Annotated in this window: 47 protein-coding genes and 1 pseudogene (1 of these 48 running past the window's edge); 17 read left to right on the top strand and 31 right to left on the bottom strand. The window is 64.3% G+C overall.

Features of this window, described 5'->3' with window-relative positions:
- The 3 genes in view from L810_RS03005 to L810_RS02995 are tightly spaced (at most 19 nt apart) and all read right to left on the bottom strand, a layout consistent with a single transcriptional unit that may run on beyond the window.
- Window positions 1–640, bottom strand: partial view of an MSMEG_0568 family radical SAM protein gene (locus L810_RS03005; protein ID WP_042973019.1) — the 5' portion only. Its footprint begins 431 nt before the window's first position; only the first 640 of its 1071 coding nucleotides appear in the window; the start codon lies at window positions 638–640; its stop codon lies off the left edge, out of view.
- A complete protein-coding gene (locus L810_RS03000; protein ID WP_042973017.1) occupies window positions 633–1655 on the bottom strand; it encodes a Nit6803 family nitrilase in 1023 nt (340 codons plus the stop codon). The genes L810_RS03005 and L810_RS03000 overlap by 8 nt, the downstream gene beginning before the upstream one ends.
- Before the next feature lie 19 nt (window positions 1656–1674).
- Window positions 1675–2157, bottom strand: coding sequence for an MSMEG_0572/Sll0783 family nitrogen starvation response protein (locus L810_RS02995; protein ID WP_006405208.1), 483 nt, complete (start codon window positions 2155–2157; stop codon window positions 1675–1677).
- A 381-nt stretch (window positions 2158–2538) separates the two neighbouring features.
- On the opposite strand from L810_RS02995, the gene L810_RS02990 reads away from it, so the two are divergent.
- On the top strand, window positions 2539–3930 hold the full coding sequence (locus tag L810_RS02990; RefSeq protein ID WP_042972983.1) for an aminotransferase-like domain-containing protein: 1392 nt from the start codon (window positions 2539–2541) through the stop codon (window positions 3928–3930).
- A gap of 66 nt (window positions 3931–3996) precedes the next feature.
- On the opposite strand, the gene L810_RS02985 is transcribed toward L810_RS02990, so the two are convergent.
- The gene (locus L810_RS02985) at window positions 3997–5055 is read right to left on the bottom strand and encodes a porin (protein WP_021156897.1); all 1059 of its coding nucleotides are present in this window, start codon (window positions 5053–5055) and stop codon (window positions 3997–3999) included.
- A 455-nt stretch (window positions 5056–5510) separates the two neighbouring features.
- Here L810_RS02985 and L810_RS02980 point away from each other — a divergent pair, with 455 nt between their 5' ends.
- Window positions 5511–6248 carry a helix-turn-helix transcriptional regulator gene (locus L810_RS02980; RefSeq protein WP_021156896.1) on the top strand — a complete coding sequence of 246 codons (738 nt, stop codon included), beginning with the start codon at window positions 5511–5513 and terminating at the stop codon, window positions 6246–6248.
- 61 nt (window positions 6249–6309) lie between these two features.
- Here the strand turns inward: L810_RS02980 and L810_RS02975 are convergent, their stop codons facing one another.
- The 13 genes from L810_RS02975 to mdlC all read right to left on the bottom strand — a co-directional run bounded on the left by L810_RS02975 (window position 6310) and on the right by mdlC (window position 23332).
- A complete protein-coding gene (locus L810_RS02975) occupies window positions 6310–6993 on the bottom strand; it encodes an ABC transporter ATP-binding protein (protein ID WP_021156895.1) in 684 nt (227 codons plus the stop codon).
- 20 nt (window positions 6994–7013) lie between these two features.
- Window positions 7014–8789 (bottom strand): branched-chain amino acid ABC transporter ATP-binding protein/permease, encoded by a 1776-nt coding sequence (locus L810_RS02970; protein ID WP_042972980.1) that lies wholly within the window; start codon window positions 8787–8789, stop codon window positions 7014–7016.
- A complete protein-coding gene (locus tag L810_RS02965; protein WP_021156893.1) occupies window positions 8767–9612 on the bottom strand; it encodes a branched-chain amino acid ABC transporter permease in 846 nt (281 codons plus the stop codon). The genes L810_RS02970 and L810_RS02965 overlap by 23 nt, the downstream gene beginning before the upstream one ends.
- A 4-nt stretch (window positions 9613–9616) precedes the next feature.
- Window positions 9617–10801, bottom strand: a complete 1185-nt coding sequence (locus tag L810_RS02960) for a substrate-binding domain-containing protein (protein WP_042972979.1) — start codon at window positions 10799–10801, stop codon at window positions 9617–9619.
- A 36-nt stretch (window positions 10802–10837) separates the two neighbouring features.
- Window positions 10838–12259: an indoleacetamide hydrolase gene (gene iaaH / locus L810_RS02955; RefSeq protein ID WP_021156891.1), complete on the bottom strand. Its 1422-nt coding sequence runs from the start codon at window positions 12257–12259 to the stop codon at window positions 10838–10840.
- Between the two features lie 195 nt (window positions 12260–12454).
- Window positions 12455–13687 carry an MFS transporter gene (locus L810_RS02950; RefSeq protein ID WP_021156890.1) on the bottom strand — a complete coding sequence of 411 codons (1233 nt, stop codon included), beginning with the start codon at window positions 13685–13687 and terminating at the stop codon, window positions 12455–12457.
- A gap of 133 nt (window positions 13688–13820) precedes the next feature.
- Window positions 13821–14873: a carbon-nitrogen hydrolase family protein gene (locus L810_RS02945; protein ID WP_081080097.1), complete on the bottom strand. Its 1053-nt coding sequence runs from the start codon at window positions 14871–14873 to the stop codon at window positions 13821–13823.
- A 152-nt stretch (window positions 14874–15025) separates the two neighbouring features.
- Entirely contained in the window at window positions 15026–15985 is a 960-nt protein-coding gene (locus L810_RS43860; RefSeq protein ID WP_162175278.1) for a helix-turn-helix domain-containing protein, read from the bottom strand.
- A gap of 68 nt (window positions 15986–16053) precedes the next feature.
- Window positions 16054–17214, bottom strand: a complete 1161-nt coding sequence (locus L810_RS02935; RefSeq protein ID WP_042972977.1) for an alpha-hydroxy-acid oxidizing protein — start codon at window positions 17212–17214, stop codon at window positions 16054–16056.
- A 124-nt stretch (window positions 17215–17338) separates the two neighbouring features.
- Window positions 17339–18511 carry a 4-hydroxybenzoate 3-monooxygenase gene (locus L810_RS02930; protein WP_021156886.1) on the bottom strand — a complete coding sequence of 391 codons (1173 nt, stop codon included), beginning with the start codon at window positions 18509–18511 and terminating at the stop codon, window positions 17339–17341.
- 114 nt (window positions 18512–18625) lie between these two features.
- The gene (locus tag L810_RS02925; RefSeq protein WP_021156885.1) at window positions 18626–19972 is read right to left on the bottom strand and encodes an MFS transporter; all 1347 of its coding nucleotides are present in this window, start codon (window positions 19970–19972) and stop codon (window positions 18626–18628) included.
- A gap of 263 nt (window positions 19973–20235) precedes the next feature.
- On the bottom strand, window positions 20236–21687 hold the full coding sequence (locus tag L810_RS02920) for an aldehyde dehydrogenase (RefSeq protein ID WP_021156883.1): 1452 nt from the start codon (window positions 21685–21687) through the stop codon (window positions 20236–20238).
- Window positions 21688–21742: 55 nt separating this feature from the next.
- Entirely contained in the window at window positions 21743–23332 is a 1590-nt protein-coding gene (mdlC, locus tag L810_RS02915) for a benzoylformate decarboxylase (protein ID WP_021156882.1), read from the bottom strand.
- 310 nt (window positions 23333–23642) lie between these two features.
- Here mdlC and L810_RS02910 point away from each other — a divergent pair, with 310 nt between their 5' ends.
- The gene (locus tag L810_RS02910; protein WP_021156881.1) at window positions 23643–24572 is read left to right on the top strand and encodes a LysR family transcriptional regulator; all 930 of its coding nucleotides are present in this window, start codon (window positions 23643–23645) and stop codon (window positions 24570–24572) included.
- Window positions 24573–24743: 171 nt separating this feature from the next.
- On the opposite strand, the gene L810_RS02905 is transcribed toward L810_RS02910, so the two are convergent.
- Both L810_RS02905 and L810_RS02900 read right to left on the bottom strand, forming a co-directional pair.
- Window positions 24744–25838 carry a potassium channel family protein gene (locus L810_RS02905; RefSeq protein WP_021156880.1) on the bottom strand — a complete coding sequence of 365 codons (1095 nt, stop codon included), beginning with the start codon at window positions 25836–25838 and terminating at the stop codon, window positions 24744–24746.
- A gap of 82 nt (window positions 25839–25920) precedes the next feature.
- Window positions 25921–27255 (bottom strand): NAD(P)/FAD-dependent oxidoreductase, encoded by a 1335-nt coding sequence (locus tag L810_RS02900; RefSeq protein WP_021156879.1) that lies wholly within the window; start codon window positions 27253–27255, stop codon window positions 25921–25923.
- A gap of 224 nt (window positions 27256–27479) precedes the next feature.
- Between L810_RS02900 and L810_RS02895 the strand changes: the two genes are divergently transcribed.
- Together L810_RS02895 and L810_RS02890 are read left to right on the top strand one after the other, a co-directional pair.
- Window positions 27480–28334, top strand: coding sequence for a helix-turn-helix domain-containing protein (locus tag L810_RS02895; RefSeq protein WP_006485970.1), 855 nt, complete (start codon window positions 27480–27482; stop codon window positions 28332–28334).
- Window positions 28335–28460: 126 nt separating this feature from the next.
- Window positions 28461–30128: an ATP-binding domain-containing protein gene (locus L810_RS02890; protein ID WP_021156878.1), complete on the top strand. Its 1668-nt coding sequence runs from the start codon at window positions 28461–28463 to the stop codon at window positions 30126–30128.
- 56 nt (window positions 30129–30184) lie between these two features.
- Here the strand turns inward: L810_RS02890 and L810_RS02885 are convergent, their stop codons facing one another.
- Window positions 30185–31744, bottom strand: coding sequence for a methyl-accepting chemotaxis protein (locus tag L810_RS02885; protein WP_021156877.1), 1560 nt, complete (start codon window positions 31742–31744; stop codon window positions 30185–30187).
- A 231-nt stretch (window positions 31745–31975) separates the two neighbouring features.
- Here L810_RS02885 and L810_RS02880 point away from each other — a divergent pair, with 231 nt between their 5' ends.
- Complete coding sequence (locus tag L810_RS02880; RefSeq protein ID WP_021156876.1) at window positions 31976–33490, top strand: MDR family MFS transporter; 1515 nt, start codon at window positions 31976–31978, stop codon at window positions 33488–33490.
- A 59-nt stretch (window positions 33491–33549) separates the two neighbouring features.
- Here the strand turns inward: L810_RS02880 and L810_RS02875 are convergent, their stop codons facing one another.
- The gene (locus tag L810_RS02875; RefSeq protein WP_042973007.1) at window positions 33550–34548 is read right to left on the bottom strand and encodes a quinone oxidoreductase family protein; all 999 of its coding nucleotides are present in this window, start codon (window positions 34546–34548) and stop codon (window positions 33550–33552) included.
- Window positions 34549–34679: 131 nt separating this feature from the next.
- On the opposite strand from L810_RS02875, the gene L810_RS02870 reads away from it, so the two are divergent.
- Complete coding sequence (locus tag L810_RS02870) at window positions 34680–35552, top strand: LysR family transcriptional regulator (RefSeq protein ID WP_042972973.1); 873 nt, start codon at window positions 34680–34682, stop codon at window positions 35550–35552.
- Between the two features lie 13 nt (window positions 35553–35565).
- Here the strand turns inward: L810_RS02870 and L810_RS02865 are convergent, their stop codons facing one another.
- Window positions 35566–36651, bottom strand: a complete 1086-nt coding sequence (locus tag L810_RS02865; RefSeq protein ID WP_042972972.1) for a porin — start codon at window positions 36649–36651, stop codon at window positions 35566–35568.
- A 119-nt stretch (window positions 36652–36770) separates the two neighbouring features.
- On the bottom strand, window positions 36771–38135 hold the full coding sequence (locus tag L810_RS02860) for an MFS transporter (RefSeq protein ID WP_021156872.1): 1365 nt from the start codon (window positions 38133–38135) through the stop codon (window positions 36771–36773).
- Window positions 38136–38560: 425 nt separating this feature from the next.
- Between L810_RS02860 and L810_RS02855 the strand changes: the two genes are divergently transcribed.
- The 4 genes from L810_RS02855 (at window position 38561) to L810_RS02840 (ending at window position 42300) form a co-directional block, all read left to right on the top strand.
- Window positions 38561–39580, top strand: a complete 1020-nt coding sequence (locus L810_RS02855) for an AraC family transcriptional regulator (RefSeq protein ID WP_021156871.1) — start codon at window positions 38561–38563, stop codon at window positions 39578–39580.
- Window positions 39581–39726: 146 nt separating this feature from the next.
- Entirely contained in the window at window positions 39727–40272 is a 546-nt protein-coding gene (locus L810_RS02850; RefSeq protein WP_021156870.1) for a GNAT family N-acetyltransferase, read from the top strand.
- A gap of 87 nt (window positions 40273–40359) precedes the next feature.
- On the top strand, window positions 40360–41196 hold the full coding sequence (locus L810_RS02845; RefSeq protein WP_021156869.1) for a MerR family transcriptional regulator: 837 nt from the start codon (window positions 40360–40362) through the stop codon (window positions 41194–41196).
- 123 nt (window positions 41197–41319) lie between these two features.
- Window positions 41320–42300 (top strand): sulfonate ABC transporter substrate-binding protein, encoded by a 981-nt coding sequence (locus tag L810_RS02840; RefSeq protein WP_021156868.1) that lies wholly within the window; start codon window positions 41320–41322, stop codon window positions 42298–42300.
- 277 nt (window positions 42301–42577) lie between these two features.
- On the opposite strand, the gene L810_RS02835 is transcribed toward L810_RS02840, so the two are convergent.
- Window positions 42578–44011 (bottom strand): CoA transferase, encoded by a 1434-nt coding sequence (locus L810_RS02835; RefSeq protein WP_021156866.1) that lies wholly within the window; start codon window positions 44009–44011, stop codon window positions 42578–42580.
- 103 nt (window positions 44012–44114) lie between these two features.
- Between L810_RS02835 and L810_RS02830 the strand changes: the two genes are divergently transcribed.
- Window positions 44115–45413 (top strand): citrate synthase family protein, encoded by a 1299-nt coding sequence (locus L810_RS02830; RefSeq protein WP_042972971.1) that lies wholly within the window; start codon window positions 44115–44117, stop codon window positions 45411–45413.
- A gap of 258 nt (window positions 45414–45671) precedes the next feature.
- On the opposite strand, the gene speB is transcribed toward L810_RS02830, so the two are convergent.
- Window positions 45672–46640 carry an agmatinase gene (speB, locus tag L810_RS02825; protein WP_021156864.1) on the bottom strand — a complete coding sequence of 323 codons (969 nt, stop codon included), beginning with the start codon at window positions 46638–46640 and terminating at the stop codon, window positions 45672–45674.
- A 410-nt stretch (window positions 46641–47050) separates the two neighbouring features.
- Here speB and L810_RS02820 point away from each other — a divergent pair, with 410 nt between their 5' ends.
- From L810_RS02820 to L810_RS02800, 5 genes are all read left to right on the top strand, one after another.
- Window positions 47051–47722, top strand: coding sequence for a lysoplasmalogenase (locus L810_RS02820; protein ID WP_042973005.1), 672 nt, complete (start codon window positions 47051–47053; stop codon window positions 47720–47722).
- A gap of 246 nt (window positions 47723–47968) precedes the next feature.
- Window positions 47969–49558 (top strand): flavin-containing monooxygenase, encoded by a 1590-nt coding sequence (locus L810_RS02815; protein WP_021156861.1) that lies wholly within the window; start codon window positions 47969–47971, stop codon window positions 49556–49558.
- 21 nt (window positions 49559–49579) lie between these two features.
- Window positions 49580–50515 carry an SDR family NAD(P)-dependent oxidoreductase gene (locus L810_RS02810; RefSeq protein WP_021156860.1) on the top strand — a complete coding sequence of 312 codons (936 nt, stop codon included), beginning with the start codon at window positions 49580–49582 and terminating at the stop codon, window positions 50513–50515.
- Window positions 50512–51417: a metal-dependent hydrolase gene (locus L810_RS02805; RefSeq protein WP_021156859.1), complete on the top strand. Its 906-nt coding sequence runs from the start codon at window positions 50512–50514 to the stop codon at window positions 51415–51417. The genes L810_RS02810 and L810_RS02805 overlap by 4 nt, the downstream gene beginning before the upstream one ends.
- Before the next feature lie 4 nt (window positions 51418–51421).
- A complete protein-coding gene (locus L810_RS02800; protein ID WP_021156858.1) occupies window positions 51422–52333 on the top strand; it encodes an alpha/beta fold hydrolase in 912 nt (303 codons plus the stop codon).
- Here the strand turns inward: L810_RS02800 and L810_RS48875 are convergent.
- The 6 genes and pseudogenes from L810_RS48875 to L810_RS43855 form a co-directional block, all read right to left on the bottom strand.
- Window positions 52288–52392 (bottom strand): annotated as a pseudogene (locus tag L810_RS48875) (putative glycolipid-binding domain-containing protein); the annotation flags it as partial. The gene L810_RS02800 and the pseudogene L810_RS48875 sit on opposite strands and share 46 nt — an antisense overlap.
- 279 nt (window positions 52393–52671) lie before the next feature.
- Window positions 52672–53508: a hypothetical protein gene (locus L810_RS02795; RefSeq protein ID WP_042972969.1), complete on the bottom strand. Its 837-nt coding sequence runs from the start codon at window positions 53506–53508 to the stop codon at window positions 52672–52674.
- Window positions 53509–54061: 553 nt separating this feature from the next.
- On the bottom strand, window positions 54062–54679 hold the full coding sequence (locus L810_RS46840) for a hypothetical protein (RefSeq protein WP_155631497.1): 618 nt from the start codon (window positions 54677–54679) through the stop codon (window positions 54062–54064).
- A 17-nt stretch (window positions 54680–54696) separates the two neighbouring features.
- On the bottom strand, window positions 54697–55260 hold the full coding sequence (locus tag L810_RS46835) for a hypothetical protein (protein WP_155836102.1): 564 nt from the start codon (window positions 55258–55260) through the stop codon (window positions 54697–54699).
- Between the two features lie 280 nt (window positions 55261–55540).
- Window positions 55541–56029, bottom strand: coding sequence for a DUF5991 domain-containing protein (locus L810_RS49715; RefSeq protein ID WP_225723335.1), 489 nt, complete (start codon window positions 56027–56029; stop codon window positions 55541–55543).
- Window positions 56013–57671: hypothetical protein (locus L810_RS43855; RefSeq protein WP_051392145.1), on the bottom strand; the 1659-nt coding region annotated here is incomplete at its 5' end. The genes L810_RS43855 and L810_RS49715, both read right to left, overlap by 17 nt.

Below are 57671 nucleotides of genomic sequence, written 5' to 3'. Positions count from 1 at the left end.
TCATCCGGTCGAACCAGCTGTCGTCGTCGGGCGGCTCGCATTGCGCCTGGATCGGGAGATCGACGGCCGCCTTGATCGCGAACGCGCTTTCGCACAGCACGCGCGCACCGCGATCCGGCGTCGGCGGTGTGCCGGTCGTCAACACCATGTGCTTGACGCCGTCGAGCAGGACCGCCGCGCGCGCAACCTCGGCGAGCTGTTCCGGCGTCTTGCGGGCGATCGTCCGGCCGGCCGCGAGCGACTGGCCGATCGAGCAGAACTGGCAGGTCTTGCGCCGGCTCTCGTAGCGAATGCAGGTCTGCAACACCGTGGTCGCCAGCACGTCGGCGCCATGCAGCGTCGCGATGTGCGAGTACGGCACGCCCTCCAATGTCTGCAACGCGTAGAAGCGCGGGCTCGACGGAAAGCTGATGCTCGCGATCGGGATGGTGCCGCGCGAGAGCAGGCTGACGCCCGCCGCATCGGGCGCCGCCGCGACGAACGGCGAATCCCACGCGGTACTCGTGTGCACCGGCACCATGATGGTCACGCCGTCGACCGTCACGGCCTTGTGATCGGACGGCCCGGCGCCGCCGCGCCGGCTCGCGGCGCCCACCCGCGGATCCGCGAGGCGCAGCCCGACCGACTGCAGTTCAGTCATCAATTGCCGGCTCTGCACCGACGGTTTCGCGTTCGCGCTCATGGCAATGTCCCTCGAAGTCGCGTGCGGCCGGCACGCTGAGCCCCATCGGGGTCACCGTCGTCGCCGGCCGATCGTTGATGGCAAGACTCAGCAGTTCCGGCCGTGCATAGTGGCCGACCGAATCCATCATTCGCTTGCGCTTGGTGATCAGCGACATGTCCAGGTCGGCGATCACCATCCCTTCGCCCTCCCGCAAGGGCTCGGCCAGATGCTGCCCCTCCGGTGACACGATCGCGGTATTGCATCCGCCGCACAGGGCTTTCTGCAGATTCGGATCGCCCGTGATCGACTCGATCTGGGCGTCCGTCAGCCAGCCGGTCGCATTGACGACAAAGCAGCCCGCTTCCAGCGCGTGGTGGCGGATCGTGACTTCGATCTGTTCCGCAAAGATCGGGCCGACCAGCGAGCCGGGAAACTGACTGCAATGAATTTCCTCGTGCTGCGTCATCAGCGCATAACGGGCGAGCGGGTTGTAGTGCTCCCAGCACGCGAGCGCACCGACCCGTCCGACACCGGTCTGCGCAACCTTGAGTCCGGCCGCGTCGCCCTGCCCCCAGATCATCCGCTCGTGAAACGTCGGCGTGATCTTGCGGCGCTTCACCGCGAGGCGCCCGTCGACGTCGAAGATCAGCTGCGTGTTATACAGGCTGCCGTGATCGCGCTCGTTCACGCCGAGCACGACCACCATCCCGTGCAGACGCGCGCGCTCCGCAACGGCATGCGTCACGGGGCCCGGCACCGCCACGGCCTGCTCGTATAGCCGCATGTGATCGGCGCCGGATGCGACCGGCGTCCGCACGAACGAGAAGTACGGGTAATACGGCACGAATGTTTCAGGAAAGACGATCAGCTGGACGCCCTTGCCGGCGGCCTCGTCGATCGCCGCGCAGACCTTGTCGAGCGTGCCGCCGGCGCGTTCCAGATCGGGAGCGATCTGGACGGCTGCCGCCCGGACGATGCGTTTGTCGGACATGATGGCACCCGTCATTCGATCAAACGGTCCAGGTATGGATGACCAGCGCGTTCTCCTTGCGGTGAAGCAGCTGGATATCCAGCACGTCGAGCGGATTGATCGGTCGAATGCCCTCGATCAGCGACGCTTCGCCATGCCCGTAGAGCGCCTGCAGCGCAAAACGGCACGCGTAGACTTTCCCGCCTTCTTCCATGAACTTGACGAGTTGCTTGTTGAAGTTCAGATGACCGGGAAACGCCTCGTCGCCGAGCGTCGGAAACCCGCGCTGAAGGCCGAGCGTCACGCCGGGGCCATAGAGCAGCACCGACGTCTCGAATCCCTTGCGTTGCAGGCGAGTCGCCTGCAGCAGGTTCACGAAGCCGATCGATCCCTCGAACGCAACCGTGTGGAACGTCACGAGCGCTTTCTCGCCCGGTTCCGCCTTGACGTCTTCAAACACCTTTTCCTCGTAATCGACGAGGAAATCTCCCTTCTTGTGCAACGGCTGATTGACTGCGGGCATGGCACGCTCCGTTTGATAATGAGTTCAGTGATATTCCCGAACACTTTCGAGTCCGGGCGATCTCATTAACGCAACGCATATGCCAACCAGGCACAGACCTGATGCGATCACTCTCCGATCATTCAATCGATAAATGCCGATGCAGCCGGTCCGATCCTTGCGTGACCGAATGCGGTTCGGATAGGAAGTGTCCCGTCCGGGCGACGGCGCGCACCCGTGTGAAGCAACAAGCAAGCATGCGTGCGCATCGAGCGTGCATCCGTGCATCAATCCGATACATGATGCGATCAATGCAATCATCTGGCTTCGGAATGGCGAGATAGATATTTCCGATTAATGCGCCATGCTAACGTTTTGATGAATCATCAAATGGAAACAGGTATGGATTACATAATCCATCATTGGTCGAAGCGACTCCTGGAAAGCAGGAAGCCGGCGTACCTGCTGATCCCCGACCTGATCGAGGAAGACCTGGCGGCGGGCCGGCTGAAACCACGCGACCGCCTACCCGGGCTGCGCGATCTCGCCGGTGCGCTGAACCTGAACTACACGACGGTGGCCCGCGCGTATGCTGAAGCCCGCAGGCGCGGCTTGCTCGATACACGGGCAGGAAGCGGTACGTTCGTGCGCGGCCCAACCCGGACGATCCCGCTGTCGGGCGGGAGCAGCATCGAGATGTCGATGAACATGCCACCGGAGCCGCCCGGGATGGCCGGGCGACTGCAGGAATCGGCTGCCGCGTTGTTCGCCGCGGCGGACCCTTACCAATTGATGCGATATCAGGATTTCGGCGGCACACCGGCGGATCGCGCCGCCGGCCGCGCATGGCTGGCCAATCGCCTGCCCGGCTGCAGCAGCGATACCGTGCTCGTTTGCCCGGGAATCCACAGCGCCCTCGTCGCGCTCGTTTCCCGGCTTGCGAGCCGCGGTGACTCGATCTGCCTCGATTCACTCGCTTACCCCGGCATCAAGGCCATCGCATCGCAACTGGGCGTGCGGTTACAGCCGCTGCCACGGGACGACGACGGGCCGTTGCCGCATGCCTTCGAATCGCTCTGCCGAAGCGGACAGCCTGCTGCGCTGTACTGCAACCCGACCCTGCAGAACCCGAGCACGCTCACGATACCGTTCCGGCGCCGCGAAGCGTTGGCCGATATCGCCACACGCTACAACGTGCCCATCATCGAGGACGATGCCTATGCGATGCTGCCGCAGAGCGCGCCGCCCCCGCTGGCGCTGCTGGCGCCAGAACTGACCTACTACGTGACCGGCATGTCGAAGAACTTCGGCGCCGGGTTGCGCATCGCTTACCTGCTCGCGCCGACGGTGCGCGAAGCACAGCGGATCGCCGGCGCACTGCGCGCCACGACCGTCATGCCGAGCCCGTTCACGATGCTGCTGTCTACCCAGTGGATCAATGACGGCACGGCAAGCGAGATGCTGGCCGCGATTCGATCGGAGGCGCATGCACGGCAGGCGATCGCCAGCCGCGTTCTCGGCGCATGGCCTTTCGATGCCCACCCCGACGGTTTCCATCTCTGGTTGCCGATTCCGGGCGAGTGCCTATGGACCGCACCGGATCTGGCGCAGCATCTGCGGAGTCGAAACGTCGCCGCCGTGGCGAGCGCGGCATTTTCGACGGACGGCGACCCGCCGGCGGCGATCCGTATCTGCCTTGGCGGGCCGCAGGATCGGGAGCAGTGCCGGGACGGCCTGGAACTCGTCGCGGATGCACTGACCGACGCGCATCATCTTTATGGTGCGGCGATGTAGCGGCCGATTCCGCGTCGAAGACAAATAGGCGCCTCCCGGTTCGCCATCGCGCTCGACCCGCGACCGTTAGAACTTGTGGCGAATGCCGATCCGTGCCGCAGTCTGAAAACTCGTGCTGGACGGTGATCCGAGCGCTGCTTCGATTTGCGCGCCGTGTGCATGATCGTGCGCGAGCGCCCCGACGAAATACACGTCCGTTCGCTTCGAAATGAAGTAATCCGCCCCGATGGTCACCTGGTTCGCGCTGCCGACGCCGTTGTTGCGCTGTTGAAACTGGAACCCTGCGCCAAGCGAAATATCGGGCTTGACGAAGTAAGTCATGCCACCGTCATAGGTCAGCGCCCGAGCCTGGGTGCCGCTGCTCAACTGAACATCGGTCACCACACCGAATATCTGCGCTTTCCCCAGGCTGTATGTTGCACCGCCGGCGTATTCCGTCAGATTCGCGGAACTGGTCGCGTTATGCTGCTTGAAATACGACAGCGATGCGGCGAGCCCGCCTTGGCTGTAGTTCAGCAGAAAGTTCATCGAGCTGTTGGTGCCCAACGAGCCGGCGACGTTGCCGAAACCGTACATCGCCCCGACACTGAAACCCGAAATCGTCGGCGAAAGATACTTCACCGAGTTATTGACATTGTCGCCCCACAGCCGGTTGTCCAGCGTATAGCCGCCAGCCGCATACGCCGGAATGCCCCACGCGAGGATGCCCGCTGCCGTATTTCCCGCAATCGAGTACGCCGGAAAGATATCGCCGATGAAGTCGTATTGCCGCCCGAGCGTCAGCGTCCCGAACCGCCCGTCAACGCCGACGAAGGCTGCACGATTGAACAGCAGCCCGCTTTGCGCCAGGGCCCCGTTGGAAAGTTGAAAGCCGCTTTCGAGCGTGAAGATCGCCTTGAGCCCGCCACCCAGGTCCTCTTTACCCGTCAGCCCCCAGCGATCTCCCTGCGAAGACCCGGACGCAAACTGCACGAGCGCGCCATGTCCGGTGCTCGATGTCGCATTGTTCGTGTACGTAATACCCGCATCCACCAGCCCGTACAGCGTCACTGAGGACTGTGCATGTGCCACGCCGCATCCGACCGCGGCGCACACCACCATGCTTCGCTTGATGACCGTATTCATATCGCTTTCCTAATTTTATGCGTTGCTTTCGTTGACGAAATGACTGAGGAAAACGTCCCGCTGGAAATGCATCGGAATCGTTTGGTCAATGGGCAGGCGTGTCCGGGTAATCCTCCAGCTTGCCTCGCTACAACGAACGGTCTCAGCACGTCCGCTTCCCACTGCGCGTCTACTCTATGAGCACCGTTTTTTGAGCCCCATCGTTAGAAATATCGACAGGGAAAACTTGGCCTGAGCCCGCGCTCAAGAAATTCAGGCGCCATCGCGAACATCCCTTCCGATCTGCAATAGGCAGTGGACCTGACTGCGGCATGAATACAACGGACAGGCAATGGCAGTGAAGTTCGTTGCTGATCGGGATTTTTTGCCCTGCTATGCTTGATGTGTAATGCGAACCAGTCTTTCGAGGCTGTTGCGCATGCTGTCTCCCGATTCCACCTACCGATGAGGCACCCTTGAAGCCACAAGTTCACGATCTCACGCTCGACGAACTCCGACTTTTCGGTGACATCATCGGGCGGCTCGAGGAGCTCGGGCCGATCGTGGATGTCAGGCGTGTCGTTTTGTCAGACTTGACCCGGCTGCTGCGATCCGATTTCTGCGTCTCCTACAACTGGGATGCCGAAAAAGGGATGTACGCCGACCCGATTGCAGTCAATGTCGACTCGGATCACGTGCGTCGCTACACGAGCTGGTACCAGCACAATGACCCGATGACGGCGCAACTCTGCAAGCGGCGCAGGGCCACGTTGGTGGAAGAAGTGATGGACCGGCCTGCCCTGGAGAAAAGCGAGTTCTACAACGAGTTTCTCGCGCACGACGGTTTGCATCACGGGATCAACGTGTTTGTCTTCGACGGCGAACGCCAGCTCAGCGACCTGAGAATCTGGCGAACGAGGAATCGGCCTGAGTTCGAGATGCGCGACAAACTCGTGCTCGATGCGATCGAGCCGTTCCTTTGCCGCGCGATCAAACGCCGGGCAGGCAGCGCGACAGGGCTCACGGACCGTGAGAGCGAGATCGCCCAGCTGGTCGCAAAGGGTTGTACCGATCAGGATATCGGCCGCCTTCTCTGCATCAGCCTGTCGACCGTGCGCACCCATTTGCGGCGGATCATGGACAAGAAGGGATTCTCCAACCGCGCGGAGCTTGCCGCCTCCGTCGCCGCGGCCGGAACGACCCCGCCGTCATGACGATTGAACAGCGGTCGACGGCCACGTACGCGCGACGCGGCGAATCGTCCGATACAAGAGACTAAACCGCCAGTACGGCTTCGAGCCGGTCGCGCGACACATCGATCGAGTCGCCCGACAGCACGACCTCTCCATGATCCAGACCGATGAAATGGTCGGCGATCGACGTGAGAAACGTCAGATTCTGTTCGACGACCACGAACGCCGCGCCTTCCTCGATTCGAGACCGGATCACGGATGCCATCCGCTCCAGGTTCTCCTGCTGAACACCTTCCGACGGCTCGTCGATCAGCGTGAGCGGCGAACGCTCCGCGATGATCCTGGCGAAGGAAAGCAACTTCTTTTCACCACCGCTCAACTTCCCGGCCGGTTGGAACAAGCGTTCCTTCAGCCGCGGAAAAACCTGGAACAGATCGTCGTATGCGTCCAGGCTTCGGGTCTTGAATCCGAGTGTCAGGTTGTCCGCGACGCTCAAATTGTCGAAGACGACCCGCTCCTGCGGCGCATAGCTCACCCCCAGACGTCGCCGTTGATGCGACGGCACGTTGCCCACTTCGCCGCCGTTGACAGTGACCGTACCGGACGCGGGCTGGATGACGCCGGCCAAAGCGCGCATGAGCGTCGACTTGCCCACGCCGTTGCGGCCGAATACGCCCAGGACGCTACCCGCGGCCACCTCGCCGCTGATCCCCTTGAGCACCATCGTGTCGCCGTAGCCCGCGACGATCGACGAAAACCTCAGCATTGCTTCTCCCCGCCGCTCGCTCATTTTCTTCCTCCCGAGTAGACGGCCTTGACGTCTTCCGACATCTTGATCTGCGCCAGGGAGCCTACCGCGAGGCTTCTGCCCTGGTGCAGGACCACCACGTTGTCGGCGATCTTTTCGAGCGCGCTCATGTCGTGCTCGATCACGATGGCCGACGCGTCCAGTTCGCTCACGGTCGACGTAATCGCATCCATCATATGACGGGTCTCGTGCGCCGAGAGGCCGGCGCACGGTTCGTCGAGCAGCAAAAGACGCGGCTCGGTGATCGCCACCATCGCGAACTCCAGCATCTGGCGCATCCCTTGAGAAAGATCCCCCGTGCGAACGGCCATATTCGATTCGAGGAATCCGAATTTTTCGAGTGTGCGAACGCGTTGAAGCGAATTCCAATGCAGCGGCTCGGCGGCCAACATCTCTCGCGGACGGATCCGGTTCGCCCACAGCGCAATCTGAAGATTCTCGTTGACGGACAACTGCGCAAAAACCGACGGAATCTGGAACTTGCGGCCGACGCCCAGTCGGGCGACCTGCCACGCCTGCGAGGACGAAATCTCGGCCCCGCGAAAGTGAATTTCACCGGAACGGACCGGCAAGCGGCCCGTCATTGCGTTGAACGTCGACGTCTTCCCGGCGCCATTGGGGCCGATGAAACAATTGACACCCCCTGCTCCCACCTCGAGATCGAGCCCGTTGAGAATGTTGACGCCGCCCTGGCTGACCTCCACCTTCCTGAAGCTGAGCAGCGTGGATTGAGCCGGTCGCAGGTCGATCGTCGCGATGTCGTGCGCGTCGATCCGTTTCTCCGGAATGGGGTTCGCGACGCGTAGGCCGGCCATTCGCGCAAGCGCGGCGGTCGCGCCGGCCAGGCCATCGGGAAATAACCGCACCACGCCGATGAAAATCAGCGCGACCAGCACTTCCCAATAAGTGAACAGGTCACGCCAGGTCGCGGCGAGCAGTCCGATCACGACGGCACCGAGTTGCGCGCCCAACGGACTGCGCTTTCCGCCGACGGCTGCCCAGATGACGAACTGCGCCGACAACGCCACGCCGACCGCCTGCGGACCGACCAGACCTTCGTGCGGCGCATACAGGGCGCCGCCCAAACCCGCGATCGCACCCGAGAGGCCGAAAGCGGCGGCCTTCAGCTTATGCGTCGCGAATCCGAAAAACTGGAGGCGATCTTCATTCTCCGAGATGGCGGCCCAGAGCGTCCCGATCGGTCTGCGGTTCAACCAGGTGATCAGTGCCGTGACGACAACCGCAGCCGCTGCGATCACGTAATACAGGTTTCCATACCTGTCGGTCATCGGCAGATCGGGGATATCGGTCAACCCATTGAAGCCGCCGGTTACGCTGCTCCATTGATTGGCGACCAGAAATCCCAACATGCATAGCGCAAGCGTAATCAATGAAAAGAACGGCCCACTGTCAATCCGGCGCGCAAAGACGATCAATCCGATTGCATAGGCCAGGGCCGCCGGTATCGCGATGGCAAGCGGAAGCAGAACAATCTGCCATTCGCCGCCGGCCGCTGCCGCGGAGCGCAATACAAAGGCGCTGACATACGCGCCCAACCCGAAAAACAGGCTTTGCCCCAGCGGCAGGAATCCCGCATTCCCCCAGCACAAGGCAACGCTTTGCGTTGCCATTCCATACAGCAACAGAAGCCCGATCTGGTTTGCACTGTAGTCACCGGCCCACAGCGGCAAGCTTAGAAGAATCGCCGCCGTGACAGCCTGGAGAGACGATTCAACGGCGCGAGACGAGGCCATTTGGGCGACTCCACAAGAAATAGATGGACAGGATCAGAACGGCGGTATACCCCGACGTCTGATCGATGAAACTCGACACCGCGACCTGCGTTCCGCCGATGACGAACGTGCCTACCGCGAGACCGAGCAGACTGCCCAGACCACCGACAACCAGCACAAAGAACGAATTGAGCAGATAGTCGAGGCCCATGTACGGCTCGACCCGCACGATCGGTGCAAGCAGCACGCCCGCCAACCCGGCCAGAACCACACCCGTGATGAAAGTGCCACTGGCCAGGCGGGTCGTATTGATGCCGGCCGCCTTGGCAAGCAGGGGATTCGCGACCATGCCGCGAATCCGCGCGCCCGTCTGGCTGCGGCTGTACCATGCCGCGAGCCCGGCGAATGCCACGCCCACCGAGAGCATCATCGCAAGCCGGAATGCCGGGTACTGGGTGCCAAAGACATCGATCGATGCGCCATCCGCACCCGCCACGTCCTGGTAACCCTTTCCGAACAATGCGACCACGCCTTCGCGGAGAAGGATCGAAACGCCCCACGTTGCGAGCAAGGTATCGAACGGCCGCTGATACAAAGGACGAACCAGCACGCGCTCGACGATCCACCCGACAGCAGCGCATACGACGATCGCCAAGGGTATGGCAAGCAAGGCGGGCAGCCCGAGACGCTGCACGACGACCACCGAGTACGCGCCCAGCATGATGAACTCGCCATGCGCCATGTTCAGCACGCCCAGCAGCCCGAACACGATTGCCAGACCGATCGTCGTGAGCGCGAGGGCCGCACACGCGTACCCGAGATTGAGAAGGTAGGAAAGAAGCATGACTTCAACCCACACCCGCTCCGCTCGTGCAGGTTTCGGCCGAGCTGAGTTGCGAGAACGTCTTGACGATGTCGTATCGGGCCCCTGAAGCCTTGGCGAGGAAGATGTCGGCCGTCACGTTGCGGGACTTCATCGTGACCACGCCACGCGGGCCTTTGTAACTTGCCCCATCGGAAGCCTTCGTCAGATCGCCGATCGCCGCCGAGTTCGCCTTCCTGGCCATGGCGTCATACATCAGGATGCCCTCGTATGTCGACTCGCCGATGCTGCTCAATACCGCCGAAGCGCCGAATCGCTTGTGATAGCGCTCCAGAAACTCGCCGGACGTGGCGGTCGGCGTCGAGAAAAAGCCGGAAGCCGAGTAGAGGTTCCTGGAGTTGGACGCCCCGATGCCGATCAATGTGTTTTCTTCGATCATCGTGCCGAAGCGGATCATCTTGTCGCTGAGACCGAAGCTCGCAAAGCTTCTGTTGAACGTGACGGCCGACCCGCCCACCAGCGTGATGAAGACCGCATCTGCCTTGCTGTCCCGGATTTTGCCGAGCACCGCGTCAAAGTTATCGACGTCGAATGGAACGTACTCTTCGCCGACCACGGTCGCGCCGGAACCTTGAATCGCCTTTTTCGCCACTTCGTTCGACTTGCGCGGCCAGATGTAGTCGTTGCCGATCAGGAACCAGCGCTTGACCTGGTGCTGGGCGGTCAGCCACGGAATGACCGGCGTCAGTTGCTGCGCGGGCGTCTCGCCGACGAAGAACGTGCCCTTCGCACAATCGCCCCCCTCGTACATCGGGGTATAGATGTAGGGCACCTGGCCTCTGAACAGGCTTTCCAGCGCCGTGCGGACAGCGCTATCGTGCGATCCGACAAAGACCTCCGCCTTGTCGCGCTTCCAGAGGCGCAGAGCCGTCTGCGCCGACTCGGAAGGCGCGGCGCCGGCGTCTCCCACAAGCAACTCGAGGGGGCGCCCCAAAACGCCCCCGCGCGCATTGATCTCATCGACCGCCATCGCTGCGCAGTTCTTGCAGGCTTGACCGAAAAATGCGGCCGGCCCGCTCATCGGCGCCATCAGCGCCAACTTCAGCGGCTGGTTGGCCGCGCGTACTGATGCCGGCACGAGCCCCCCGACGCCCACCGCGGCACTTGCAGCACCGAGCGCAATACTTTTCAGGATATTTCGACGATTCATTTGCTTGCCTTTCTCGTTAAGCCGTTGCCGGACGTATTAAATGAGTGCGTCGAGACGCGGAAACGTCGCGGCACACAGAACGCGCTCCATTGCCTTGCCGATCTGCAGGATTCGCTGATCCGAATACGGAGCACCGTCCAGCGCCAATCCAACCGGAAGCCCATCTTGAGTCAGGCCGGCGGGAATGGTGATGCCGGGTACCCCTGCGTTGCTGCCTGGTTCGGTGTTTCGTGTATAGGCAGCAAAGACGTCGAGTGCATCGGACCCGACCGTCACGGTTTCCGCGCCGATGTGGCATGCCGGAATCGGGACGGTGGGAAATAGCAGTGCGTCTGCCTCCACTTCGCGAAGGCACTCCACGTAAGACGTGCGCGACCGCTCTCGCGCGAGAAGTGCTTTGGCATATTCGGTCGCGGAAATCGCACCGTCCCCCAGGATGTCGCTGACGATCCGCGCCACATCCGGGCACCTGATTTGGGCAACGATCTCCGGGAACGTCACGGCCACCCCGCCTGTTTCCAGATAGCGGCCGACGGCACCACCGAACTCGAAAAAAGGGATGGTTGCGCTCTTCTGCGCACGGAAAAATGGATAACGTCGCAGATCTACGTCGACCAGTTCGAAGCCTGCATCCTCGAGCTTTTGCAACGCATCTTCGAGTACCGGCCGGGCGTCGGGTGACAACCCCTCCCACAACGTCGAGTACGGGACTGCCAGGCTGAAGTCACATGCGCCGTCGACAACGGGCAGTGCCGGGCCATTTCCGGACAGGATCTCATCCAGCAACATCACGTCGGAGACCGTTCGGGCGATCGGGCCGACCGTGTCACGCGTGGGCGATATCGGGACGATCCCCTCCGACGGATAGCGTCCATGCGTAGGACGAAAGCCGACCAGTCCGCACAGCGCCGCCGGTATCCGCACCGATCCGCCCGTGTCGGTGCCGAGGGCCGCCGGCACCGCACCACTTGACACCACCACGGCGGACCCGCCGCTGCTTCCTCCGGGAATGCTGGACGGGTCATACGGGTTGCGGGCCGGACCAAAAAATCCGTTGTCGTTCGTGCAGCCGAAAGCAAGTTCGTGCATGTTGGCCTTGCCGGCGACCAACGCGCCCGCTTCGATCACGCGCGCGACGACCGGCGCGTTCGCTCGAGGTACAGCGTGGCGAAGCGCTGCTGTTCCCGCGGCCGTCGGCATGCCGACGCAGTCGATGTTGTCCTTGATTGCCAATGGAATGCCGTCAAGTGACGTCCGCCCTGTCCGGGAAGCGGGCGATTCATCATGTGCCCGCGCCGATTGCAATAACGCCTCAGGGTCGAAATACACGAACCCGTTCAGCGGCTCGGTTTTGGCCTGTTGATCCACCAGAGCCTGAACGTATTCCAGGCAGGAGATCTCGCGCCGATCAATCGCATCTTTTGCGTCGACGACTGAAAGCTGCGGAAGGGTTGGCATCTACGTCTCTCTTACGTTTTGGTCTTCGTAGAATGCGCGCCCGCTTTTTTGTATCGCATCGTTGGAATTGACGACGCTGTCAACCCTCGCAACGTCGCCTTACCGCCCCCGAAACCGCCTCCAGGCCGCCGTTAGCGGCCTGGAACGCGCGATTCCCCGCAAAGGCCTGAAATCCACCGGCACTTCGCCAGACGTTCAGACCGCGTCCATGTTCGAGACTGAACGCTTCGAGGTCGCGGTGGGCACCGTTTCCTCGAGAAACATCCCCACGAGCGCGCTAACCAACGACACGCCCCCGACGATCAGCATCGGATAACCAAGACCGAATGTGTCGGCGAGCCCACCTGCCACCACCGGCATCAGGACCCCACCGATGAGTTCGCTGACAGCGGTGGGAACGCCTACGGCGGAGCCGGTCAGCGTGGACGGTACGGATTCGCAGGGAATCACGGCAAGAAAGAGCGGTGCGATGCCGAAGCCACACATCCCGGCGGCAAAGAGGTTGCAGAACATGACGATCGGAGACGCGTGACAAAGAACGAACGCCAACATCAGGACTCCGTAGCAAGCTGCGGAAACGACGAGCACGATACGCCGACCAAGCCGATCGGACATCGCCGGAACGGCGATCATCCCGATAAATCCGCCGAAACCCCATCCGGAGATGATCAGGCCGACCGTGCCGAGGCTGAGGCCCACTACCTTGGTCAGATAGAGCGCGACAAACGTCGAGAAAACGAACAGGCCCGTCTGGAAAAGGGAGCCGATGACCGTGGTCAACCAGATGTTCTTGTATCTCAGCACGGTCAAGGGGCTGGCCGATGCCGATCGCGCCTGTTTATCTCGACTTGCCTCCGCCTTTCGCATGGTCTTGCCGATCAGGAACGTCAGCAGAAGCCCCGGGATACCGAGAACGAAAAACACCCACTCCCAGCGCATATGCATCACGAGCTGGGTAGCGATAATCGGTCCCAGGCCGATACCCAGAAGGGGAAAGAACGACTGATGGATGCCCAGATTCAAGCCGCGCCGACGCGGTGTCGATATTTCATCGATGGTCGCGACGCTGGCACTGAAGACGCCCCCCTCTCCGACGCCAAGGAGGCCGCGCACGAGCAGCATGCTGTGGAACGACTTGGCGACCCCGGTGAAGGATGTCATCACCGAGAAGAAAATCGAAGACCCGAGCAGAATCTTGCGACGCCCGTGGCGGTCGGACAGGCTTCCGAGCACCCACGTCGAAATGGCCCAGGTCAACGCAAGCACCGAGGCGATGGCGCCTGCCTGCGTGTTGTTCAGTTTCAGTTCCGGCAGCAGAACCGGGAACAGGTACACGATGACCAGACGGTCGAGACCCACGATGCCGAACAGCACCGCAAGAAAGATGACCATCTTCCATTCGTAGTTTCCGCCTTCCTTGTATTTCATATCGCCATCCTAACTATATCGTCGTGACTGAATGACCGTTGTTTCGAAGAAAAACCGCCAGGCCTACCCGGCCGCGAAACGAAACCCTCCGACCGGCCCGCCATGGAACGACATGGCGAGCCCGATGGTCCCGCTACCGATCTCCGCCGCTTCCCGCCAACCCGGACGGGCAGTCGCCGTCCGATGAAGCGGGATCATCGGCGGCCGTCTCCGTCGGCGTTCTGTCGAGTATCTCGGCGACAGGGGGGCGCGGTCGCCGGTCGATCAGCAATCGCAGCACGTCGGGCCGCGAGTAATGCCCCACAGGATCGAAAACGCACTTCGAAAGCGATTGCGTGCCGAGATCGATATTGGCGTAGAGCAGGCCTTCCGCGGTTTCGTCGATCTTGTCGAACAGCTCCGCCCCGTCGGGCCCGTATCCCACGCTATGGCCACCGCCCGCCCGCAACAGCTGACGTTTGTCCTCGGTGTCGCAAAGATGCTCGACCATCTCCTCGGTGACGACTGTCGACGGCGCGAGGACGAAGCATCCGCCTTCGACGGCATAGGTCCGCGAAACCGCGTTGTTCACCTGGTAGCTCAATGCGCTGGCGAATTCATAGAGGGAAAAGCTCGGCCACGCGGCAACGTGGACCTGTTCGCCTTGCGCGTACATGGCGGCTTTGGTCAAAGGCTGCACGTGTTCGGCACAACACAGCGCGCCGAGCTTGCCCAACGGACTGTCGATCACGGTCAGGCCGCTGCCCTCCCCGTCACCGAAAACCGTCCGTTCGAGGTGGGTGGGCTTGAGTTTCTGTCGTTGCAGCAGGGTTTCGCCGTCGGGGCCGATGATCCATTGGGAGATATACAACGAATGGCCCTTGCGCTCCGAGAGGCCCATCACGACCGTGATGCGGTTTTTCCTCGCTGCGTCCCTCAGCGCATCGGCTTCCGGACTGTCGTAGCTCAGCGAATTGTCGAAGTAGCGCTGAACATAGCCCTTGCTCATATACCAGGCCGGGGTGCCGAGCCAGATGTAGAACGGGTAGCCGGGCAGCCACACTTCGGGAAAGGCGATCAGGGCGGCGCCGGCCTGCGCCGCCTCTTCAATCAGGCGGATGGACTTTTCGATTCCGGCCTGAAGATCGAGGAACGCCGGGGCGGCCTGCACGACAGCCGCCTTATATTGGGGATGGTTGAGAGCCAAGATACTCCTCCACGACTCGCGGGACGGGACGCCCGCAACGTTGTAGAGGAAGTGTCCGGGGCCAATATGGCGGACGCTTGACTCTGACAGAACAGGATTTTTACTTATGCTGCCAGCCGGCGGGATTATCGCGCGGCCCGCTCAGGGGCGATTCAACCAACGTCGCGATGCGTCGCACGGTAGTCGCGCGCGGACATGCCGAAGCGACGTCGAAACGTGCGACTGAAATGCGATGCATTATTGAAACCCCAAGCCATCGCAATATCGGTAATCGAGCGGTTAGCGTACGCGCGTTGCCGAAGCCACTCGCCGCATCCGTCGAGTCGGGCCGTAGAGATGATCTCGCCGATCGACTCTCCGACCTCGGCGAACAGCCGGTAAAGATAACGGCTCGATACCCCCAGTTCGTCGGCGATCTGTTCGGGTCCGAGTTCCGGTTCGCGAATACGGTCATGGATCAACGCACGTGCGCGAAGCAGATGCATCTCTTTCACGTTGGATTTGGGCAGCGAAACCGTGTTGAAATAATCCGCCAACGCCAGCGCGACCAGGTTCGCGGACACATCGCCAAGCCGCTCGCAACCGGTCATGGCGCCTTCGTCCGCCGAAAGCGCCCGGTGCAGGGACGCGATATGGTCCGCGGCGATCCGGCGTACCCCGGTGGCCGCGGGAATCCTCACCGCGGTGTGCTGCCGGCCGCACGGCACCCATTTCTCCAGTGCCTTGCGGGGAAAGCGGATCGTGTAATGCTGTCCGGAGAAATGCCAGACGAAACTGCGCGACGAATCGAACAGCACCATGTCGTCGGGGCCGACGAACGCGGTGCGGGCATCCTGCTCGATCGCGCCTCGCCCTTCGGTCTGGATCGACACGAGCAGGTAGTCGTCCGCCGTGCGCCGCACTTCGTCCCAGTCATGTGCCGCGACGTGATCGACCGCCGAGATCCGCGACACACACACGCCGTCGGTGTCCACGCTGGAAATCTCGCCATGAAATCCCTGCCCGGATTCGGTCCTGAAAACCATCGGGACGCAACTGGCCCGAACCTGATCCGACCATGCCAGAAGCCTGTCGTCACGATGGTAATGATCCGTGGTCGTCACTTGATTCATGGCACGAGGTTCCGGTGGCAGATACGCGAGAGCGTTATCCCGGACCATTGCGCATCCAAAATCCGGCGTCAATGCGCAATACCCCAGGACGGCCGCTTCGAAACGTAGCCGCGATCGAGCGCCTCCACCGAGCGACAACCGATGAGGGCAAGCGTCCGGTCCGTTTCCCGTTTGATCATCTCGATGACGTCGCTCACGCCGGCTTCCCCTCTGGCCGCCAACCCGTATAACGTAGCGCGCCCCAGCATCACGGCTTGGGCTCCCAGCGCGATCGCCTTGACGACGTCGGCCCCCGTCCGTATGCCGCTGTCGAGCATGACCGTCGCGCCCGCGATGCGCTCGACGATGTCCGGCAGCACGTCGGCTGTCGCCGGCAGGTCGGCGAGTTGCCTGCCGCCGTGGTTCGAAACGATGACGCCGTCCGCGCCGAGCGCGACACACCGCGCGGCATCGTCGGCCGTCACGATGCCCTTGACGAGGAGTTTGCCCGGCCATTCGTCCCGCAGACGGCGCAGGTCGTCCCAACCGAAACTCGCATCCATCTGCCGGCGCAGGATCGCGGCCTGCGAAGCCGTATCCGATGCATCGTCCGTCGCGAAATTCCTCAGCTCCGGCATGCCGTTCATCAGGTAAGACCAAAGCCAGCGCGGGTGCGACAGTCCGTCGACGACCGCACGTGCACTGGCCTTGAACGGCATCGCAAAGCCGTTGCGAAGATCGCGTCGGCGAAAGCCGTTGACCGCGACATCGGTGGTAAGGATCAGGGTCGAATAGCGCGCCGAGCGGGCACGATTGACCAGGCTCTTCGCGAGGTTGCGATGAACGACGTACAGTTGGAACCACAGTTCTCCGTCGGCCCCCTTTGCCACCTCTTCGATGGACATGTTGGAAGCCGTCGATAGCACAAACGGAATACCGGCCTTGCCCGCCGCGCGCGCAAGCGCGAGGTCGCCCTTGGGCCAGAACGCGCTGTTGAGGCCCGTCGGCGCGATCACCAGCGGTAATGGAATCCGCCGGCCCAAGAGCGTCATCGACTGCGCTCGCGTGCTGACATCCGACAGCCGGCGCGGCAACAACTGCAATCCGTCGAACGCCGAACGGTTATGCGTCAATCCCGACTCATCGTCAGCCGCGCCTTCCAGATAGTCGAACACCATGCGTGGCAGCCGCCGTCTGGCTGCGTCACGATAGTCGCTGACGGAGAAAATGCCGGGAAATCCTGTTGTCATGATTGAGGTACTGTCAGATTGAATCGTGATGCGAAAAGTTCGAGGCGCGCTGCACGCCGGTTTCGCGCGTCTCTCTCGACCGTTCGATGCCGACGACAGCCGAGTAACGACGCAAAGTCGAAAGCTAGACGACCACGCTACCGACATAGTTTTCCGCCATGGACCTCGCCGCAGTCTCGGACGTGGTCACATGCTCGAGCTCGGCAACCTGCAACTGCTGTTCGAACGGCGAGGCATCGTCGAGGCGATGCATCATGCGGGTCATCCAGTAGGAGAAATGCTCGGCGCGCCAGATCCGCTTCAGCGCAAGCTCACTGTACGAAGCGAGTTGCGCTTCATCGCCGGTCCGGTAATACGCGTCGAGTCCGCTGCTCAGGATCCGTACGTCGGAGACTGCCAGGTTGAGACCTTTTGCTCCGGTAGGAGGAACGATATGAGCGGCGTCGCCGGCAAGAAACAGTCGGCCGTGCTGCATCGTCGTCGAGACGAAGCTCCTCATGCCGACGATATTCTTCTGAAAAATCTTCCCGTCGACAACGCATTGACCATCGGCGGAGTCGACACGTGCATGCATTTCGGCCCAGATCCGGTCGTCGGACCAGTTGTCGACTGAATCTTTCGGGTCGCACTGGAAATACATGCGCTGAACTGTCGGCGAACGAGTGCTGACCAATGCAAAACCACGATCATGACGCGCATAGATCAGCTCGTCCGCGGACGGCGCACCTTCGACCAGAATGCCGAACCAACCGAACGGATAGACGCGCTCGAAATCGCGGCGAACGCTCTCGGGAATCGCCGAACGGGACACCCCTTGCGAACCGTCGCATCCGATCACGAAATCACAGTCCAGCGTATGCGATTGCCCTTGATGCACGAACCGTATCGACGGGGCCGACGTGTCGACGTCGTGAAGCGAGACATCCGCGACACCAAACAGGATAGAGCCGCCCGCGGCAACGCGAGCCGCCACCAGATCCTTGATGACTTCGTGCTGCGCATAGACGGTGATGGCCCGCCCGGTCAACGCCTTGAGGTCGATGCGCCGCCGCTTTCCGTCGAACGCGAGTTCAAAGCCGTGATGCAACGCACCTTCCGCCTTCATTCGTTCACCGACACCGGACGCTTCGAGCAGGTCCATCGTCCCCTGCTCGAGTACACCCGCCCTGATCGTCGATTCGATCTGCTCGCGTCCGCGGCTTTCGAGCACGACGGACTCGATACCCTTCAGATGCAAAAGATGAGAAAGAAGGAGGCCGGCAGGACCGGCGCCAATAATGCCTACTTGAGTGCGCATGCTATCTCCAACTGAAGGTACTGTCAGACGCTTTCCGTCATTCGGTTGAACATGAGCGACGTCGTTACGTGCTCTGCGCGGAGCGCGTAACCTACGTCACCCTCGACACTGATCTCAAGCGCCCTTGATGGGCGGAATATGGCGACGCACGATCATCAGGCAGATGAACACCATCGCCATCGCGGCGCCCAGCATGCCCAGGTACGCAGACGCTCCACCCTGCGTGATCACGAAGGCCCCCGCGAACGCGCTGAGAATCGCGCCGAGCCGCCCAAACGCGAGCGCGGATGCGGTCCCGGTCGCGCGAATCTCGGTGGGATAGACATACGCGCAAAGGGCATACATCGTCGACTGAACCGCGTTCACGAACAGACCGTGCAACCCGATTCCGAACACGAGCAGCGTCGTGTGGGCAGAGACGTCGAGACCGCGCAGGAAAAGTGCGCTCGCGCACGCCATCAGGCAACAGACGAGCAAAGGCCAGCGTGATCCGAACCGACCGATTGCCACCGCGCAGCTTATTGCGCCGAATACGCCGCCGAGGTTGTAGGCGGTAAGACCCGAACCCGCCACCGAAGGGCTGAGCCCCTCCCCTGCAAGCATCGTCGGCAGCCAGCTGAATGCGCTGTAGACCGCGATCAGGTTCATGAAGAAAGCGACCCAGATTGCAATCGTGTCGCGGCCTTGACCGTCCGCGAACAGCGCACGAAAGCCTGGACGCTGTACCGCCTTCTGTTCCTTCTGATCGGCGAACACGGCGCCCGGCTGAACCGAGCGGGACATGCGGGTCAACAGGTGACGCAGTTCGTTCCAGCGTTCCTGATGACGCGCAAGATAACGTGGCGATTCCGGCATGACGAAATACAGCAGGAGCGCCAGTGCGACGGGAAGCGTGCCGCCAATCAGAAAGAGCCCGCGCCAGCCGTAATGCGGAAGCACGACGCTCGCGAACAGCCCCGCAAGCATGCCCCCCAGCGGTACGCACACGATGGTTGCGGTCACGGCGAGCGTCCGCCGGCGAGCAGGCGTAAATTCCGCCGTCATGGTCGTCGCGCTCGGCAGTGCGCCGCCGATACCCAATCCCGCGAAAAAGCGCAGGATCGCAATGGTCGTGACGTCCGGCGACAGCGCGATCGAGCTCGTCGCCAGGCCAAATACCAGCACGCTCCCGATGATCGCCCAGCGCCGACCGAACCTGTCCGCGAACAGCCCGGCGAACGCGCTGCCGATGCCCATGCCGACGAGGCCGGCGGCAACGGCGGGCGCAAATGCGTTGCGCGTGATGCCCCATTCCTTGATCAGGCTGGGAATGGCGAACCCGATGAGTTGCCCATCGAATCCATCCATCACGATCGCAAGTGCGGCGAGCAGGACGACCGTTCGCTGGAACGCCGAGAACGGCCCATCGTCGAGGGTGCGGCCGATGTCTACGGTCGGCAGACGCGGATTACGATCGTTCATTTCGCGCTCCCGGCCCGGCCAGCGAAGTTCGAATCGCAGTCCTGAGCAATTCGTTTTCCGACGTGACGGTCGGACTCGAACCAGGTGCGATCGAGCGACGACTCGAAATTGATGACAGGCATTGCAGTCTCCTTAAGCCGATCGCTCGTCGTTCCAGGAGCGAAGGCATCTCAACGGTATCGGGTTGTTATTGTGTTCGTGCCCACCATCCGGAAGCCCATCGCATCCATGGCGAGCATCACGCGCGCTGACCGCGGCAACGATCAGAACGGATAGTGACGAGGCGTCGTTTGCACGGTGATCCAGCGCAAATCGGTAAATTCCGCGACTCCGGCTTTGCCGCCGAAATGCCCGAAACCACTGGACTTCATCCCGCCAAACGGCATCTGCGCCTCGTCGTGAACCGTCGGGCCATTGACGTGGCAAAGCCCGGACTCGATCCGCTTCGCTACCGTCAACGCCCGCGCGACATCACGGCTGAAGACCGCCGCCGACAGACCATATTCATTGTCGTTTGCGCATGCGATGGCCTCGTCGTCTCCATCGACGCGGACGATCGCCTTGACTGGCCCGAACGACTCCTCCCGGTAGATATGCATGTCCGCCGTCACGTGATCGAGCAACGTGGCCGGCATCAGCGTGGTATCGGATTTCCCGCCGCACACCAGGGTCGCGCCTTTCGCCAGCGCGTCGTCGATCAGGTCATTGCATCGCCTGACGGTCGCCATGTCCACGACGGAGCCGAGGACGGCCGGGCCCTTTCTCGGATCGCCAAGCGGCAGGCTCTTCGCCTTCTCGGCCAGACGCGCGACGAATTCATCGGCGATCGCCGTGTCGACGACGATGCGTTCGGTGGACATGCAGATCTGGCCGGAATTGGCGAACGCGCCGAATGCCGCGCCTTGCACGGCGGCGTCGAGATCGGCATCGTGAAGCACCAGAAACGGCGCCTTTCCGCCGAGTTCAAGTACCGAAGGCTTCAGATACTTCGCGCACTGGGTCGCGATGATGCGGCCGACGCGCGTCGAACCCGTGAAGTTCACCCGTCTGACCGCAGGCTCGGCAATCAGCGCTTCGACAATGTCGCCGGCATTCGCCGGCGCGTTCGTGACGAAGTTCACGACGCCACGCGGCAGTCCCGCGTCCTGCAATGCCTCGATGATGAGGCCGTGGGTCGCGGGGCAAATTTCGGAACCCTTGAGCACGACGGTATTGCCGCACGCCAGCGGCAACGCAACCGCACGCACGCCCAGGATGACGGGCGCGTTCCACGGCGCGATCCCGAGCACGACGCCGGCGGCCTGCCGAACGCCCAGTGCGAGACTGCCGGGCACATCGGACGGAATCACTTCGCCCGAAATCTGCGTGATCATCGCAGCCGCTTCGCGCAGCCCGTCGGCCGCAAGCTTGACGTTGAAATCCGCCCACAGGCGGGACGCGCCCGTTTCGGTTGCCATTGCCAGCGCGAACGCGTCGCCTTTTTCTTCGAGCGCATCCGCGGCCCGATTCAGTAGAGCGCGTCGCTCGCCGGGGCCCATCGCCGACCATGCGGGAAACGCGGCGGCCGCCGCATGCACCGCCGCTTGTGCATCGGCGACCGTCGCGGCCGGCGCCGTCGAGGCAACCGCGTCGTCGAGCGGGTTGCGGCGCTCGAATGTCGCGCCGTCGCGAGCCATCGCACGCTCGCCGTTGATCAACATCGTTACCTGATTCATTACCGTCTCCTGGAATATTCTTGAAAAACCGGCCTGCCGAATCACCGGCTCGCGGTCAGGCCACGACAATTTCGACGACGCGTGTTTTTCCCGAAGACAACGCGTCTTCCAGCGCGGGCTTCAGCGACAGCGCGTCGCTCACTCGAACGCCTTCGCACCCCATGCTGTTGGCCAGGGAAACGAAATCCAGCCCTGGCAGGTCGGTGCCCTGTACCGGATCCGATGCGGCGAAGCCGAACACGGGCGCGAATTCCTGCAAGGCGGCGTAGCGCGAGTTATTCAGGATCACGAATGTGATCGGAAGATCGAGCTGGACCGCGCTATAGATCGCTTGCGGCGAATACATCGCCGAGCCGTCGCCGATGAGGCCGATCACGCGGCTGCCGGGTCTGGCCAACGCGACGCCCACCGCGGCGGGCATGCCGTAGCCCAGACCGCCGCTTGCCATCGTGTAGAACGTCTGACTGCGCGTGAACGGCAGATAACGTTGCATGACGGGGCGCGAACTGGGCGCCTCCTCGACCACGATATCGGTAGCGCGGCGGACCTCGGACAGCGTCTGCAACGCATAGGCGACCGACATGACCGCGGAGGGCTCGGCGCGCTCGACGGCCTCGCGAGGCGCCGGCAGCGGCCGGCCTCGCGGCGCCCGACGGGCGAGCAGGTCCGCAAGCCCCAGGCGAATGTTCGCCACCACCGACGTGCCGACCGGCGTCCACGCGGCGGTGGCCGGATCGTCGATGAGCTGGTACAACGCCGCACCGTCAGGCACATGCGGCCCACTGCCTTCGACGTGATACGCAAACGCCGGCGCCCCGACGACGAAGATCAGGTCATGCCCGTGCAGAATCCGGACGATTTTTTCGCGCATCGCCGGAAGGAATCCGGCGAAGAGCCGATGATCTTCAGGGAAGCTGCAGCGCGACGACATCGGCGCAACATAAACCCGCGCGTTGTGGCGCTCGGCAATCTGGATAACCTCGCTCCAGGCATCGGCGCGATCGAGCTCCGCGCCGACGACGATGGCCGGCCGCTGGCAGTGATCCAGCGCATCGCCGATCTCCGCGATCCGTTCCGGATCGGGGCGGGACCGGGTGCTGACCCGTGTCGCCTCGACGAAGCCGGCCGGTTGATCCCAGTCGTCGACCGGAATGGAAACGAACACCGGGCCACGCGGCTCCTGCATCGCCACGTGGTACGCACGGGCGAGCGCCAGCGGCACATCCGCGGCACGAGCCGGTTCGATGCTCCATTTCACGTAGGGGCGCGGCAACTCTGTTGCCTGCGATGCCGACAGAAACGGGTCGAACGGCAGGATCGAGCGGGCCTGCTGGCCGGCGGTCACGATCAGCGGCGTGCGGTTCTTGAACGCCGTGAAGATGTTGCCCATCGCGTTGCCGACGCCGGCCGCCGAATGCAGGTTGACCAGCGCGGCGTTGCCGGTCGCCTGGGCATACCCGTCCGCCATGCCGACCACGACCGCTTCCTGCAGGCCCAGCACGTACCGGAAATCCTCCGGGAAGTCGCGGAACATGGGCAGTTCGGTCGAGCCGGGATTGGCAAACACGGACGTCATGCCGAGGCGCCGCATCAAGTCCACGACGGCATCGCGAACGGTCGGCTGCCCACTTGTGTTTCGTTGCATCTCGAATCCTCTGCGGTTCGCCATTCGGGCTGGCGGTGATTGGATGAGCCGCAGTATGGGATTCGATACCTTGTTTGAAAATTGCCAATAATGCTCAAAGTCATTACATTTAAGCATGGCATCACCGAGTGGCCTGACGGGCCCATTCAGGCCGGAAGCCTTACCGGGCGGGGCTGAGCGCCGCCAGCACCGGTTTTCCGGCAGCCGCCGCGAGCGTACGCGGCGGTGCCTTTCAGGGAAGACACCTAGCGCCGTCCAACCCGGGACCCTGCTCGCCCCCCTTTATTCCCTTTCAATCAGGTTCGCCGCGATGAGTTTCAATCTGCAGCAGTTGACGATGTTCACGACGATCGTGTCCGCCGGTAGCCTGGGACGAGCCGCGACGCTGCTCGACATGACCCAGCCCGCGCTGAGCAGATCGATCAAGCGGCTCGAGGAATCGGTCGGGGCGCCGCTGTTCGAGCGCCACACGAAAGGGATGCAGCTGACCGCGCTGGGCGAGGCATTGATGCCGCATGCCATGTTGCTGCAACGGGAAGCCGAACAGGCGCGCGAGGAACTGGACGCGATGCGCGGCCTCGCGAAAGGCGTCATCAAGGTGGGCGCGGTGGGCAGCATCGCGAGCCTCGTGCTGCCGATGGCCATCGCGTGCGTGCTCGAGAAATGGCCCAACCTGCGCGTCGAGGTGATCGAAGGCGTGTGGGATCGTCTCGTCGAGGGTTTGCTCGCTTACGAGATCGACCTGGCGCTCTGCACCTCGGGAATCGAAACCGACGAGGTCGCTGCGCTCTCCGATTGTTCATGGACCGACCGGAGTTTCGTGGTCGCGGCGACCGATCATCCGTTGCGCTCGACGCGCGGTCTTCGCCTCGAAGACACACTGACACAACGGTGGGCACTCACGCCCAAGGGAACCGGACCTTATGCCCACATGCAGGAGACCTTCAGGGCCCGCGGTCTGCCGATGCCGGCCATTGCAGTCGAGACCCGTTCGGTGACCGTGCTCAAAAGCCTGGTAGCACGATGCGGCTTCGTCTCATGGATGGCCGAGCCGATGTACGACACCGAAAGCAAGGCTGGCGTCATTGACGCGCTGGACATCGAAGGCCTGGATGCGCAACGCACGTTGACGGCATTCCGGCGCCGGCGTGGCACGCTACCCGCGCCCGCCGTCAAGCTGCTGGACGAATTGCGTCACCTGACGGGATCTTTGCGCAAGGACGGGCAAAGCCTGTCTTGATGGCCGTGAATCGGGCGTGCCCGCGATTCGTGCGTTTTGGCATGACCCGACGCACACCCCGCCTTGTTCAATTGAAGTCAGCCCGGGTCTGGCGCCGCGTTTGCACGTCGATGCGCCGTCGCCAGCAGTCGCCACCCAGGGAATCCTGATGAAAATGCATTGGTTCAAGCATCACACATCCGGATCCGGAATCCGCGCCGACTGAATCACAACCAGCGTATCCCCTGCCTCGATCCTGCAAGGCGGATCCTCGTAGAACGAAAAAATCTTCCCGCACCGATCGAGCCCGACGACGATCGCACCCGGCACGACGTTCGTCATGCAGCCGACCTCTTGCGGCATCGCCTCGCGCTCCAGCAGCGTCGCGCGCCCGCGCGTCGACAGCATGTCGTTCACGAACGGCACGATATAGCGGCTATGCACGGCGTCCGCGAGCAGCAGCGCGCCGATCTTCGTCGACGACACGATCACGTCGGCGCCCGCCTGCCGCAGTTGCCGCTGGTACAGGTTCTCCTGGATCCGGACGACGATCTTCGTATCGGGCGCGATGCTGCGCACCGACAGCGTCAGCAGGATCGCGGTCGGATCGTCGGTCACCGAAATGATCACCGCCTTCGCCGAACGCACCTGCGCCTGCTGCAGCAGATCCTCGTGCGCGGGATCGCCGAGCAGCCCCGTCACGCCGAGCGACGTCGCGGCCTCGAGCGCCTGCTGCTGCGAATCGATCACGATGACCGTCGCCGGATCGACACCGCTCTCGAGCAATTCGCGCACCGCGATCGAGCCCGACAGGCCATAACCGCATACGACGATGTGATCGGACAATTGCTTTTGCAGGCGTTTCATGCGGAATTCCTCGACGACGCGCTGGATCACGAACTGATAGGCCGTGCCCAGGAAAATGAACCAGATGACGATGCGGATCGGCACGATGAAGAACGCATCGATGAGTCGCGCCCGTGCGGTGACGGGCACGATGTCGCCGTAGCCGACCGTCGCGACCGTGACCATCGTGAAGTACACGAGATCGGCGACGGTCATCGGCGTGCTCTTGGTCGAATCGCGCAACCCGTCGCGATCGAGATACAGCACGAGGAACGCGAGCGTGCACAGCAGCACGACCGCGCCGAGACGGAACAGCAGCGTGCGGCGCGGCGACGTCGCGGGACGCGTGAACAGCGTGCGTGCGCGCGGCGCCTGCCACGGATTGCGCGCGCGACGCAGGCGTGAGCGCAACGAGCGGCGCTGGGCGGAGGGCGATGCCAACGGGGAATCTCCTGAAGGATGCGGGCTCGATTCTACGATGGGTCGGCCGCGACCGGCCGACGTCATCGCATCGATTTGTCCGTTACAGCATGCTGCGCGGCCGCACCATCGTGCCGTCGACGAAGCGCTGCGCGCGAAACGCCGACAGGTCGAGCGACGGCGCGCCGGTGTCGATCCATTCGGCAAGCAGCCGCCCGACGATCGGCCCCATCGCGAAACCGTGGCCGCAGAACCCCGTCGCAATCGCGAGCCCGGACGGCGTGCCCGGCGCGTCGATCACCGGAATGCCGTCGGGCAGCACGTCGATCAGGCCGGCCCAGGCCTCGACGATCTGCGCGTCCTTCAGCGCGGGAAAGATCGTCTTGAGTTTCGCGAGTGCACGCGGCGCATGCGCGCGATTCGGCTGCGGCTGCGGATCGCGCGGCTCGATCGGCCCGGTCGCACCGTTGATGCGCGCAAGCGCATCGCGCCAGGCAGCCCCGTTCACGTGCAGCCGGAATTTGTCGCGCTGCGACCAGAACTCCGGCCAGAACAGGCTCAACCCGCGCAGGTGGCCGAGCGTCAGGTCGACGTCGACCTGCATGTCGTCGGCGAGATTGATCGCCCCGTTCTTGCGCTGCCGGATGCCGAGGCCGTGCCCCCACACCGTCGATGCCGACACCGGCGGCACCACATTGGTGCGCATACAGGTACCGCGGACGGCCTGCTGCGGCAGCCGGATGCCGACGCCGTCGAGCAGCCGGAAGCTGGTCGCGCCCGCCGCGCAGATCACGCGCCGCGTGCGGATCGTGCCGCGCTCGGTCACGACGCCGACCACCGCGCCGCCGGCCGTCTCGATCGCGGTCACGCCGCAGCCTTCGAAGAAGCGCGCGCCGGCCTCGACGGCACGCGCGGCGAACGCGGCAGCCACCCGGCGCGGCTCGGCCTGCCCGTCGGTCGCGGTATACAGCCCGCCGAGCGTGCGTGCCTGCGGCGAAAGGCCGCTGACGCGCTCGTCGATCTGCGCGCGCGTCAGCGTGCGCGTGTCGAGTCCGTGTTCGCGCGCGACCGCGAGCCAAGCGTTGAACGACGCCCAGTCCGTTTCGTTGTCCGCAATATAAAGACAGCCGCCCTGCCGCCATTCGAGATCGAAACCGAGGGTTTCCTCTAACGCTTCCCAGATCCGCATGCCGGCCATCATCAGCGGCACCTCGGCAGCTTCGCGGCCCTGCTGCCGCACGAAGCCCCACGCCCGTGTCGACTGCTGCCCGGCGATACGCGACTTGTCGAGCACGACGGCCTTCAGGCCGCGCAGACCCAGGTAATACGCGGCTGCGCAGCCCATGATGCCGGCGCCGGCGATCACGACGTCGGCGTCGGCCGGGAATGGCGAATCGCCAAGGGTCAGGGTATCGTGCAGCGGATAGGTGGTCGTCATTGTTTCCTGTCAGGGGTTAATGCATCCGGATACGGGCGGCGGTGGTAACGTCGTGACACACCTTTCACACAAACGCACCTTTCACCACGCTGAATAACGACCATTTTGCGGTAAAGTTATCTTTTCCGCGCGTGGCCGGTCGGCTCGCCCCTGGACGTCACGAAGACTGTCCGTCGAGACTGCCGCAAGGCGTCGTTCTGAACGTCACGATCCGTTCCCGTAGCATGACCACTGAAGCAATCACCACGGATTCCCTCGCGGTTGCCGAGCGCGTGCGCGAGCTGATGACCCGCAACGGCATCGGCAAGCGCCAGCAGACCACCGAGCTGTGCCGCATCCTCGACCTGAGCTTTTCGCAAGGCCATCGTAAGCTGCGCGGCAGCAGCCCCTGGACGCTCGCGCAGATCAAGAAAGTCGCCGAAGCGTACGGCGAACCCGCCGCGCAGCTGTTCGGCGCGCAAACGCTCGACCCCGGCATGGTCGGCGCCTATTCGCAGGAGGCCGTACTTTATGCGGGCGTCGCCGAGATTCCGTGCACCGCATGGATCGGCGCGCCGCTCGAAGCCGGCGCGCGCCCCGAATTCGTCGCATATGAGCAGAACGGCCGCTGGCGCGTGCTGCGCCACACCGGCGTGCTGTACCAGAACGCGTACGACGTGCACAAGATCGAGATCTATCCGCGCCGCGCGGAGAGCGACAAGCTCGTCGTCGCGGTGATCGACCCCGATCGCGTCAGCGCGACCGAGCTGTGCCGCTATCTGGAACGCCAGGGTTTCGCGACGGCCGCATTCGACGGCCTCGCGCCGTTCGTCGACGCGCTGCAGGGCCAGGCGTTCGACGCCGTCCTGACCGAATGGCTGTTCGACGACAGCACGGCCGCCACCGCGATCAAGGCCGTGCGCACGTCCGACAACCCGGGCGCGCCGATCTTCGTGCTGACGGGCGACCTGCTCACCGGCCGCGCGAGCGAGGCCGACATCAGCGAAGTGATCCGCGCGTTCGACGTCGTCTGCTACGAAAAACCCGCGCGCATGGCGATCCTCAGCGCCGATCTCGCGAAACGGCTCGCACGCGGGTAACGTCCCCGGGCCGTTCCCCGTCCGGAAGGCCATCGTCCGCGCGGCACGGCGGTCGTGAACAGGGTCGTGGATCAGTACAATAGCCGCACCCGTTCACGCCCACGCCGGCATCCGCCGCCCGACGCCATGGCCCGCCTCATTCCCGACGACTGGAAAAGCCTCGCCGCGACCGGCGCGGCCGAACGCGAGCGCGAAACGCTCGCGGCCCTCGAACACGCGCTGCCCGACGGCTACACCGTGTATCACGGCGTGCACTGGACGCGCGCCGACCAGGCGTTCTCGGTGTTCGGCGAGGCCGCGTTCGTCGTCGTGAGCCCGGCCGGCCGCGTGCTGCTGATCGAGCAGAAAGCCGGCTTCCTGCGTGAAACGCCGAAGGGGCTCGTCAAGGTCTATCTGCAGAAGGAACGCAACGTCCCGATCCAGCTCGCGCGCACGCAGGAAACGCTGCACCGGCGCCTGACGGCCGCGCTCGGCGCGGGTGTCTACGGCGTCGAGGCGCTGCTGTACTGCCCCGACTACTCGATCCGCGACGCGTCGATCGCCGGCGTCGCCGCCGACCGCATCGTCGATGCGTCGCGCAAGGCGCAGCTCGCGCAGGTGATCCTGCGAATCCTGCCCGAGGACGACGAGCACTTTCCGAACGCGCCGAAACTCCACCATTTCCTCGCGGACGAGCTCGCGCTCACGCCCGATACGAGCGCGCTCGTCGGGCAGGCGGGCACGCTTGTCACGCGGCTGTCGGGCGGGCTCGCCGCATGGGCGCGCCAGCTCGAATTCGCGCCGTTCCGGCTGCGCGTCACCGGCACGGCCGGCTCGGGCAAGACGCAGCTCGCGGTGCAGGCGATGCGCGATGCCGTCGCGGCCGGCAAGCGCGTGCTCTACGTGTGCTTCAACCGGCCGCTCGCCGACTACATCACGCGCATCGCGCCGCCCGGCGCGAAGATCGCGAATTACCACCAGCTGTGCGACTGGGTCGCGCGCGACGGCGGATATACGCCGGACTTCCAGGTGCCCGGCGAATTCGAACGGCTCGAGGCGCGCTTCGCGCAAACGCCCATTTCCGAACGCTGGCGCTTCGACGTGCTGGTCGTCGATGAAGGACAGGATTTCCATGCGCCGTGGGCGGCCGCGCTGGAACGCCTGCTGGCGCCGGACGGCGCATGGTGGTGGCTGGAAGATCCGCTGCAGAACCTGTACATGCGCGAGCCCGTCGCGCTGCCGGGCTGGGTCACGCTGAAGGCGCTCACGAACTACCGGAGCCCGCGCGACCTGCTCGAATTCGTGCGCGACATCGTCGGCAGGGTCGAGCCGCTCGCGGCCGAGCTGCGCTCGGGCAGCCCGTTCGACGGTTCGGATCCGTCGGTGTCGGCGTACGGGGAAGAAGGCGCGTCGCAAGACGCGTTGGCCGAAGCCTGCGTCGACGCGACCAAGCGGGCGATCACGCACGCGCTGTCGCTTGGCTTTCGCAAGCAGGACATCGCGGTGCTGTCGTATCGCGGCCGCGAAGGCTCGGTGCTCGCGCCGCTCGACCAGCTCGGCCCGCACCGGCTCAAGAGTTTCACCGGCAAGTACGACCTGTTCGGCAACCCGGAATATCGCGAAGGCGACGTGCTGCTCGATTCGATCTACCGCTTCAAGGGCCAGTCGGCGCCGTGCGTGATCCTCACCGAGGTCGACTTCGACACGCTCGACGCGCGTGCCGCGCGCAAGCTGTTCGTCGGTGCGACGCGCGCGACGATGAAGCTGCTGATCGTCGCGTCGTCGCGCGCGGCCGCGCAGCTCGCGGCCGTCTGACGTAATCGGCGGGCGACCGGCGGGCAAGCGCCCGTCGTGTCTCCGCCCACCGTCGCTCAAGCCACCCGGAACGCCCCCACCGCGCGACGCAACCCGTCCGCCTGTTCCTCCAGCGAAGCCGCCGCGGCCGCAGCCTGCTCGACGAGCGCCGCGTTCTGCTGCGACACCTGGTCCATCTGCGACACCGCGCGGTTCACCTGTTCGATCCCGTCGCGCTGCTCGTTCGACGCGGCCGCGATCTCCGTCATGATGCCCGTCACGCGGCCGATCGCCTGCTGAATGTCCTGCATCGTCGTACCGGCCACGCCGACGAGCCGCGAGCCGTTCGCGACGCGCTCGACCGATTCGCCGATCAGCGTGCGGATTTCCTTCGCCGCCGACGCCGAGCGTTGCGCGAGCGTGCGCACCTCGCCCGCGACCACCGCGAAGCCGCGGCCCTGCTCGCCGGCACGCGCGGCTTCGACCGCCGCATTCAGCGCGAGGATGTTGGTCTGGAACGCGATCCCCTCGATCGTGCCGATGATGTCGGCGACCTTCTGCGAGCTCTGGTCGATCTCGTTCATCGTGCCGATCACCTCGCCGACCACGGTCGCGCCGCGCGTGGCGATCTCGCTCGCGGTGTCCGCGCAGGCCTGCGCCTCCACCGCGTTGTCCGCGTTCTGCTTCACGGTCGCGGTGAGCTGCTCCATGCTCGCGGCCGTCTCCTGCAATGCGGACGCCTGTTCCTCGGTGCGCTGCGACAGGTCGGTGTTGCCGGCCGCGATCTGGTGCGTCGCCGTCGAAATCGCCTCGGAACCCTGGCTGACCTGGCGCACGGTGTCCGCGAGGCTGCGCTGCATGCCGGTCACGCCGTTGACCAGTTCGGCCATCTCGTCGCGCGACGACCAGCGCACTTCCGACGTCAGGTCGCCTTCCGACAGGCGGCGGAAATGCGACAGCAGCCGGTTCACCGGCTGCGTGATCGCGTAATGCAGGCCGATCGCGCAGCCGAGGCACGCGGCCAGGCCGAACGCGATACCCGCGATCGCGCCCGCACGCATCCAGCCGTAGTAGGTCTGCGCGGTGTCGTACACCTCCTTGCCGCGTGCGCCCTGGTACGCATCGAGCGCATCGGTCGCCTGCGTGAGCGCAACCGACAGCGGCGGCGCGACCGACATCAGCAGCCGGTCGGCCTCGTCGCGGCGGCCGTCGCGGACCGCGTCGATCATCGGCTTCAGCGCCTGCCCGATCAGCGCCTGGCGCGCGGCATCGAGGCGGCTCGCGAGCGGGCCTTCGTCGCCGTCGTGCGGCATCGACGCGTAGCCGCGCCACGCGGTGTCGGCCTTCGCGAGATAACTCTCGGCCTTCTTGACGAGATCGGGCACGTCCGGCGCTTCCGGGTGCAGCAGCGCGCGGTCGAGCGTCGTGCGCACGATCGTCAGGTTGAGACTGGCCGCCGACAGCGCGGTCTTCGCCGCCAGCTGTTGCGTATAGGCCTCGTCGAGCGCGCGGTTCGAGCTCTGCATGCCGGCGAGGCCGATCAGCCCCGACACGACGAGCAGCGCGGCGACAAGGCCGAGCGTGGAGAAGATCCGCGTGCGGATCGAGAAACGGGAAAACAGGGCGTTCAGGTTCATGACGGGACGTGAGCGGTGAAAAGTGCCGCGGCAATCGGTCCGCAGCACGCTGTATTACGGTTTGCCTGCAAAAAACTTGAGCCCGGCCCCGCTTTCCGGCTGATCCCGGTCAATTTTTCGCGTCGGCAATCTACTGTTACGGTTGCAACAGATCGAGGCTGGGCAGAAATTGACTGGTCAACTATCCATCGTTATAGTTCGAACCAATTCCCTGCCATGGCAGATATATCGATGACCACCGACACCCTCCTCACTCCGCCGGCCGCCGAAACGGCCCGCCGCGACGCGCCGACCAGGCTGATCGTCGCCGCGCTGCTGCTCGTCATGCTGCTGTCCGCGCTCGACCAGACGATCGTGTCGACCGCGCTGCCGACGATCGTCGGCGAGCTCGGCGGGCTCGATCAGTTGTCGTGGGTCGTCACCGCGTACCTGCTGTCGTCCACCGTCGTGCTGCCGCTGTACGGCAAGCTCGGCGACCTGTACGGCCGCAAGATCGTGCTGCAGGCCGCGATCGTGCTGTTCCTCGCCGGCTCCGCGCTGTGCGGCGTCGCGCAGGACATGACGCAGCTGATCGTGCTGCGCGCGCTGCAGGGGCTCGGCGGCGGCGGCCTGATGGTCGTGACGATGGCCGCGATCGGCGATCTGGTGCCGCCCGATCGCCGCGCGCGCTATCAGGGGATGTTCGGCGGCGTGTACGGCCTCGCGACGATCGTCGGCCCGCTGCTCGGGGGCTTCCTGGTCGAGCACCTGTCGTGGCGCTGGATCTTCACGATCAACCTGCCGCTCGGCTTTCTCGCGCTCGCGGTGATCGGCGTCGCGTTCCGGCCGCACACCGCGCACGTGAAGCACCGGATCGACTACATGGGCGCCGCGTTCCTCGCCACCGCCCTCACCTGCGTGATCCTGTTCACGAGCGAAGGCGGCTCGCTGCTGCCGTGGACGTCGCCGCAGCTGTGGATGACGCTCGTGCTCGGCGTCGTCGCGATCGGCGGCTTCATTTACGAAGAACGGCTCGCGGCCGAGCCGATCATGCCGCTCGAACTGTTCCGCCATCGCACCTTCGTGCTGGTCAGCCTGATCGGCTTCGTCGTCGGCATCGCGCTGTTCGGCTCGGTCACGTTCATTCCGCTTTACCTGCAGGTCGTGAAGGGTTCGACGCCGTCGCAGGCCGGGATGCAGCTGTTGCCGATGATGGGCGGGATGCTCGTGACGTCGGTCGTCAGCGGCCGGCTGATCTCGCGGCTCGGCTCGTACCGGATGTTTCCGATCCTGGGCACGCTGACCGGCGGCGTCGCGATGGCGCTGCTGTCCACACTGACGCTCGATACGCCGCTGCACACGATGTATGGGTACATGGCGCTGCTCGGGATCGGGCTCGGCATGGTGATGCCCGTGCTCACACTCGCCGTGCAGAACACGGTCGAATTCCGCCACATGGGCGTCGCGACGTCGGGTGCGACGCTGTTCCGCTCGATCGGCGGCTCACTCGGCGTCGCGGCGTTCGGCGCGCTGTTCTCGCACGGGCTGCAGTCGCGGGTGATGGCTGCGCTGCCGGCCGGCACGGAGCTGCCGCCCGCGCTCGGCCCGGCCGCCGTGCACCAGTTGCCGGATGCCGTGCGCGACGCGTACCTGCATGCGTTCGCCGGCTCGCTGCACGTCGTCTATCTCGCGGCGGCGACGGTCATCGCGATCGCGTTCGTGCTCGCGTGGTTCGTCGAGGATGCGTCGCTGCGCAAGCACAACTGACTGGCCGATGAACCGCGATGCAGCCGCCGGGCCGCCTCGCGATTCGCGGCCACCCGCCGTTACGGCACCAGCACGACCCCGCCCGTCGTCGCGCGCGACTCCAGCAGCCGGTGCGCATCGGCCGCCTGTTCGAGCGGCAGCCGCGCGCCGATCTCCACGTGCATCCCGCTCGCCAGCCGTTCGAGTGTCGCGCGCGCAGCCTCCCGATAACCGTCGACGTCGCGCGCGATGAAGCCGAGCACGCTCGGCCGCGCCAGCGCGATCGAGCGCGCCGGCCCCAGTTCGTCGAGATCGAACGTGTGCCGTGCGCCGATCGCGGCCACCTGCCCGATGCTCGCGACCATCCCGAACGGACGGACTGCACCGAGCGTGCGCGTCAGCACGTCGCCGCCGATTCCGTCGATCGCGTAATCGACCCCGGTGCCGCCGCCGAACACGCGCGCCGCCGCGACGAAATCCTCCTCGCGATAATCGACGACCGCCTCGGCGCCATGCGTGCGCACGAGCGCGGCTTTCGCGGCCGACCCGACCGTACCGATCACCCGCGCGCCGAGCGCACGCGCCCATTGCGTCGCCAGCAGCCCTACACCGCCGGCGGCGGCATGCACGAGCACCGTGTCGCCCGCGCCGACCTGCCGGACGCGATGCATCAGCATGTAGACGGTGATCCCTTTCAGCAGCCCGGCAGCCGCTGCGTCATCGCTCAAGCCGTCGGGGATCGGCACCACGCGCTCGGCCGGCATCGTGCGCAGGTTCGCATAGCTGCCGGTCGGCATGCCCGCATACGCGACGCGCTGGCCGGGGACGAGATCCGTCACGCCCGGCCCGACCGCGTCGATCACGCCGGCCGCCTCGACGCCGAGCGCGTCCGGCAGCGCGGGCAACGGATGCGCGCCCGTCCTGAAATAGATGTCGACGAAATTCACGCCGATCGCGGTCTGGCGAATCCGTACCTCGCCAGCATCGGGCGGCGCGACGGGTGCATCGACGCGGCGCAGCACACCGGCGTCGCCGTAGCGGTCGATCCCGATCCGGATGGCGGTCGTGGTTTGGGTCATGACGTTCGTCGCAATCGAATGAAGTGACACGATCATCCCATCGTGCATAATCGATCGGAATTCCCGCTGATCGCCCATCTACTGTGCAAAATTCGACCGATCGAGCATCCCCGACCGCGGCCGCGCCGCCGATGAGCTGGGACGACATCCGCTACTTCCTCGCGGTGATGCGCGGCGGCAGCCTGTCGGCGGCCGCGCGGACGCTGCAGGTTCAGCATTCGACGGTCGCGCGCCGCATCGACGCGCTGGAATCCGCGCTCGGCATCCGGCTGTTCGACCGGCTGCCGCGCGGCTGGCCGCCCACCGACGAAGGGCTGCACCTTGCCGAGCACGCCGCACGCCTCGAAGCGGACGCGCATGCGTTCGCGCGCGCCGCCCAGGGTGCGGCGGCACTCGACGGCGTGGTACGCGTATCGGCGTCGCCGGTGTTCGCCAGCCATTTCCTCGCGCCGCGCCTGGCCCGCGCGCAGCGCGCGTGGCCGGCGCTGCGGATCGACCTGATAGGCGAGATGCACGCGGCGAACCTGTACGCGCGCGAAGCCGATCTCGCGGTGCGGCTGTCGCGGCCGACGGAGCCGGGGCTCGCGGCGCGCCGGCTCGGCACGATGCGCTTCGCGCTGTGCGCGTCGCCGGAATGGGCGAGCGCGCCGCCCGACACCTGGCCGTTCGTCGGCTACGACGACGCGCTCGCGCAAACGCCGCAGCAGCAGTGGCTCGAGCGTTTCGCGGCCGGGCGCCGTTTCGCGTTCATCGCGAACGACCTCGCCGCGCAGCATCGCGCGTGCGCGGCGGGCGCCGGTGTCGCGCTGCTGCCGCGCTTTCTCGTCGACGATCCGGCCGCGCAAGCCGGTGCGCCGCTCGTCGAACTCACCGCCGCGCCGCGTTGCGATATCGAGCGCGAAATCTGGCTCGTCGTCCACCCGGACGTGCGCCGCTCGCCGCGCGTACAGCATGTCGCGGATGCGATCGCCGAGGCGGTGCGTGCGGCGGATGGGCGGCTCTGACGCCCCGGCCTCGTCAGAACCGCTGCTGCAGCCCGGCCATGATCCCCAGCTGGCTCTGCCCCGTTTCGACCGTGCCGCCGGCGGCGACCGCCTTGCCTGCGGTCGCGCCGTTCAGCATGTAGCCGACCGACGTATAGACGCGCGTCCGCCTGGACAGCTGATGGTTGGCGCGCCCGGCCAGCAACGTCGCGTTCGCGTTGCTCGCGGGCCCGCGTTGCAGATAACGCGTGCCTTGTGCATCGAACGTGACCGTGGGCGTCATCGCATAGGCCACGCCCGCGAAGACGATATCGGTCTGCAAATGGCCGGCCGCCGCGACGTTGTTCCTGATCCATCCCGCACCGAGCTTCGCTCGCCCCATCACCGCATAGCCGCCGACGACGCCGTGTGTGCTCGTATGGGCGCTGCTGTCGAGCGGCGCCGATGCGCCGGCCCCGCCGCGCTTCACGTCGTATGACACTGCAACGCCAAAGCGCGCCGCGTCGTAAGCGACCAGCGCCGTATATTGCCGGCAGGCGAGCGGATTGCCCGGCACCTGCCCCGCGCAGCCGGTCGCGGAAGGCCCGGCCGGCCCGGCGGCATCGCGGCCGAAGCTGTAGGTGCCGCCGATCGTGAGCCCGCGGAACTTGCCCAGGTAACCGATCGCGTTGTCGCTGCGCGCATTCGGCAGATAGGCGTCGAAGTTGCTCGGCGAATGAATGGACGGCCCGATCACGTCGGCATTGGCCAGCGCATGGGCCGTCATGTTCATTTGCCTGCCGAGCGTGAGCGTTCCGTATGCGCTGCTCAGCCCCACGTTCGCCTGCCGACCGAACAGTCTCCCGCCGTAGTTGAGCCGACCAGTGCCGGGCTGAAAGCCGCTCTCCAGCACGAAAAACGCCCGGTTGCCGCCCCCGAGGTCTTCGGTACCCTTCACGCCCCACCGCGAAGGCAATTCGCCGGTCAGATGCGGCATGCCCACCGCCGATCCGCCCTTCGCCGCATGGTTGTAGTACGAAATGCCGGTGTCGACGATGCCGTACAGCGTCACACTGCCCTGCGCCTGTACGGTGCCCGTCGTCGCGGTCAGCGACGATGCGAACACACTCCACCCCAGCATCGCCTTCGACGCCCTTGAATCGAGATGCATGACTGACTGTCCCCTTCACAGGATGCGGGCCGCGGCGTCGCCGTGCGCGAACGGCCGGCGGCCGCGCGCCAGCGCCGCGGATAAGCCGTTCAGGACTGCCGGGCGGACGACACGTGCCGTTCGGCAGCCGAAGCCGCCAGGCCGTGGCGCGACGCCGAGCGCCGCTGATCGATCAAGCCGACCGCGACGGCCGCCACCAGCGCGGGCAGCCCGATCGCCATGAAGTTCTGTGCCAGCGGCAGATCGATGCCCACCAGCACGCCGATCACGATCGGCGCCAGGATCGCGCCGCTGCGGCCCACACCCAGCGTCCAGCCGATGCCGGTCGACCGGATCGCCATCGGATAGAACTGCCCCGCGTACGCGCAGTTGACGATCTGCGTGCCGATCGTCGACGCACCCGCGAGGCCGACCAGCACGAACAGCAGCGCGGTCGGCATCGGGTAGCCGAGCAGCGTGATCGACACGGCGGCAAGGAGGTACATCGACACCAGCACCGTCTTGATCGGCAGGCGATCGGCCAGCCAGCCGCCGCCGATCGCGCCGACCATCGCGCCGGCGTTCAGCACCAGCACGAACGTCAACGCCGAGCCGAGGCTGTAGCCGGCGCCCGCCATCAGCCGCGTCAACCACGAACTGAGCGCGTACACCATGAACAGGCACATGAAGCACGCGATCCAGAACATGACCGTGCTGAACCCGCGGCCGTCGTCGAACAGCTGCCGGACCGGCGCGTTGCCCGCGTGGTCGACGCGCGGAACGACATAACAGTCGCCCGGTTGCCGCCGATAGGCGGGATCGAGCCGCTGCGCGATGCGCGCGAGTTCGTCCGTCCTGCCGTGCCGGATCAGTAACGGCAGCGATTCCGGCATCCATTTCATGAGCAGCGGGACAAGCAGCACCGGCGCGCCCGCGGCGACGAACACGGATTGCCAGCCATGGGCGTCGATCATCCCCTTGCCCATGACCGCCGCCAGCATGCCGCCGACGGAATAGCCGCTGAACATCAGCGTCACCAGCGTATTGCGCATGCGGCGCGGCGCGTATTCGGTCATGTGGGCGATCACGTTCGGCATGACGCCGCCGATGCCGATGCCGGCGAGAAAGCGCGCGACGCCGAACAGCACGGGCGTCGGCGCCAGTCCGGCCGCCGCGGTGAAGACGCTGAACAACGTCAGGCAGGCCGCGATGGCCCGGCGGCGCCCGATCCGCTCGGCGACGGTCCCGAACACGATGTTGCCGAACATCATGCCGAACAGCGCCGAGCTGACCATGAAGCCGGCCTGCGCGGGGTTGACGCCCATCTCCTTCATGATCGCCGGCAGCGCGATGCCGGCCACCGCCAGGTCGTATCCGTCGAACACGATGATCAGCGCGCACCAGAACAGCACGACACCGTGCAGCTTGCCCAGCCGCGCATCGTCCGAGAGCGCCTGCAGGTTGATTTGACGCATGGAGCTTCCTTCCTTTTCCAGAGGGGATCCGGGCCCGGCGGTAGCCGTCGCATGACGCGAGTTCGAACCAATACGATCGATCGACCCATCAATTTAGTAGTTGTACGAATCATTGCCGTGAAATGCGCCGCTGTTCGTCCGGCTGCCGGCGCAGTGTAGGAAGCCACAATGATTTCCACTATCCGGAATTTGCAGGTCGCTCGCGAATCCGGTTTGTTTTTCTCGTGCGGCACGCCGCGCGCTATCCGGATTTTTCCCCGGCGGGGACGGGGACTATCCGATTCTTGCGAAACTTTCGACAAGCCTGACAAAGATCAATATCATCCTTTCAGGATATCTCGCTCACAAGAGAAACCGATGTGGCACGACGCGCATCCGCGGCCAGCTGATGTGCTGCGCGAAAAACGCCACGCAGGAGACGCCCCATGCCCCTCACCCCGAATGCGGACGCATTGTCCGCGCTGTATCGGAATTGCGTGTTCCGATCCGGCCTGCGCACGGATGCGCACGAGCAGGTCTCGCTGGAACTGGCCGAGCATGCGCTGCGCTGGAAGCAGGGCGTACCCGACGCAGCGCTGTTCAAGGGGCAACTGAATCACCTGAGCGTCTACGCGCTGCAGTACGGCGCCGAAGTCGAAGTCGCCCCGTGCCCGTTCGACGGCTTTTCGCTCGTTCACACGTCCCTCGCGGGCGGCGCCGAAATCGAGTGCGACGGGCACGTGATGGGCGTGTCCGAAGGGCGCACCGCCGTACTGGCACCGACGTCGCGCGTGCGCCTCCGCTGGCGAACCGGCACCCGGCAGCTGATCGTCAAGGTGCCCGATTCGCTGATGCGCGCAGTCTGCGGCCGCCGGCCCGACGACGCGGCGCCCGGCCTCGCGCCCGGCTTCCTGTTGCCGACGGCGCTCGCGTCGCAGTGGGATCTGATCGCGCAGTCGCTGCTCAACGTGCTCGCCGTTGCCGACGACGGCGGCATACGGGCCGAATGGCGCGACCACTTCGAACAAAGCCTCGCGCTGTTCCTGCTCGTGCATTGCCCGCCGTCGCCCGCCGCCGTGCAAGCCGGCCCGGCGCTGCAAGCGCGCGGCGCCCCCGCGCAAGCCGGATCGCGCGGCGACATCCGGCAGATGGATGCGCTGCACGAATTCATCCACGCGCGGCTCTGCGCGCCGATCTCGCTCGAGGATCTCGCCCGCGCGGCCGGTGTCAGCCTGCGGACGCTGAACGTGCTGTGTCGCCGCTATCACGGCGCGACCCCGATGGAGCTGCTGCGCAACATCCGGCTGGACGCCGCGCGCGTGCAGTTGCTGACCGACCCGGCCGCCAGCATCACCGATACGGCGCTGACGTTCGGCTTCGGGCACCTCGGCCGCTTTTCCGCCTACTACTTCGCCCGCTTCGACGAATTGCCGCGCGACACGCAGAAGAAGCGGGCGCCGAACTGAACCCCGCGGCGCCGAACGCGCGGTTACCACCGCAGTCGCCGCCGCTCGCCATCGCCGCAGCCGCAGCCGCAGCCACCGCTTTACGCGCCGGACATTCGCCCGCATAGTAGTGGTTTTCCCGCCCCCCACCCTGTCGCTCCGTCGCCATGTCCATCTCGCCAGCCGCCTGCGTCGTCCGCGACGCGATCGACGCCGATCTCGACGCGATCCACTCGATCTATGCGCACCACGTGCACCACAGCGTCGCCTCCTTCGAGGAAACGCCGCCCGACGTCGCCGAACTGCGCGCGCGCCGCGACGCGGTACTGGGCCACGGGCTGCCGTACCTCGTCGCCGAATGCGACGGCCGCGTGGCCGGCTACGCATACGCGACGCCGTACCGTGCGCGCAGCGCATACCGCTTCACGATCGAGGATTCGATCTACATCGACGATGCGCAGCGCGGGCGCGGGATCGGCCGCGCACTGCTCGCGGCGCTGATCGAACGCTGCGAGGCCGGCCCGTGGCGGCAGATGATCGCGGTGATCGCCGATGGCGGCACCGGCGGCTCGACGTCGCTGCATCGCGCGTTCGGCTTCGAGCCGGCCGGCATGCTGAAGGCGGCCGGTTTCAAGCACGGCCGCTGGATCGATACGGCGCTGCTGCAGCGCCCGCTCGGCGACGGCGCGCGCACGCTCCCCGTCTCGCCATAAGGTCCGGTCATGCGAACGACCGGCTCGCGCCGGCCCTTCATGCGCGTGAACGGACCCTGGCGCGCCACGTCGCGCTAGAATGGCCGCATGTCAAAACAGACTCATTCCACACCCGACGAGGCCGCGCCGGACTCCCGCAACGAGTACACGGTCGACGAGCTTGCACGCGTGTCCGACACGACCGTGCGCAATGTCCGCGCGTACCAGGATCGCGGCTTGCTCGCGCCGCCCGAAAAGCGCGGCCGCGTCGGCATTTACGACGACACGCACGTCGCGCGCCTGAAGCTGATCAACCACCTGCTCGCGCGCGGCTACACGCTGTCGAACATCCAGGACCTGATCAAGGCGATCGACGAAGGCCACGACCTGCGCTCGATCCTCGGCCTCGAAAACGCGATCGGCGGCCGCTGGTCGCACGAACTGCCGAAAACCTATTCGCTCGCCGCGCTCGCGCAGATGTTCGGCCCGCAGGCGACCACGCAGCTGTCACGCGTCACCGAACTCGGCCTGCTCGAACGGCGCGGCCTGTCGTTCGTCGCGAAGAGCCCCGCGCTGCTCGAAGCGGCGGCCGCGATGACGAAGGAAGGCATCCCGCCGCGCGAACTGCTCGACGTGATCAGCCTCGCGCGACCGCATTTCGACGCGATCGCGCGGCTGCTCGTCGATCTCGTCGTGAAGCGGCTCGACCGCTACGACGCCGGCACGCTGCCGCCCGCCACCGATGTGCCCGAGCTGGTCGACGCGATCTGGCGCCTGCGCCCGCTCGCGGCCGTGTTCGTCGAAGGCGAGACGAACCGCGCGCTGGAAACCGCCGCGAGCGCGTATCTCGGCGGCCGCGTCGCGACGATCCTTGACAAAAAGCTCAGCGACGAGGCCGCACGGCAGTCCGGCACGCCGGCATCGGAACACGACGACGAAGCATAGGCGCGCCGCCGTCATATTCATATCGGCAATGCTTCGTTTGCGGGCGCGATCGCCCATGCGACGATTCTTCCAACCGAGCGGCACGACCGCTCGCCCGAAGACGTTTTGCATGGAGTCCGTTCGATGATTCGTTTCACCCGCTGGATCGCCCGCACCGCCGCCGTCACGCTCGTCACGCTGTCTGCGGCATCGGCCTTCGCACAAGGTAGCGCCGACAAGGTCGTGCGCATCGGCTACCAGAAGGCCGGCCTGCTGTCGGTCGTCAAGGCCCAAGGTTCGCTCGAAGCGCGGCTCAAGCCGCTCGGTTATGGCGTCCAGTGGTTCGAATTCCCGGCCGGGCCGCAACTGCTCGAAGCACTGAACGCGAACAGCATCGACTTCGGCTACACGGGCGCGCCGCCGCCCGTGTTCGCGCAGGCGGCCGGCGTGCACTTCGTCTACGTCGGCGCGGAACCGCCGGCGCCGCACAACGAAGCGGTGCTCGTGAAGGCCGATTCGCCGATCCGTTCGGTTACGGGCCTGCGCGGCAAGAAAATCGCGCTGCAGAAGGGCTCGAGCGCGAACTACCTGCTGCTCGAAGCCTTGCAGAAGGCCGGCGTGCGTTACGACGAAATCCACCCCGTGTACCTTGCGCCGGCCGACGCGCGCGCCGCGTTCGAAAGCGGCAACGTCGATGCGTGGGTCGTCTGGGATCCGTACTACGCGGCCGCGCAAAACACGCTGAAGGTACGCACGCTGTCCGACTACACGGGCCTTGCGGCGACCAACAACTTCTACGAAGCGACGCGGGACTTCGCGCAGCAGCATCCCGACGTGGTCGGCGCGATCCTGAAGCAGGCGCGCGAGACGGGCCTGTGGGTCAACGCGCATCCGGCCGACACCGCCGCGCTGATCGCGCCGAAGGTCGGCCTGCCGCAACCGCTCGTCGAGACGTGGATCAAGCGTGTCCCGTTCGGCGCGGTGCCGATCGACGACCGGATCGTCGCGGCCCAGCAAGGCGTCGCCGATGCGTTCTTCGCGGCGAAGCTGATTCCGCAGAAGCTGAGCGTGGCCGACAACGCGTGGAGCGACAAGAGCATCGCATCCGCGCTCGCCGCGAAGTAGCGCGAACCCACGCTCGCACACGTCCATGCGAAAAAGGCCGACGGGCACACTGCTCGCCGGCCTTTTCTGCACTGCCCGACGTTGCGGAATCGGGGCGGCGAGCAACTGCCCGCTTCGCCAACGTCCCCGCTCGGCGCCACCATTGACCCGGTTGCTCTACGTGGTCACGTGCCGGCCGATGGTGTCGGCAGCCGTCCGGCCGTTCATCGCCTGCGCCTTCTTCGCGTCACGTTGACCTTTCGGGCGGGCGGCGCCGAAGACCGGGAAACGCGCTTCCTCAAAGATCGTCGTTCGACGACAACCACCCGGGTTCATATGCACCCAGTGCACGTGCCGGATAAAACCATCGCAGCGGCGCATCGTCGATCTGCAATGGCGGGCGAAGCCGCGATGCCGGCCCCCACGATGTGAGCTCGACGTGGTCCGCCCAATCTCGCTGACCGTCGGCGACCAGTTCGACCACCTCGCTCATCGGCTCCGGGCGCAACTGCAAGACGGCCGCCGTGCGCGCCAGCGAGGCGCGGACCTCGGTACCGACACCCTGCATCATTCGCGTCGTCAGCCCGCGGATGGCGGCCGTCGCCATCAGGTAGCCCGTCGCATGGTCGATCGCCTGGACCGGCAGGTTCACCGGTTCATCGCTGCCCGTCACGCGCATGCCCGCCTCGGCGATTCCCGTGCTCATCTGAATGAGGCTGTCGAAGCCACGCCGGCAACGCCACGCGCCGGTCCAGCCATAGGCGTCGAGCGACACGTCGATGAGCGCGGGATTCAGTTCGCGCCGTTGCGCGGCATCGAGCCCGAGGCGCGCGAGCGCATCCGGCCGGTAACCGTGCACGACGATATCCGCGCGGCGCAGCAACTGCCTGAGCGTATCGAGATCCGCGGCATCCTTCAGGTTCAGCCGCGCACAGCGCTTGCCGAGGACGACTTCGGGCACCGTACCCGGCTCTTCCCAGCCGTACGGATCGATGCGCAGCACCTCGGCACCCAGGCCCGCGAGAAATCGTGTCGCCACGGGGCCGGCGAGAATGCGCGTCAGGTCGAGCACGCGAATGCCGCGCAGCGGCCGGTCGCTCGAAGGCCGCCACGCATGCGCGACGGCATCCGTCGCGGGATGAACGTGCAGCAACGGTTCGGTTGCGACCGCCTGCCCCTGCGGATGCCCGGCCCACTCCTGCGCCGAGTACATCGCCGCGGCACACCCGCCGCGCTCGACGATCGCCGCCTCGAGCGCACCGGCATCCCAGCGACTCACCGCCTGCGCGACCGACTCCGCATCGGCGGCACAGCCGAGTACCGACAACGCGGCCAGTCGATGATGCGGCGCGTTGGTGTGCAACCTGATCCAGCGATCGCGCGCCCGATAGTTGCCGGCCACCGGATCCCATTGAGGCGGCATCGTCCAGCCCTGCGGACGCAGCGACGTGCCGAACCACAGCGACGCCATGCGCCGGTCGACCTGTACCGCCGGCAACGTTCCTGCCGACGCATGCAGCAATTCGGCGACGGACGTCCCCGCCGCACCGATTGCCGCCGCGGCCATGTCGGTTACGCGAAACGCGGAGACCAGTTCTCCGGCGCCGCTGAAGCTGCACGATTCGAGAAACGCCGGAGAGCCGCCGGCCGCCAGCCAGAACGTCCGCAGATGGCGCGACCCCCGATCCTCGTCGGTCGTGGCCCGTTCCCGCGATATTCGATCGACACGCATGTTCGCCTCGCATGAATTAGGTGACGCAAAGATCGTCTCGCTCGCATTTGCTGTCAACGTTGATTATCCTGATCAACCTGTCGAACGATTCACTCTGCGCACGATGTCGAACTACCTGAATTCGACCGACGCCGCGGCAAGGCTCGGCGTCTCGCGGCAAACGCTCTATGCGTACGTCAGCCGCGGCCTGCTTCGCGCGGAACCCGGCGGCAGCCACCGTGAAAGCCGCTACCTCGCGGCCGACGTCGACCGGCTCGCGGATCAACGCGCACGAGGCCGCAAGCCGAAGGAAGTGGCAAAGGCCGCGCTGAACTGGGGCGCCCCGGTGCTCGAATCGAGCATCACGTTGATCGACGGCGGCCGGCTTTTCTATCGCGGTATGGATGCGCTCGATCTCGCGAGCCGGGCGAGCCTCGAGGAAGTCGCGGCGCTGCTATGGCGAAACGACGAGCAGACCGCTTTCGGCCGCCAGGCCCCGGCCACGCCCGCGGTACTGCGAACGCTCTTCAGGCACTACGGCGACCAACGTGCCGAGCAGGCGCTGTTGCCGCTCTTCACCGTCGCGAGCGAGGACGCGCCGACGGCGATCTGGCAGCAATCGTCCGATCGTCACGCACAGGGCTGCGGCGATCTCGTGCGGATTCTGGCGGCATGCCTGCTGCGCACCCGGATCGATACGGCCCCCATCCACGTGCAATGCGCGCGGGCGTGGGGCGTCGGGCCCGCGGGCGCGGAGCTGATCAGGGCGGCGCTCGTGCTGTGCGCGGATCACGAACTGAATGCGTCGAGCTTCACGGGCCGGTGCATTGCGTCGACGAACGCGAGCCTGCGGGCCGTCGTGGTCGGCGGCCTGGCCGGCCTGTCGGGCGAACGTCACGGCGCCACCACGGCGCGCGGCGAAGCACTGTGGGACGAAATAGGCAATAAGGATGTCGAACGGAAAATGAGCGAGCGTCTCGCCCGGGGCGACGGCTTGCCGGGCTTCGGGCATTCGCTCTATCCCGACGGCGACGTGCGCGCGACGTATCTGTTGTCGCGGATCCTGCCGCGCCATCCTCAATGGAACAGGATGCTCGATGCAGGGAGCGCGCTCACCGGCCAGAAGCCCTCCGTGGATCTCGCGCTGGTGGCACTGCGCAGACATTTGCGGCTTCCCGTCGGTGCCGCATTCGGCCTGTTCGCACTGGGCCGCTCGATCGGCTGGATCGCGCACGGGCTGGAGCAGCGCGCGCAATCCGATCTCATCCGGCCGCGTGCGGTTTATACAGGAACATGGCCGGTTGGCACCGGTGTCGAGCCGGATCGCGCGCGATCCCGCGGACGATCGGGAAAGCAGCGAGCGACGCAGCACAGTGCTGCTCCGGCAGACGACATGCTTTCCGCATTCTTCAGGAAACGATAGCTTTTCGCTCGATGACGCCGGCACGCAGCATCGGTGATACGCGAATGCCTCGCCGGAGGACGAAGGCAGCCACCCGCTGACGTTTCGCGGATGTCGCCAACGGATCGGCAAGAACCTTCCGCGGAATTCCCCGATGGCCCTTTGCCGAATCCACCGGATGCAAACGGCAATCGGCACACCGCGCATCGAGCCGAGCCCAGCCGAGCCGACAATGTGCGCGCGCCGCGCCGTCGGCACGCGCGCACCCGGCATGCCTGCTTACTTCAGCGCCCCCGCCACCTTCTTCTGCCGCCACAGACACAGCAGGTCACACGCAACATGCGCGGCCGCGATCGCCGTGATGTCCGCGTGGTCGTACGCAGGTGCCACCTCGACCACATCCGCACCGACCAGGTCGATCGCGCCGAGCGCGCGCACGATCGCGAGGGCCTGTGCCGACGACAGCCCGCCCGCGACCGGCGTGCCGGTGCCGGGCGCGAATGCCGGATCGAGGCAATCGATGTCGAACGTCAGGTACGCGGGCCGCGCGCCGACGATGTCGACGATCCGCTCGACCGCCGCGCGCGCACCGTGGTCGTGCACCCACACGGCATCGAGCCGCTCGATCCCGAGGAAATCATCGTTCCACGTCCGGATGCCGACCTGCACCGACGTCGCGGGATCGATCAGCCCTTCCTTCACGGCCTTGTAGAACATCGTCCCGTGATTGAGGCTGTCCGGATCGTCGTCGGCCCACGTATCGCAGTGCGCGTCGAAATGGATCAGCGACAGCGGCTTGCCGTAGCGCTCCGCGTGCGCGACCAGCAGCGGATACGTGATGTAGTGGTCGCCGCCGAGCGTCAGCATCTTCGCGCCCGAGCGCAGGATCGTGCGCGCATGCTCGACGATCGCGGGCTTGATCGACAGCGGGTTGTGCGCGTCGAACCAGCAATCGCCGTAGTCGACGGCCGCGAGATCGTCGAACGGGTTGAAACCCCACGGATACGGGTGAAGCTCCGCGAGCTGCACGCTCGCCGCGCGAATCGCGGCCGGGCCGAGCCGTGCGCCGGAGCGATAGGTCGTCGCGAGGTCGAGCGGCACGCCGGAGATCGCGACGTCGACCCCGTCGAGCGCGCGCGAATAGTTGCGGCGCATGAACGACAGCACGCCCGCATAGGTGTTTTCGATCGACGAGCCGTACGGCGTCGTGCGACGGATCGCGCCGTCGCCATGGAGAAGTTCGGTCATGGTCGGACCATTTTTCGTGGAGGCCGGCCCGCGCCGCGTTGCATCGGCGCGCGGAGCGGGCACGGCATGGATTCATCGGGCACGCACCGGCTTGCGCATCCTGTCACGCGGCCGGGCGGAACAACGACAACGGCAATACCGCGGCGATCATAACAAGCCGAATCGATGTCGTTGCCCCTGCTCGACCGGGGCAACACGTCGAAGAAACCGGGCGAAGACGTTCGCCCGTCGTGCGCGCGGCAACGCCGGACCGCCACGGCTGCGGCCAGGCGCCTTTGCGTACCCTGCCTGCCGCGTCCTAGAAGGGTTCGCCGGTTTTCCCGCGCCCGTTCCTCCGGATAATGGCCGGCAGCCGCGCCCTCGACCGTGCGCCGTCCACCGCAGACAACAACAAACCGGAGACACCCGCCTTGATCGCCACGCTTCCCGCCACCTACCGCCGGCTCTGGCCGCTCGCCGTCGTCGCCGCGCTGCTGTACGGGCTGTCGCTCGCTGCCGCCCCCTATCCCGGCCAGGCCGCCGCGAAAGCCGCGATGGGCATCCTGCTGCTCGCGACGGGCAGCACCTGCGGCGCGGCGCGCGAACGCGCGTGGCTGTGCGCGGCGCTCGTGACCGCCGTGCTCGGCGACGTGCTGCTCGCGCTGCCCGACTGGCCGCTGTCGTTCGTCCTCGGCCTCGGCGCGTTCCTGCTCACGCACCTGTGCTATTGCGCAATCTTCATGCGCTGGCGCGCACGGCCGCACGGCTGGCGCGTCGTCGCGCTCGTCGGGCTGTGGATCGCCGCCCCGGCGTTCTACGTGGCGTTCTTCCCGCACCTCGGCGAGCTGCTCGCGCCCGTCGCCGTCTACATGCTCGTGCTCTGCGTGATGGCGAGCTTCGCGCTCGCGGCCCGCACGCGCGGCCCGCTGGTGGCCGTCGGCAGCCTGATCTTCGTCGGCTCCGATACGCTGATCGGCGTCGGCCGTTTCCTCGGCGGCTTTCCGGGCATCGAGTACCTGATCTGGGGCCTCTACGCGCTCGCGCAGGTCACGATCGTGGCCGGGGTTTTCCATGAGACGGCCGCCCAACCGATCCGTCCCTGATACCGTTTCAAACAGACCGCCGCATGCCGGCGGTCTCGTCCGCTCCCTCTCTTGCCCTGCCGACGGCCCTTTCCGCGCATTCCGCGATGCGGGAACCGGCCCGTTCCAAACCCCGCTCAGCCTTTTCCAGCCTGGCTTCCGGCCCTTAGAGCGCCGCTTCTAGCCTCTTGCGGTTTCCAGGTTCACCCACTATCGTTACATCAAACAATGTAACATTCGAAAATGAGCCAAATCGGAGACACCCGGATGAATGCTCGCACGTTGCCTTTCGGTCCGCCCGGCCACGACGGCCTGGACGAAACCATCGACATCGCCATCATCGGCACCGGCTTCGCCGGCCTCGGGATGGCGATCCGCCTGCGGCAAACAGGCGTGACCGACTTCGTCGTCCTCGAGAAGGCCGCGTCGGTCGGCGGCACGTGGCGCGACAATCATTACCCCGGGTGTGCATGCGACGTGCAATCGCACGTCTATTCGTTCTCGTTCGCGCCGAACCCGCGCTGGACGCGCATGTTCGCGCCGCAGCCCGAGATCCGCGCCTACTTGGAAGACTGCGTGCAGCGCTTCGGGATCGGCGCGCACCTGCGCCTGAACCACGAACTGCAGCGCGCCGAGTACGACGACGCCGCGCAACGCTGGCGCCTCACGTTCGCGAACGGCAAGCGGCTGTCGGCACGCGTGCTGGTGTCAGGGATGGGCGGCCTGTCGCGCGCCGCGCTGCCGTCGATTCCAGGCGTCGAGAACTTCAAGGGTCGCGCGTTCCACTCGCAGCACTGGGATCACGACTATGCGCTCGAAGGCAAGCGCGTCGCGGTGATCGGCACCGGCGCGAGCGCCATCCAGTTCGTGCCGCAGATCGCGCCACGCGTGAAGGCACTCGCGCTGTTCCAGCGCACGCCGCCGTGGATCATGCCGAAGCCCGACCGCAACCTGACCGGGTTCGAGAAGTGGCTGTTCCGTACGCTGCCGTTCACGCAGAAGGCCGTGCGCAGCGGCATCTACTGGATGCTCGAATCGCGCGTGCTCGGCTTCGCGATCCATCCGTCGCTGATGAAGAACGTGCAGAAGCTCGCGCTGCGCCACATTCGCAAGCAGATTCCCGATCCGGAGCTGCGCAAGACCGTCACGCCGAACTACACGCTCGGCTGCAAGCGCGTGCTGATCTCGAACGACTACTACCCGGCGCTGTCGCGCAAGAACGTCGACGTGATCACGACCGGCATCGACCACATCGAAGCCGACGCGGTCGTGACGACCGACGGTCGCCGCCATGAAGTCGACTGCCTGATCTACGGCACCGGCTTCCAGGTGGCCGATCCGTTTCCGCGCGGCGCGATCATCGGCCGCGGCGGGCTCGACATCGTCGACGCATGGCGCGACGGCGCGCACGCGTATCTCGGCTCGACGCTGCCCGGCTACCCGAACTTCTTCATGATCGTCGGCCCGAACACGGGCCTCGGCCACAACTCGATGGTGTTCATGATCGAGTCGCAGATCGAGTACATCCTCGGCGCGTTGCAGGCGATGCGTCGCGAACGCGCGGATGCGATCGAGGTACGCTCGCTCGTCGAGGCGCAATTCAACAGCGACCTGCAGGGCAAGCTGAAAAAGGCGATCTGGTCGACCGGCGGCTGCAAGAGCTGGTACCTCGATCCGCGCACCGGCAAGAACACCACGCTGTGGCCGGGCTTCACGTGGCGCTTCCGCCAGGCGACCGCGCACTTCTCGATCGCCGATTACCACGCGTATCGCGCGCCGCAACTCGACACCACGGCGCAGCCCGCCGCCGCGCCGGCCGCTGCTGCTTCGACTTCGACTTCCGCCGAAGCGGCCTGAGCCAGACAAGGAGCAACCGACATGAGAGATTTCGCCAACAAGGTCGCCGCGATCACGGGTGCCGGCTCGGGCATGGGCCGCTCGCTCGCGATCCAGCTCGCACAGGCAGGCTGCCACGTGTCGCTCGCCGACAAGAACGGCGTGGGGCTCGCCGAAACCGAACGGATCGTCCGTACGATCGCGCCGAACGTGCGGGTTTCGACGCGCGTGCTCGACGTCGGCGAGCGCGATGCGATGTTCGCGTGGGCCGACGACACCGCGAAAGAACACGGCAAGGTCAACCTGATCTTCAACAACGCGGGCGTCGCGCTGTCGAGCACGATCGAAGGGATGGACTACAACGATCTCGAGTGGATCGTGAACATCAATTTCTGGGGTGTCGTCCACGGCACGAAGGCATTCCTGCCGTACCTGAAGGCATCGGGCGACGGCCACGTGATCAACACGTCGAGCCTGTTCGGGATCTTCGCGCAACCGGGCATGAGCGGCTACAACGCGACCAAGTTCGCGGTGCGCGGCTTCACCGAATCGCTGCGCCAGGAACTCGACATGATGAAGTGCGGCGTCTCGGCGACCTGCGTGCATCCGGGCGGCATCCGCACGAACATCGCGCAGGCGAGCCGCGTGTCGAAGAACATGGTCGGCTTCATGGTCGCGAGCGAGCAGCAAGGCCGCGACACGTTCGAGAAGTTCTTCATCACGACCGCCGACGATGCCGCGCGCACGATCCTCGCGGGCGTGCGCAAGAACAAGCGCCGCGTGCTGATCGGACGCGACGCGAAGGCCGGCGACTGGATGGCGCGCGTGCTGCCGTCCGCGTACCAGGCGCTCGTCGTGTTCGCGACGCGCCGCGAGGCCGCCCGCGCGCGCCGTGACGCCGCCCGCGGCACGCCGGCACCCGCGCCGCTGCACGCCACCTACAACAATGCAGGCAATCAGGGAGGAGAACAATCATGACGACCCCGAACATGATGCCGGTGCGGCGCGACATCCGTTTCGCGCTGCCACCGGAACGCGCGAAGGACTGGCATGTACAGGGCGTACCGGTCACGCACTTCATGAACGCGCTGTCGCTGCTGTTCCCGGCCGGCGAACGGTTCTTCATGGATTCGGTGCGCAACTATCGCGACCGGATCGAGGATCCCGAACTGAAGAAGCAGGTACTCGGCTTCATCGGCCAGGAAGCGATGCACACACGCGAGCACATCGAATACAACGACCTGCTGCAGTCGTCCGGCCTGCCCGCGCACAAGCTCGACAAGCGCCTGTGGACGATCCTCGGCTGGTTCAAGAAGGTGCTGCCGCATTCGATGCAGCTCGCGATCACGATCGCGCTCGAGCACTACACGGCGATCCTCGCGAACCAGTTGCTGTCGGGCCACGAGCACCGGATCGACGGCTCGGTCGAAGGCTACCAGCAGATGTGGATGTGGCATGCGATGGAGGAAACCGAGCACAAGGCCGTGTCGTACGACGTATGGACCACCGTGATGAAGCCGGGCCTCGGCAGCTACCTGCTGCGCACGGGCACGATGCTGACGACGACCGTGTTCTTCTGGACGATCGTGTTCGACTTCCACGTGCGCCTGATGCGCGCGCACCGTCGCGAACACGGCAAGTTCGGCGGCATGTGGCGGCTCGTGAAGTACCTGTACGGCCCGAAACACGGCGTGTTCCCGAGCATCGCGCGCGAATGGCTCGACTACTTCCGCCCCGGCTTCCACCCGTGGGACCACGACAACCACCAGTACCTGCAGGGGCTCGACACGCTGCTCGAGAACATCGACGCGACCAACGCGCGCTACGCCGCGCAAGCCGCCCCGCGCCGCGTGCCGCTGCACCCGGTTGCGCAGGCATGACGCCATGGCGCGCGCCCACGAGATGCTGACCGTCCAGTCCGGCGACGTGAAACTCGCCGTCTACGTGAGCGGGTCGCGTCGCGCCCCGCCGCTGATCCTCGTGCACGGCTACCCCGATTCGGCGGCCGTGTGGGCGCCGATCCGCGCGCGGCTCGCGAAGCGCTACCGCGTGATCGCGTACGACGTGCGCGGCGCCGGCGCGTCCGATGCACCGCGCCGCCGCGCCGACTACACGCTCGAACGGCTCGCCGGCGACCTGAAGGCCGTGGCCGACGCGACCTGCGGCGGCCGGCCGTTCCATCTCGTCGGCCACGACTGGGGCTCGATCCAGTGCTGGGAGGCCGTGACCGACCCCGCGTTCCGCGGCCGGATCGCGTCGTACACGTCGATTTCGGGCCCCTGCCTCGATCACGTGTTCCGCGCGAAGATGCGGCTCAAGCAGAGCCTGAAGTCGTGGTACATCGCGTTCTTCCACCTGCCGGTCGTGCCGTCGCTGGTGTGGCGGCTCGGCGGCGCGGCGCTGTGGCCGCGCTGGCTGCAGATCACCGAACGCGTGCGTGCCGAGCGCGATCCCGTGCAACTGAAGAATGCGCTGAACGGCATGCAGCTTTACCGCGCGAACTTCCTTGCGCGGGCGCGCAAACCGCGCGAACGGTATGCGCAGGCGCCGGTGCAGATCCTCGTGCCGGTGCGCGACCGCTACGTGACACCCGAAATGTCGGTCGACCTCGACCGCTGGCTCGGCGACCACGTGCGCGAGGAAATCGACGGCAGCCACTGGGTCGTGCTGCGCCACCCCGACATCATCGCGTCGCGGATCGACCGCTTCGCGTCCGCGCAGGAGCGGCCGGCCGTCGCGAACGCCGCGGTTCAACGGCCCGTCGGCGCCGGCAGGCGTCTGAACAGCGTCTCGTAGTCGATCACGAGCCCGTCTTCGTCGATGTCCATCTCGGCGGTGAAATTCCGGAAGATGCCAAACCAGGCTGGCGGCGACACGCGGACGAGAGTGCAGGCTGTACCACGCTTCGAGTTCTTGACTCAGCGAGTAGTGCTTGCTGGCTTCCCCCCAAGCGCCGTGGTTCAACCAAATCTCAATCGGACCAGACATCGCCTGATTCGCCTTGAAGAACGGGGGCAGGTTTACTTCTGGCGCAACAATTCCTCCCTCTCATCGACCACCTCGTCGGAAATAAACCTGCCCCCGTTCTTGGAACCCGTTCTTCCCCGTCGGAAGTAAGCCTGACATCGTTCTCGCTATGGCGGATCGCTGGCAAAGCCACAGAGTTGATCGTTCTCCTGTGGGAACTGCAATTCCGAATAAAGGAGAATGATCAGTTGCGGCAACGCGAGGACTGGCATGAAGCACAGCAGAATTGCCAGGTCGACCCAAATCATCAGCGGCAACAGCAAGCGTCCCTTATTCGTGGTAAAAGACCACACAATCCAGCGGCCGCCGTAACGCATAAGTACGTCACGCCACGTCCAGGGAAAAGAGGTGATCTTCGGGGCGGGAAGATCTGTGGACTTAGCCATAAAACCCTGAAGCCAAGCCCATCTATGGTCTCCAAAGATTTTGTCGCTGCAGATCACCGGTATCTTGACCAACCGCGGCTCTGGCAGGTTACAGGTAAAACCCACAAGGTAGAGATACAGTTGCGCCCTACCGGGAGCCCGCTCGATTCCCTGCAGTCCGTCCCATTCAAGTTCCCATATAGGCTCCGAGCTTTCCTCTGGATAGGGTACGTAATACACACGGCGGCTCCGGCGATCGAAACGTACCCTAGAGCAGCGGTAGCGAAAGTGCGGCCCCAAGACGCGACCAAGAAAGAAGCACAGCAATCCAAAGCCAGGCAAGCCGAGCACGAGCATCCATATTCCGGTGCTCCAAGGGCCCGAGTCTACGATCGCCGCAATAACAAATGACAGTAACCCACAGAAAACAAATGCTCGAAGACCTACCCCCTCAAGCTCAGTTTGCAAGGTATCCGAGATTATCTCGATGCATTGCTCGTTGAAGCGCGTTGCCTCAATGGCAGGCACCACGCGCGAGTCGAGCTCCAACGGCAACAACGTGCTGGCAGAACGGAACATCCTCCACTTTGCTTGAATTTCAGCAAATGTTGGGCGACGCAGCTGATGCTGCGTCGGAACGGGACGCCGCATCATTCGGGGTCCTTAACTGGAGCAATCAACTCATCGTCAATGGGATCTGTGAACCACGTCCCGCGCGTAAAGACAAGCGGCTCCCGTTGCGGGAGCAATACGAGGCTTGGCTGGTTCCTGGCGTCTGGCCTATAGCAATAGTCCAGCATGACTTCCGTGTCTGCGCGCATCGTGATTCGCCAACTCAACTGTCGGGTGCCTTCTCGGATGATGTCCTCACTAACGACCATGCATTCCGTGTCATAGGGGAACCTCTCAGATGCAGATGACGGGGTATAAAATATAAACAGCGAAACAGTCGTAATTAAATATATTTGCATAGCAGCCGACTTGCTCTTCATGAACACATCCCGATTCGCAACAAATTCTCCGCATCACCGAAGCACATCACAAATAACCTTCTTCGTCGTCTCAACCTGGACGTCACTCAGCGGGACTTAGGTCGCGTACAAACTCAACGAATGCTTGGCGCGCAAGTCATTTACCGCGTCAGTCTACCTTTCAGTATGGGTACCTGTCGGCGAATCGTCCTGACGTTCCCAACACGATCGGTATAAGTAATCACAAATCGGTGATCTTGGACTGCAGCTTCTTTAATGGCGACAAAAGCATCCGACCCTTTGGATATATCCAATGCAACCTCCCCAACAACTAGAGATTGCTTTGAGAACATGGCGTACATAGGAAGAGGATTTCGTTTGCTGAGCAAAACAACGCCACGCTCGACGTCATAGGCTTCGACGAAGGGGAACGGACCACCCAACCCGCTCCTCTCGCTATAGAAGTAGGTTGCCGAACACTGTGTTCCACAAGGAAATTCAATAACAAAAACCCCTGAAGTCATCAATATGCTCGTTGGCGCACCAGGGTAATCGATGACCTTCCTCTCACCAGCGGCTCCGGACGCATAGATTCCGCAATTCACACCACTATCAGATTCGTGGCATCGCGCCTTGATCTGAACAGAACTATCATGAAAGTTCGTTGATTCATCCAGTGCGACAGCCAAAGCACAATTTGCAATCAGAACAAGACAACCACATACGATAAAACTGAAAACCCTCACCGCCAACACCTTCCGAATTCTTTTCTCGTTCACTCGGCACCAAGAACAAGTCATTTCATGGTTGTGCAGCCATGCATCATCGATGTTATCGCCCGAACCTTCGCACCATCGCTGCTCAGAACGAAATACCTTTCGTTACAAATCTCTTGACTATCATCCCGAGATTCAGCGTGATATTTAACTTGAATCAGAAAACTGTCTGGACGACTATATAGATCAATGACGGTGGTCCGCCCCTGCGCATCCTTCATGGGTTCAATGCCATTGTTAGAAAACTCTGCGAGAGCCATTGATTCGCGTCCGCTCAAAAGGTCCGAAAGCGTAAAGTATCGACACTCCGCACCGCAGCTATGTCTGGCGATATAAAATCGACCGCCAGCATTCACATCGGGCTGGCCTATCAGCTTCCCATGATTATCGCGCCATAGCCCCCCATCCTTTTTGGCAAAGGACGGAATCTGAAGCGAGCCACGATACACATCAGCTCGATATTTCGAGAAAATTGGAATTGCGTCCTGAGCATGGGAAGGCAAAACGCAGAAATACTGAACCACAAGAAATGCGGCGGATAAGGCGCCCCATAAGATGCGCCGCTTATCAATCAATAAGATCATCTAGTGCCCCTCGACTCACTGCCAGATCAGACTTTCTGGCAAGCTCTTCACTAAGAACCGGATCAGGTTAACTTCCTGATCGGCCGCCGGGAGAACGTGAACCTGACTCCGTTCTTCTCATGCTCGCTGGCCAGGCCGGAGATGAGGTTATGTGTGCCTATTGACCCGGACGGCGAAATGGCGACCCCGTTCTTGGCTAACAAAAGTCTCGTTTGCCATTCTTGGAAAAACAGCCATATACAAGCCCTATCACGAACCAACTACCCTATCTCGACTTGATTCAGCGCCTCGAAAAATATCGACCTGATTTCTTCACTCCGGGAGGTACGAATCGCTCACCCCAAGTCGTTAGTAATCGCTGATCTCGCGTCCTTTCGAGGGTGAACAGGACTTCTCCCTTCCGATACTGAACAATCCCGAATTCATTCTCAATCTCACCGCCAGCAAAGCTGACGAACCGTATTTCCATCGATCCTCGCTCAGCTCGAGTTGAGCACACGATTTCTTCGTTTTTCTGATAACCGTTCCACACCAATCCGCACTCTTTACCATCGCGAACAACTAACGTTATTTGCGTAATAATTGGCTGAATACCATCCGAAAAACCGTCCTGATATTCGTACCTACCCTGCCAACCTCGACCTACATCTCCGTCGCCCGCCCTCGCAAAAGGCACGGAAATCACCAAGCACAAAGCAATAACCAAGCGAATGACAAATATGGAAATCGAAGAATATCTTATCACTATACCATCACCCCTTAAAATCATTACCCATACCCTTTTCGTATTTCTCTCGCACCTTAGATGCAGCCTCCGTCTTAGTTATTTTTTCATTTCCATCCACATCTAATCCGATATTTTGCGCATAGATTTTATTAATAATTTTATTTCCATTTTTATCAATTTTAATAACACAAGAATCCTCTCTAACATACTTATCTGCAATTACGTACTCCCCAGGCTTACCGACCGCCGCGGGATAAAGAATATGCATATAAACATCCTCTAACTCTCTGAGTCTTCCCTTGCTTGGTAAGAAGTAGCGATGCACATACTCCAACTGCTCAACTGCGGTCATTTTCGACAATTTATCGGTTGTCGTACCTAATCCTACTGCTGTAGACGGCATAAACTGGACCAATCCGGTTGCCCCACTACTAGCCGCACTGCGAATATCTGGCCTAAATGTCTCGCCTGTTTCAAATGCCATACAGGACATCAGATAATCCGGATCAACCCGTAGATCCTCGCTAATCTCCATTACTTTCGCTTTGAATTCTTCCCCTACCCTTTTCCCCCAGGCTATCTCGGGAAGCGGAATACATTTGCAATTCTCAAAAAACGCCACGGGATGAATATGAAACACAAACGGGTCTTCCGGAAAATCCTTTACCTTCCCGGCCACCGCATCCCACCACACCAATTGCGCAATACGCGCTTTCTCCGCCTCCCAAGCTGCCCTCGATGACGGGGGGATCAACTCATCGTAGGCATCCCATGCCTTCTTGTCTGCCTTCCATTCACTCGGATAGCGCAGAATGACGCGCGAGAGGCGGCGGATGGTGTCTTGATCGCGTTGAGTTGCCTTCAACTCGGCCAAGGTGAGCTGACCGTCGTGATTGGAATCGAGCAGCGCTCGCACTTCGCGCAGCGGCATATCGAGGTCGGCGTCCTTCAATCCCAATCGCCCGCGCTGAAACTCCTCCATCTGCTTGAAGTCGGCAAAATAGCTGCCGTAGGCGGCCGTGGTTGGCTTGGACTCAATCAGTTTGAAGTCCACCCACTCATGCGGCGAGTGCCGGGAAACGCCTGCATGGCCCACTTCGCCTACCCAGCCGATGGCGGTGGTGCCACCGGTTTTCAGTTGCACCTGCCACCATGCGTTACCCGCTTCATCCAGGGCAAACACCTTGGGCAGCTCCGTGGGGATTTGTTTGTCCGGTCTCGATTGCTGCAACATGAGCCGCGACATGTGCTGCGGCTGCGCGCCATTCTTGGGGCCGTTGGCTGCGAACGTCAGCGGAAAACTTTCCCACCCTTGCGCCAAGTCCGCTGTCAACAACTTGCCTCCTTGGACACTGACCAGCGCAGTGTATGCATCTTTGGTGATCCAGACCGGTGTTTGGCTGGCAGCCCCGACGAAAACCCCGCGGAAGCGCGTGGCTCCAGGTTGACCGACCGTCCCCTGCCGAGGCACGCGGACGATATCCGCCGCCGTGTACACGGCCCCATCGTTGAGACGGAACAGATTGGCCTCCTTGGCACCGGTCGGCAACTTGGCTTTGCGGTCGATCCACTGCATACCCCCCGTTGGCTTGACTTTGACGTACAGGGCATCGTCAGGCGGCGTACCGTCCAAGGCGACAATGGTATTCACCGGCAGCAAACCGGCCTGCGGCGGCGCGAGTAC

It is taken from the genome of Burkholderia sp. AU4i (assembly GCF_000466765.1).
GTDB lineage: Bacteria > Pseudomonadota > Gammaproteobacteria > Burkholderiales > Burkholderiaceae > Burkholderia > Burkholderia cepacia.
This window is presented reverse-complemented; position numbering and strand designations above follow the sequence as displayed.

Coding starts and splice junctions, on each gene's coding strand:
- L810_RS03000 (WP_042973017.1), bottom strand. CDS start 1,655: ATGTCCGACAAACGCATCGTCCGGGCGGCAGCCGTCCAGATCGCTCCC.
- L810_RS02995 (WP_006405208.1), bottom strand. CDS start 2,157: ATGCCCGCAGTCAATCAGCCGTTGCACAAGAAGGGAGATTTCCTCGTC.
- L810_RS02990 (WP_042972983.1), top strand. CDS start 2,539: ATGGATTACATAATCCATCATTGGTCGAAGCGACTCCTGGAAAGCAGG.
- L810_RS02985 (WP_021156897.1), bottom strand. CDS start 5,055: ATGAATACGGTCATCAAGCGAAGCATGGTGGTGTGCGCCGCGGTCGGA.
- L810_RS02975 (WP_021156895.1), bottom strand. CDS start 6,993: ATGCTGAGGTTTTCGTCGATCGTCGCGGGCTACGGCGACACGATGGTG.
- L810_RS02970 (WP_042972980.1), bottom strand. CDS start 8,789: ATGGCCTCGTCTCGCGCCGTTGAATCGTCTCTCCAGGCTGTCACGGCG.
- L810_RS02965 (WP_021156893.1), bottom strand. CDS start 9,612: ATGCTTCTTTCCTACCTTCTCAATCTCGGGTACGCGTGTGCGGCCCTC.
- L810_RS02960 (WP_042972979.1), bottom strand. CDS start 10,801: ATGAATCGTCGAAATATCCTGAAAAGTATTGCGCTCGGTGCTGCAAGT.
- iaaH (WP_021156891.1), bottom strand. CDS start 12,259: ATGCCAACCCTTCCGCAGCTTTCAGTCGTCGACGCAAAAGATGCGATT.
- L810_RS02950 (WP_021156890.1), bottom strand. CDS start 13,687: ATGAAATACAAGGAAGGCGGAAACTACGAATGGAAGATGGTCATCTTT.
- L810_RS43860 (WP_162175278.1), bottom strand. CDS start 15,985: ATGAATCAAGTGACGACCACGGATCATTACCATCGTGACGACAGGCTT.
- L810_RS02935 (WP_042972977.1), bottom strand. CDS start 17,214: ATGACAACAGGATTTCCCGGCATTTTCTCCGTCAGCGACTATCGTGAC.
- L810_RS02930 (WP_021156886.1), bottom strand. CDS start 18,511: ATGCGCACTCAAGTAGGCATTATTGGCGCCGGTCCTGCCGGCCTCCTT.
- L810_RS02925 (WP_021156885.1), bottom strand. CDS start 19,972: ATGAACGATCGTAATCCGCGTCTGCCGACCGTAGACATCGGCCGCACC.
- L810_RS02920 (WP_021156883.1), bottom strand. CDS start 21,687: ATGAATCAGGTAACGATGTTGATCAACGGCGAGCGTGCGATGGCTCGC.
- mdlC (WP_021156882.1), bottom strand. CDS start 23,332: ATGCAACGAAACACAAGTGGGCAGCCGACCGTTCGCGATGCCGTCGTG.
- L810_RS02910 (WP_021156881.1), top strand. CDS start 23,643: ATGAGTTTCAATCTGCAGCAGTTGACGATGTTCACGACGATCGTGTCC.
- L810_RS02900 (WP_021156879.1), bottom strand. CDS start 27,255: ATGACGACCACCTATCCGCTGCACGATACCCTGACCCTTGGCGATTCG.
- L810_RS02895 (WP_006485970.1), top strand. CDS start 27,480: ATGACCACTGAAGCAATCACCACGGATTCCCTCGCGGTTGCCGAGCGC.
- L810_RS02890 (WP_021156878.1), top strand. CDS start 28,461: ATGGCCCGCCTCATTCCCGACGACTGGAAAAGCCTCGCCGCGACCGGC.
- L810_RS02885 (WP_021156877.1), bottom strand. CDS start 31,744: ATGAACCTGAACGCCCTGTTTTCCCGTTTCTCGATCCGCACGCGGATC.
- L810_RS02880 (WP_021156876.1), top strand. CDS start 31,976: ATGACCACCGACACCCTCCTCACTCCGCCGGCCGCCGAAACGGCCCGC.
- L810_RS02875 (WP_042973007.1), bottom strand. CDS start 34,548: ATGACCCAAACCACGACCGCCATCCGGATCGGGATCGACCGCTACGGC.
- L810_RS02870 (WP_042972973.1), top strand. CDS start 34,680: ATGAGCTGGGACGACATCCGCTACTTCCTCGCGGTGATGCGCGGCGGC.
- L810_RS02865 (WP_042972972.1), bottom strand. CDS start 36,651: ATGCTGGGGTGGAGTGTGTTCGCATCGTCGCTGACCGCGACGACGGGC.
- L810_RS02860 (WP_021156872.1), bottom strand. CDS start 38,135: ATGCGTCAAATCAACCTGCAGGCGCTCTCGGACGATGCGCGGCTGGGC.
- L810_RS02855 (WP_021156871.1), top strand. CDS start 38,561: ATGCCCCTCACCCCGAATGCGGACGCATTGTCCGCGCTGTATCGGAAT.
- L810_RS02850 (WP_021156870.1), top strand. CDS start 39,727: ATGTCCATCTCGCCAGCCGCCTGCGTCGTCCGCGACGCGATCGACGCC.
- L810_RS02845 (WP_021156869.1), top strand. CDS start 40,360: ATGTCAAAACAGACTCATTCCACACCCGACGAGGCCGCGCCGGACTCC.
- L810_RS02840 (WP_021156868.1), top strand. CDS start 41,320: ATGATTCGTTTCACCCGCTGGATCGCCCGCACCGCCGCCGTCACGCTC.
- L810_RS02835 (WP_021156866.1), bottom strand. CDS start 44,011: ATGCGTGTCGATCGAATATCGCGGGAACGGGCCACGACCGACGAGGAT.
- L810_RS02830 (WP_042972971.1), top strand. CDS start 44,115: ATGTCGAACTACCTGAATTCGACCGACGCCGCGGCAAGGCTCGGCGTC.
- speB (WP_021156864.1), bottom strand. CDS start 46,640: ATGACCGAACTTCTCCATGGCGACGGCGCGATCCGTCGCACGACGCCG.
- L810_RS02815 (WP_021156861.1), top strand. CDS start 47,969: ATGAATGCTCGCACGTTGCCTTTCGGTCCGCCCGGCCACGACGGCCTG.
- L810_RS02810 (WP_021156860.1), top strand. CDS start 49,580: ATGAGAGATTTCGCCAACAAGGTCGCCGCGATCACGGGTGCCGGCTCG.
- L810_RS02805 (WP_021156859.1), top strand. CDS start 50,512: ATGACGACCCCGAACATGATGCCGGTGCGGCGCGACATCCGTTTCGCG.
- L810_RS02800 (WP_021156858.1), top strand. CDS start 51,422: ATGGCGCGCGCCCACGAGATGCTGACCGTCCAGTCCGGCGACGTGAAA.
- L810_RS02795 (WP_042972969.1), bottom strand. CDS start 53,508: ATGTTCCGTTCTGCCAGCACGTTGTTGCCGTTGGAGCTCGACTCGCGC.
- L810_RS46835 (WP_155836102.1), bottom strand. CDS start 55,260: ATGATCTTATTGATTGATAAGCGGCGCATCTTATGGGGCGCCTTATCC.
- L810_RS49715 (WP_225723335.1), bottom strand. CDS start 56,029: ATGATTTTAAGGGGTGATGGTATAGTGATAAGATATTCTTCGATTTCC.